Genomic DNA, 56,628 nt, shown 5'->3' with positions numbered 1-56,628 from the left:
AGTATGTAAGAGAAGTCGGCTTTGTAGCTGGGGATCTTCTGGTACTGGGCGCTCATTTTGTCCAGTATAGTCCGGGCCTTTTCGTCGTATTGCGCAAGGGCTACAACCTGAAAGCCAAAGAGTAAAATTAAAATTCCAACTAATCTTTTCATTACGTATAATTATGAGCGTTAACTATTTCTTGTTCTTAACTATTATCCAGACTGTTCAATAATTGTTCCAAACTATACTCGTCCTGCACTAAAACTTCCCTGGCCTTGCTTCCCTCAAAGGGTCCTACGATTCCTGCAGCTTCCAGTTGGTCTATTAAGCGACCCGCACGGTTATAGCCCAGCTTCAATTTTCGCTGGATAAGTGAGGTACTACCCTGCTGGTGCCTTACGATCAGGCGGGCTGCGTCTTCAAACATGTCGTCGCGTTCCGAAAGATCCACTTCCCCGGGGGCTGTTTCCTCGTCTCCCGAAAACTCAGGCAAATAGTATGCCGATTCGTAACCGCGCTGGCTTCCCACCCATTCACAAATAGATTCCACCTCCGGTGTATCTACAAAAGCACACTGCAAACGGATGGTATCTGACCCCATGCTGAGAAGCATATCTCCCATACCCACAAGCTGTTCGGCTCCTCCACTATCCAAGATGGTTCGTGAATCCACCTTACTTGTCACACGGAAGGAGAGCCTGGCAGGAAAGTTGGCCTTTATAATACCCGTAATAACGTTTACCGAAGGACGCTGAGTGGCTACCACCAGGTGAATACCGATGGCCCTGGCAAGCTGAGCCAACCTGGCAATGGGGGTCTCCACTTCTTTCCCTGCCGTCATCATTAGGTCAGCAAGTTCATCAATTACTAGTACTATATAAGGCAGGAAACGGTGGCCTTTCTCAGGATTAAGTCTGCGCCTGATAAATTTATTATTGTACTCTTTTACATTCCGGCAGCCGGCATCCTTAAGCAGATCATACCGGTTATCCATCTCAATACACAGGGAATTTAGGGTATAAATTACCTTCTTAGTATCTGTAATGATTGGCTCCTCACTGTTAGGTAGCATTGCCAGGTAGTGCCTTTCTATCTTATTAAACAGCGTCAGCTCTACTTTCTTAGGGTCTACCAGCACAAACTTGAGCTGGCTGGGGTGCTTTTTGTAGATAAGACTGGTGAGGAGTACGTTCAGTCCTACTGACTTACCCTGTCCCGTGGCACCGGCCATAAGCAGGTGGGGCATCTTAGCCAGGTCGGTAACAAAAACCTCATTTGAAATGGTCTTTCCGAGCACCACAGGCAGTTCCTTGTCACTATTCATGAACTTTTCAGTGGTGACTACGGAGTGCATACTTACCATTTCCCGGTTCTTATTAGGCACTTCTATACCAATAGTTCCTTTACCGGGTATAGGGGCGATGATACGTATACCAAGGGCCGCGAGGCTGAGGGCGATGTCATCCTCCAGGTTCTTGATCTTACTGATTTTTACTCCTGCTTCCGGTACTATTTCATATAGGGTTACGGTAGGTCCGATCGTAGCTTTAATAGAGGAGATCCCGATTTTGAAATTGACGAGGGTCTCTACAATGTTGTCCTTGTTTTGCTCCAGCTCATCTTTGGTCACTCGGACATCACCAAAGTCATATTCCTTGAGCAGATCCGGAGTAGGGTATTTATAGGCACCAAGGTCCAGCGTAGGATCATAGTTTTCCTGGGTGTTCGCTTCAGCCTCTTTCACGGGCTCATTGACCATAAAGCCGAGGCTGTCATCCTCATCTTCTTCCTTATCCCCAAGTGGTGCTTCCTCTACCTCAAGAGATAGGTCACCCACATCGGCTTTTGTCCGGGTAGGTTTAGATTTGTCCTTTATTTCCCAGGAAGCAGATTCGTCAAGAGCGTCTTCTTCTGTGGAATCATCCTCTGCACTATGGTAGCCTGCGTCTTCCTTAAAAGGGCTGTCTTTACCGAACTCTTCTTTTGCTTCTTCCAGGGCCTCTCCGGGCATATCATCTTCATCACCGGTATCAGCGGCAGAACTCACAGCGCTTACCCCATTGCTATCAGAAGATTTAGCCCTGGAGGCATTATCAACATCGTCATCATTTGCAGTTGCGGCATGACCTTCCTTACCAGATAGCATGGAGGTGATATTGAAAAAGTAGATAACAAAAGTAAGGAGCGCAAATACTAATAGCAGTACGGTGCCCCAGCCGGTGAGGCTGTCAAAAAGCAAAGCCATCTCATACCCTATTCCTCCGCAAAGAAAGCCCCACTCTGTAAGCCCGTCGGACCTGAGCACAACATACCCCAGCAATAAGCTTATCCAGAAGGTAAGGAAGAAAACAACTTTAAATGCCGGATACAAAGGCACTATATCCCTCTCAAAGACAATACGATACCCAAGGATAACCAGAAAAGGAGGTGTGAGAAATGCTGCTATGCCAAACCACTTGTAAATAAAAAAGTGGCTGACAAGGGCTCCGAAAAAGCCCAGCCAGTTTTCTGTATCCAACCCGGAGGCTCTTAGACCTGTCTCGTTGGCCGCCTCCACCACGCTTTGGTCTGCCTTGCCGGTAAAGAGGTAGCTCAGAAAGGCGGTAAATAAATACATACCGGCTATAATGAGGAACATCCCTACCGTAAGTTGCAGTCGCCTGTCGCGCAAAAAGGACATATTCAGCTTATAGGGCTTTCTTTCCTTTTTCTGCTTTTTGCGGGTATTAGGGCTCTTAGACTTAGATTTATAAGTGTTTTTTGCCATGTAGCTCAGCCTGTTCGCTATTAGCGCTTGTTTATGTTATACGGTCCGGTTTGCTGATATGCGAAGGTAGGTCACAGCCAGAAAAAGATAAAATACTATTCCAAAACCGCCTTTACCAACCAAATCCCGGCAATATACGCAGTAGAACTGTCAATTACCTGCTTTACGCATCAGGGCCTGGTTAATTTGCCTGATGAGCGAGGGACCTTCATAGATAAATCCGGTATATAGTTGCACCAGAGAAGCTCCTGCATCCAGTTTTTCTAAAGCATCGCTGGCTGACATAATCCCGCCTACACCTATTATAGGAATGGTACCACCAGACTTCTCATTCATGTAACGGATCACTTCCGTGGACCTTGCCCTTAGGGGCTTTCCGCTAAGGCCGCCTGCCCCTATAGCTTTCACTTCCTCATCAGGTGTTTTAAGGTTACTCCGGTCTATGGTGGTATTGGTGGCTATTAACCCGTCCACCCCTACAGACTTCACTATATCAATGATATCATCCAGTTGCTCATTGGTAAGATCCGGTGCAATCTTCAGTAATATGGGCTTTTGCACAGGCATCTGAGTGTTACGCTCTTTCAACGTCGAAAGTAACCTGGTCAGAGGTTCTTTTTCCTGAAGTTCTCGCAGGCCGGGAGTATTTGGCGAACTTACATTTACCACAAAATAATCGACATACTTATATAAGGTATCGAAGCCCTTCAGGTAGTCTTCAGTAGCCTCCTCATTCGGGGTCACTTTATTTTTGCCTATGTTACCCCCCACAATCACCCCTGACCTTCTTTTTTTAAGCCTTTCCACAGCCGCTTCAAGCCCTTCATTATTAAAGCCCATCCGGTTTATCAATCCCTGATCATCCTGTAGCCTGAATAGCCTTGGCTGAGGGTTGCCCTGCTGAGGCATGGGGGTTAGCGTACCTATCTCAATAAAGCCGAAACCGAGGCGGGCCATCTCATCTATAAGCTTAGCATCTTTGTCAAAGCCAGCCGCGAGACCTACAGGATTGGGGAAGTCAAGCCCGAATACCTTTCGGTGCAGGGCGGGGTGTTGCACGCTGGTGGAGTAACCAAACAATGAAGCTACACCAGGTAGCCGGAAGGTTCGCCTGATAAGATTGAATGTAAAGTGATGAGCTTTTTCCGCTGGCATCCGGAAAAGAAAGGGTCGAATTAGATTCTTATACACGATAGGACAGGAAGGCTTTTTGCGGCAAAGATAACAGATAAAAAGACACAGGCTAGGTATTTTCGGCAATCCACTCATCACAACTTGCTCCCGCTTACCGAAAAAGAGAAAGAAATTTGCAACAAGTACCTTGCAGTACCCGTAACATTGTATAAATTGGTACTATGTTATACAAGGTACTATACCCTTTAACGATGAACCTAAAATCATATGAAGCTTGAGAATACACAAGTGCAAATGCGGAAGGGAATTCTTGAATTCTGTATTTTGCACATAATCGCAAGAGGGGAGGTTTACGCATCCGACATGCTCGAAGAGCTTACAGAAGCTAAGATCATGATTGTGGAGGGTACACTTTACCCACTGCTTACAAGGCTCCGTAAAGCGGGACTTGTGGAATACAGGTGGGTGGAATCTTCCAGCGGGCCGCCCCGAAAATATTACAGGCTCACGCCTGCAGGATCTGCTTTTCTGGAAGGGCTTGACCGCACATGGATCGAGTTAAGTGCTTCTACACGTAAGATCATTTCCAAAACCTCTTGAACCTGCAAACCATGAAAAAAAATATAAGTATCAACATCAGCGGCATCATCTTCCACATAGAGGAAGATGGCTATGAACGGCTGAAAGCTTACCTCGAAAGCATAAACAGGTACTTTTCTACTTTTGAGGATAGTGAAGAAATTATAGCCGACATAGAAAGCCGGATAGCCGAGATATTCCTTTCCAGACTAAGGGAAGGAAAACAAGTAATTACATCTGAGGACGTGGAACAGCTCATGACCACCATGGGTAGTATTCGAGACTTCCAGTCTGTGGAAGATGTACTGGAAGATGAAAAAGCACGAAAGTCTGACTACCAGCAACGTGCTGAAAGTAAAAACGAAAGCTATACCAACAGTTCAGAGAGCACCACGCAAGGCACCAAAAGGCTCTATAGGGATGAAAACCGCAAAGTACTGGGTGGCGTGGCAGCAGGTATTGCTCATTACTTTGGCATAGACCCCTTATGGGTACGGCTTCTGTTTGTCATATTATTGCTGGACCTGTTTGTCACTTTCAGTATCAGTAGCCTTATGCTTATAAGCTACATTATTTGCTGGATCGTGATACCGGGCAGCCGCACGCTGGAAGAAGACAAGAAGATAAAGCGGCTGTATCGTGATCCTGATGACAGGGTACTAGGCGGCGTTTCCAGTGGACTGGCGGCCTATTTCGGTACGGACCCTATATTGATCAGAATCTTATTCATATTACTACTGGTACTGGGTGGCTCCGGATTTCTGATCTACATTGTGCTATGGGTAATCATGCCCCCGGCAAAGACGCTCACTGAAAAAATGCAGATGCAGGGGGAGCCCGTCACGCTCAGTAATATCGAACAGAATATACGCAAAAGCTTGAATGTCAAGGATGGGGAAGAAAATCTACTAATCAAGATCATACTATTCCCTTTCAGGCTTATTGCTGTCATTTTTAAAGGACTAGGATCAATAGCAGGTCCCCTCTTCCTTTTTCTCGGCGATCTGTTACGCATACTATTGGGCGTGCTACTCGTAATCCTTGGCTTGTCATTTTTCTTTTCAGGAGTAGGCCTGCTTACCGTCGTTACCGGCCTTGCGGATCCTTATAACCTCATACATGCGGACATTAATATGGCCGTTTTGATGAACAGCATCCCCATGGTGCCGAGCTTGGCGCTGCTAGCCTTTGTGTTCGTGCTCAGCATCTTAATGATGATCGGAGGCTTAACCCTTATCAGTAAGAAAAGCCTGTTGAACCCGGTACTTGGATGGACCATGCTTTCCGTCCTCATCGTAAGTCTTCTGGTAATGGCCATATCCATACCGGCCACAATACGGGACTTTCAGAGAGAGGGGACCATCAGGGAAATTAAGGAGTTTGCGCTGCCACAGGGCACTACGGTAATAGAGCTGGGAAGGCATCCTTCAAATAAACATGAAGAGGCTAAGTTGAGCATAAAGTCGTACGAAGGAGACATCATTCAACTAGAGCAGGAGTTTGAAGCCAGGGGACGAACTATAGATATGGCAGAGCAGAATGCTGGCATGATCGAGTATCGCGCAGTTATAGAAGATTCTGTGTTAACCCTGGATCAAAGCTTTGATTATAAAGAGAATGCTGTCTTCAGAAATCAGCGACTCAGACTCACATTGTACATTCCTGAGGGTGCACCGTTCCGCCTGGACAGAGACATCGTTCGCATTCTGGACTGGAATTCATCTGAATTCAGGAATTATACAGGTGAAAAGCTGATGTATGATGAAAATGGTGAGCTGACATGCATGAGCTGTCCTGAAATAAGGAAATCCGAACCGGATGCTATCGATTGGGAGGCAATAGATAGCAACGGACAAACAATCGGTTTGCAGCCTTTCTCAGATATCCAGGCCAGTGCCGGTTTCACCATCAGGGTGATAAAAGGAGATAAGTATAGCGCTACGGTAAGTAATGATCCGGGTAATGACGTTGCTTTCGATATGACAGATGACCAGCTTTCGATCAGGTTTGATGGCAATATGCGGCTGAACGATAATGACATTACCGAACAGATCAGCATACTGCTCACTATGCCAGAGGCCCCTGAGGAGTTAATCCTGAGAGATCAGGTGACCTTAAAGCTTGAAGGCTTTGAACAGGACGCCCTTGAAGCAAACCTTGAAAACGAGGCTGCCCTGGTTATCGATGGGAACATTCAAGACCTGCGTCTGGACCTTTCCGGAAACAGTCTGGCCTCTCTCTCCGGAAGAGGAGAAAAGATGAATGCCGACTTATTCGGCAGCGCAAGATTAAATGCGCTGGCCTACGAGTGTGGAGCGGGTGAAATAGAAACGTCAGGCACTTCACAGGCTCATGTCTATATCTCCCAAAAACTGGAGGCTGAAGCCAGCGGTAGCAGTGAGATCACATATAAAGGTGACTGCTCCCTGGATTCACGAACTTTCGGGTCTGCTACTGTCCGTAAATACCAGTAAAACCATACTATTCCTGCATGCCAATTGAGTGGCATGCAGGAATTTTAATGTTACATTCTCGCGTTATTTTCCTTCAAAAAACAGAAAAAACATACCCGATCGCTTTTTAAGTGACTATTGCATCTCGCAAGCCCCTATTTCTGGCATGCTGACCAAGCCTTACAATAAGCAGATAAGTTTCCGTGCACCACATAAAAGTTTTAGCCATATTAGAATTCCTGTGGAAATGGACGACGGTATCCGGCAGCTTTTCCATTTAACTTATAAGATCTGTGCTTCGGCAGGATCCATTTTTATTGTTGCCAAAACCCATACCAGTACGGGGGTACTATACCAGTAGAGCCTCTAATAACCGGAATCGTCTGCCATTTCTACTTTTTTCACTTCTTTTTCGTTATTTCGATGTGACATTACATTGAAATCTATGACTTCCATACTCACCATACTTACTTTTTGCCTGCTGGCTATAGGCTGTGGCGCCTCATCTCAAAACCAATCACAGGACGCAGACGCAAGCAGAGACGCTATAAGCCAGGGTATCAGCGGTACCCTAATCGAACGAAGCGGAAATTTCATGCCCACTCCGGAAAATGACACCCCGCACCGTGGCACAGAAGAACCCCACCAAGGCACTATCGAAGTATATAATCCGATAAATGTATCAGGCCTTGGCCAGGGACCTTACTACAAGATTACAGAGGAGCCACTTCACTCCCTGAAGACGAATGAAGAGGGGCACTTCAGCGTGCAGCTTTCGCCAGGCATCTATAGCCTTTTTATTAAAACTGACAGGGGGCTTTATGCCAAAACTTTCAACGGGCAGGGAATCATAGGACCTGTGGAAGTTACAGAAGGCAAGGTCACTGAAGTAGAAATGATCCTGGATAACGAAGCCACTTACTAAAAAACAACCCCATCAACACACTGGATATCAGTATTTTAAATAAAATCCATTTTTTTTCTCCTTCCCCATGCAACCTTTAGGGGGGCTATCTGCATCTACCGTATGAACCCTGACACAGATGAAACTACGATTACGAAAGGTGATATCAGAAAAACAGCTAGCTGAAGGATGCCGGCAAAAAGACCGGAAGATCCAGCGGCAGGTGTATGAGCACTTTTCGCCCCTAATGTTCACTGTCTGCAAGCGATATATCAGCGATGCCTCTCAGGCGGAAGAAGTGATGTTAGGAGGCTTTATGAAGGTCTATGAAAAAATAGATATGTTCGAAGGCAACGGTAGTTTTGAAGGGTGGATCAGGAGGATAATGGTAAATGAGTCGCTTTCCTGGCTCAGAAAACACAAAATCCTGAGCCTGCAGGTTTCCCTGGAAGAAGCCAGGGATGAAAGTGAACAGGAAGTAGCGGACCATCTGGTCACTAACCAGGATCTGATGAATCTTATCGCTCAATTACCAGACGGTTACCGTACCGTATTTAACCTCTACGCTATAGAGGGCTACGGCCATAAGGAAATTGCTCAGAAAACAGGCATTACTGAAAGTACCAGCAAATCGCAGTTGAGCCGGGCAAGGCAAATGCTGCAGCGCAACCTTAAGGCCATTCAACATGAAGCAAAAAAAAAGATCTGTAGCCATGAAGCATGAACCCATAGATGAGTTGTTTCGCACCAGGCTAGAGCATCAGGAAACCCCACCTGGTGCCGGCAACTGGGACAAACTGAACAGCATGCTGGATGCTAGCGAAGGAAAAGAAAAGAAAAACCGTAAGGGTATTTTCTGGTGGTCTGCTGCTGCCATAGCCGCTGCAGTAACCCTCCTGGTAGTCTTCGCAGGTAATGAGCAGACAGGTACAGATCAGGACAGGTATGTGGCCGATAACACAGAAAAACCCACCGCGGCCGGAGATGAAATAGCCTCTGAAAGCGCAAATAGCAATGGGGTAACTGAACCACCTGTCAATTCCACAGGAGACATACTGGTGGCACACACAGATACCAAGGCAATAGAAGCACAGGATGAGGGCATTTCTCCACCAGAGGAATCACTCACAAGTCCGGGCCGGGGCAATCTGGCTCAGAGCAAAAGCCAGACACTGCAAACGAATGGCCACCAGCCCACAAAGCCGGATAATACATCACAAGCATTAGCCGCAGTAGAAAATACAGCCCTAAATGCTAAAGCAGAAGACCTGGCAGCAATAGACGTGAAAAATATAGCGCCGGATGTGACTGCCAGGGAAAAAGACGCAATTGACCTGCCGGCTGTTCCTGACATCGAGATGGAAACCCTTGTGGCTTCCTTAGACGAACAGTCCAAATCTACTATAACCATATCCTACGTAGACTCACCCGATGATGAGACCAGCGGCAAAAAACGATTCAGCATGAAAAAGCTGATTGGCCTTGCCAAAGAAATCAAAGAGGGCGAAGTAGGCATAGGAGACTTGCGCCAGGCTAAGGACAATATCATCGCCGGCCAGTTTTCTCGAACATCAGATTAAACTCACCTAAATAATTTGTACTATGAAACGCTTTATCTACCAATTTTTACTGGTAGCGGGGACCCTTTTTGCCCTGCCTAACCTCACTTTTGCCACAGGCAATGAAGTGGAACGGGACACAGTGACCATTGACTTTGGTAACGACACCCGCATTATGATCCTGGTACAGGACAAAGAAGCCCTGCAGGACCTGGAAGACTATGACCTGAACGCCATGATCGTGGACCTGAATGACTCAGTACAGGTTGTGGATGAGAAAAATGTACTCATCATCACGGACGAAACCGGCGAAAAGTACCTTAAAGATAAGGTTCGCTTCCATGCAGATATAAGCATATTTGAAGGGGATAAGGATAAGAACGCCCAAAGGGATGCCCAAGGCGAGAAAAAATACCCTTTTGTTGGCGGCACTACCTTTGACATCGATATCGGAACCAACAACTGGCTGCAGGATGGGGACTTCCCGGATGATAGTAACGAACAATACAGTGTAAAGCCTTGGGGCAGTTGGTATGTAGGTATAAACTCCAATACCACGGCCCACTTTGGCAAACACTTCAGCCTGGACATGCTGCTGGGGGTAAGCTGGTATAACTTCAAGTTCCAGGACGAACTGACCCGAATAGAAAAGGTGGGTGACGAGATAGTTTTCGGTGTTGATCCGCGGGACATAAACCCCGTAAAGAGCAAACTCACTGCCTTCTATGTTAATGCCGGAGCAGTACCTATGGTCAAACTGGGCAAAAATGGCGATGGATTCAGATTCGGGGCTGGTCCTTATATAGGTTACCGCCTGGATAGCTACACCAAATCAGTGTACAAAGAGCCTGGAGATAACGATAAGATCAAAGACAAGAACCACGATAACTTTTACATCAATAACTGGCGCTACGGCATACGCGGTCAGGTAGGGTTCAGAAACATAGACCTGTTCGTAAACTACGATATGAACAGCTTTTTCAGTGGCGACCGCCAGCCTGACCTGAACGCTTTCTCCATCGGATTTATTCTCTAACACCTGATATAACACACGCAACAACACCAAATTAAGGCATCTGCAAAGCGGGTGCCTTATTTTTTTACCTCAGGCAATAGGTTCGTTAGCTTTAAGTATTTCCCGCTCTTCTTTGCCGAGTTTCAGCTTACGTATAAGCCGGTGAATAGTGGGGCGATTAACTGTATAGGCGATCAGCGTTACCATATAAGTTGCCACCAATATCTGGTGACCGGTAAGATAGTAGCCCACCCCTACGACCAGGCACCCCAGGCTCATCAGTACATATTTGGTGATAGCAGCCTTATAGAAGGCATCCATCTTTTGGCGCAAAGAGCCAGCTTCGCGTGCTGATGCCACCTTCTTTTCGTAGATCACCATTCCCGCCACTAACAGCAGTAAGGCCAGCCCCGCTATGCCAAGAGAAGGCCCGATCTCTTCCGAATACATCGGCGCCTTAAGGCTACCATCATAATACCGCAGGTAAAAGAACACAAATACCAATAATGGCAGGCCAGCTAAAGCCTGGAAGATAAGGTCTGCCTTCTGCAGGTAATCACTCAGTTTCTCGTATTTCATATTCTTTCCGTTGGGCTGCAAATATCAGGTTGTGAGATGGGAATGGCAATTTAAAAAGCCTATTTAGTCAAGGCGGCGGAATGCGTGTACCTGAGAAAAGTAAAACACCTGTCAGAAGCTGTAGCAATTTTTCTGATCAAAAATAAAATGCTACAATTTTGTAGCAATAAATTTGTGGCAAAAAAAATTGCCACATAAAATTTACCACAAATTACCGGTTGTATAAATGCCTTTATGGCTCCCAAAGGCATCACCAATAAATCTTCCTGCACGGTTCCTCTCACTCACCTGAACAGCAGGTAAATGAATTCAATATAACGTCTCCTTACATTAAGGCAGCCATGATTTATATCTCCGATGCCGTTCTAACCAGATAATTAAAAAATCCTTATATTCTGCATTCCGGTCCATTAGAAGGCCTTACAAAATCATTTGCTAACGAACGTTAGCTTGCTTATATTTGTTATAATGTTGAAAACGCGAAAACTTTCCCGCAAGGAGCAAATCACCAAAGTAGCCACCCTGCTATTCAGGAAGAAGGGCTACACAGCAGCGTCCATGCGGGATTTGGCTACTGAGCTCGGTATTGAAGCGGCTAGCCTGTACTCGCACATTCGCTCTAAAGAGCAGATCCTTGATAAGATATGTTTCCGGATGGTTGATGCCTTCGTGGAAGGATTAAACCAGGTAGAGCAGGAGGTCATAGGGGCCGATGCAAAGCTAAGGCGGGCAATAGTTACGCATATTGTGGTTATTACCCGTGATACAGATGCCTCAGCCGTTTTTTTTAATGAGTGGCGGCATCTCAGCAACGAGCGCCTGCAGGAGTTCCTTCTACAGCGTGAGGCCTACGAGGAGCGTTTTCGTGAGATAATGCGTGAGGGCATTCGGGATGGTGTTTTTAAGGAGGTAGACGCCCGCTTTGCTACACTTACCCTGCTTTCTTCACTAAACTGGACTTACAACTGGTATCGTAAAGATGGAAAGATGAGTCCGGAAGAGATCGGCAACCAATTAGCTGATCTGTTAATAAATGGATTGAAACAATAAACGATAAAAACCTATGTACGGTGGTGGACAAATATTTGAAGCTCCTGACTATAAGGAGTTACTGAAAAATGAAGATCCCGAGCAGCTCGCGGAATTCGAGGCACGAATTGATCGTGGTGAGAAGATAGAGCCGCACGACTGGATGCCTGCCCTGTATCGTAAGCAGCTTATCCGTATGATTGAGCAGCATGCGCACTCGGAGATCATCGGAGCCCTGCCGGAGGGTACGTGGATTACCCGCGCGCCAGGCTTTAAGCGTAAGCTTGCGCTTATGGCAAAGGTGCAGGATGAGGTAGGTCACGCCCAACTGCTCTACGCAGCAGCCGAAACACTCGGCAAGTCGCGCGAGCAGATGCTGGATGACCTGATCACAGGTAAGTCTAAATACAGTAATATCTTCAACTATCCTGCCTTTACCTGGGCAGACTCCACCGTAATTAGCTGGCTGGTAGATGCCGGTGCTATCGTGAATCAGTTAGCTAACAGCAAAGGTTCTTATGGCCCTTACTGCCGTGCCCTGGAGCGTATCTGTGCCGAGGAGAGCTTCCACCTGAAGTACGGTCACCATGCCGTAATTCACCTGGCCACAGGGTCACCCATCCAACGCAAAATGGTACAGGAAGCCCTGCACCGCTGGTGGCCACCACTCATGCACTTTTTCGGGCCTCCTGACAAAGCATCTGTACACTCAGAAATTCTGATGCGCTGGAAGGTAAAGATGGCGTCTAATGACGAATGCCGCCAGCAATTCCTGGATATGTACGTGCCTAAGATCTGGGAACTGGGTCTAACACTGCCTGATCCTAACCTCAAAAAGAACCAGGAAACAGGGCAGTGGGAATACACTGAACCTGACTGGGAAGAATTTAAGCGCGTGATTAACGGCGATGGCCCCCTAAACAAGGAGCGCCTGGCCGTAAGATCTACTGCTGAAAGCCGTGGTCGCTGGGTGCGTGAAGCCCTGCTGAGACCTAAAGCGGAATATGTAACACCCCTGGCTTAAGCTGACCATGACTGATAACAAAACGATAGAATCACTCGATCCCCGTGTGACCCGGCTGGGTATTTCCGAAAGCTGGGATGGCAGCCTGGAGCCTAAGGCGCCCATGGATCAGTTCGAGACGTACGAAGTATTTGTAAAGCCTAAGGAAAGCAAGCCATTTGAACATGCGGGTATTGTGCATGCTCCCAATGAAGAAATGGGCTTTCTTTTTGCTAAAGAGCAATATACCCGCCGTGGTTTCACCTGCTTTGGCCTATTCGTTGTGCCCACTTCATCCATACAGGTAGCGCCTATGATAGATGGTGATACCAACCTGTATGACCTTATTGACGAGGATGCCGAGGTTGACCGTAGTGGTGAGAAAACCTCCTATGAGCTTTTTCATCTTAAGAAAAGAGGCAAGCAGCACGTATATGCAGGTACGGTAGAAGCTCATGGGTTTGAAGATGCGATCATGGAGGGAAAGAAGAACTTCCACGATGGCAAACCGCTTGTAAACTTATGGGTGATCCGTACAGAAGATCTCTTTGTGCCGGAAGACGCGGAACTGGACCTTTGGTCTACTCTTCATGAAAAGAAGTACCGCGAGCCAATTGATTACAAAGCGGCTGATAAGATTAAAAAATTTAAGGAAGAGCAGGCAGCCGGATAGGCGCCTGCTTTAAAAATAGCATGCAGATGGATCCCATCATCATCAAAGATTTTTTATATAAGGTAGCCGACGACCAGTTGATCCTGGGGCACCGTAACTCAGAATGGACAGGTGTAGGCCCTGTACTGGAAGAAGATATTGCATTCTCCAGCATGGCACAGGACAAGGTTGGGCAAAGCCAGGCTCTGTACGAACTCCTGCACAAACTGGGTGAAGGCGAGCCGGACACGGTAGCTTTCATGCGTAATGCAGAGCAGTTTCATAATTGCCAGTTCGTAGAACTACCTACAAAAGACTACGCCTTTAGCCTTATCAGGCATTTCCTTTTTGATTATGCGGAGCTCATACGCTTTAAAATGTTGATGGAAAGCAGCTACGAGCCATTGGCCCAGGTGGCTGCGAAAATCCAGGGTGAGATCAAATATCATGTGATGCATGCCCGTACCTTCATCAGGCAGCTGGGCTCGGCCACCGAAGAGAGTGTGAGCCGCCTGCAAGAAGCAATGAACGAATCGGTTCCCTATGCCCTTGGCATATTTGAAAAAAGTAAGTATGAGGAAGATATTATATCATCAGGCCTGTTTAAAGGGGAAGAAGCGCTGAAAGCAGAATGGATGAATGCCATTACTGAGGTAGTTAGCCAAAGCAGCCTTACCCTGCCAGACCTGAAGGCAGCTGAGCCTAAAATGGGCGGGCGATACGGCCAGCATACAGAGCATTTGCAGCCACTCCTTGATGAAATGAGCGAAGTATTCCGCCAGGACCCTATGGCGGAGTGGTAATAAGAATTTATTTCACCCAATGACCGAACAAGACATATATACCCTACTAAAAGACGTAATGGATCCGGAGATACCCGTGCTATCACTGGTAGACCTGGGAGTTATTACCGGTGTGGAAATATATGACGAGGATAAGGTAAGGGTGGAAATGACGCCTACATTTGTAGGATGCCCGGCTATGGACTATATGAAGCAGGAAGTCGAAGACAAACTGAAGTCAAATGGCATCCCTGAACCGGAGGTAAACATCACTTTTCGCGAGCACTGGTCTTCGGACAAAATAACGCCCGAAGGCCGCAAAAAACTGAAAGAGTTCGGACTCGCACCACCACCTGCTTCCGGTGGCGCTAATTTAATCGAAGACCTGGACATACTGGAAAAAGTGGAATGTCCTAACTGCGGCAGCATCAACACCATAATGAAGACTCCCTTCGGCCCTACACTGTGCCGGAGCATACACCACTGTGAAGATTGTAAGGAAACTTTCGAGCAATTTAAGCCACTCTGATCTTATTTTTTGCCCCAGAACTTATTATTGCTTAGAATTGACAGACCATAAAAATGTCTGCTATGAACCGTTTTGTCCTACTTATTTTTGCCCTGGCCATGATGGCCGTTATTGCTTGTGAGTCTGACAGGAAACTTTCTGAAGAAGAGCTCAATAGCTTATCCGGACAATATGTTAGCCTTCGGGATTCTGCCGAAATGGCGTGGAATACCCTGCAGTCACACCATGATAAGCGTATCAACCTGCTGAAAAGACTTCAGGACGAGGTTACCTATATGGGGGAATACGACACAACACGGTATGCAAATCTTCAAAACGAACTGATCGTTTTGGCTAATATGAAACTTGACCCGCTGAATATAAGCGAGCCAAACCGCATTGATAGTTACGATGAAAAGATTACCGAACTGACAGACGAAACGATCTCGTGGGCACAGGAAAATCCCTACTATGAGGACAGCAAGTTGATGAAAGAAGTGGTGGAGGACCTTAACCTTATGGATGTAAGCCTGTTAAATATGCGGGTGGCATACGATGAAGCAGCCAGAAAGTACAATAACTTTCTAAGGGAGCATAAACAAGCGATGCCGAACATAGACAGTTCGGCATCGGATGAAGAGCTTCCGCTCTTTTCTTTATAAGGTACCAGCGGGGAAGCGTTACATTAGCTTCCCGCCTTTTCAAGCTCAGTACGTACGAACTGCATAAGCTCCCGGATGTACTCTCTGCGGAAATCAAACTTGATGCCTGCCGCTTCATACACCTCCGGGATAGACTGGGTATACCCGAGTTTCAGCGCGTTAAGATACCCCTGAAGGCCTTTCTCAGGATTCTCACGGTAGTTTTTCCATACCGCAATAGCCCCCAGTTGAGCAAACCCGTACTCTATGTAGTAAAATGGCACCTCAAAAAGGTGTAACTGCTTCTGCCAGGCAAAGCGACGGTTTAGCTCAAGATCTGACCAGTCTGTCACATCATCTGAGAAATCTTCATATATCTGTAGCCACATATCGGCACGCTCCTTATCTGTATGGCCTGGATTCTCATATATCCAGTGCTGGAACTTATCAATACAGGCCACCCACGGAAGCACATCAATAATCTGTTCCAGATGTTCTTTCTTGGCGCGCTTAAGGTCTTCCTCATTATCAAAGAATACATCCCAGTGATCCATGCTTAGCAGCTCCATAGACATCGAAGCCAGCTCAGCAATCTCGGAAGGTGCATCTTTAAAATCTTTGATTTCAAGATTCTTAGTCAGGAAGCTATGTACGGCGTGGCCTCCTTCGTGCAGCATAGTAACCAGGTCACGCAGGGTGCTCGTGGCATTCATAAATATAAAGGGCACGCCTGTTTCCAGCAGAGGATAGTTATACCCGCCGGGAGCTTTTCCTTTACGACTCTCAAGGTCAAGGTGGCCCATCTCTTTCATAGTCTCCAGGCAACTCCCCAGATAGGGATCCAGGCGGCTAAAGCAAGTGATAGTACGATCGAGTAAGTCAGCACCTCCTTTAAAAGGCTTGAGTGATTCTTTCCCTTCAGCGTTTACCTGCTTATCCCACGGGCGTAGTTCATCTACTCCCAGCTGCTCCTTACGCTGTTGCTCCATCTGATCCTTTACAGGTACAGCCTCGGCAAGGACACTTTCATGAAACTGGAAGCAATCCTGGGGGGTATAGTCGAAGCGACCCAGTGACTCGAACATGTAGTCACGATAATTTGCCTTATCGGCATTTTTAGCTACCTGATCGCGAAGTTTTACTAAGGTGTCAAAAAGGGCATCCAGCTTTTCCCGATCCTGCAGACGGCGGTCCTGCACTTTCCGGTAAGCATTTTCACGTACCTCACGGTCCAGGCTATAGAGAAAATCATTAGCCTGTTGCAGCGTATACTCCTGTCCGTTGATCGTCACGCTCATTGCCCCGGTTATGGCAGCAAACTTCTGGCTATTCGTCTGTATTTCGGTATTCAGAGGAATATTCTCTTCCCGGAACAGCGTAAACTCCTTTTCTATCCCTCTCACCATTACATCATAGCCTTCCTCTTTCTTTAGCTCTTCCAGGTGGGGGTTTTCAAGAACCTTACGATTCATTTCATGAGCCAGAGGCGCAATATTAGGGTCAATTTCAGTCACAAAGTACTGATAGGCTTTAGTGGCCTCCTCGTCAGTGGTATCGCAGGTCATGCGAATGTACCGCCATCCGAGGTCTTCACTAACTACAGCCTCCAGTTCAGACCTGTCGCGAAACCACTCCCGGAGCGCCTCTTTGCTGTCAGGGTTTCTTTCCAGCAGTTTGTCGTAATAGGGTTTGAGTGCTTGCCAGGTGGTTATTTCAAAGTCATTCGGTAAAAACCTTCTGTCTTTCCTGGTAAGTTCTTCTACTTGGTCTTCAACAGCCATAAAATTGGTCTATAGGAGTCTTGAAAAAATTCTTTTAATTATCCGATTTCGATGACCACATCATCGGTAAGGGGGTGACCTACACAGGTCAGCACAAATCCTTCATCCAGTTCGGATTGGCTCAGGCCTTCGTCTTCGTCCAGCTTGACCTTACCGCTAATGCATTTGCCACGGCAGGCCGTGCAAAGGCCGCTCTGACAGGAGAAGGGCAAGTCAATGTCAAGCTCGAGGGCCGTTTCCAGTATAGAGGTACCAGGCGCCACGGTAAATTTGTGCTCCTCTCCCTCATATATAACGGTCACTTCGTGTCCTTCGTCTTCACCGGCTACTTTAGGTGCATCAGATTTATCTTTGGAAGCCACAAAGCTCTCTTTGTGTATCTTATCGGCAGGTACCTTAAGTAAGGCAAGCCCCTCCTCCACGTTTTTCATCATGCCCTCGGGGCCGCAGATAAAGTGTTCCGTATTTGCCTCTCCCATATCAGGCAACTGCCCTACCAGATCAGCCAGAAGGGGTGGTTCAAGCAGTCCGCTGGGGCCGGTCCAGTTTAATGGCGCTTCGTCCAGTACATGTACTACCTGCAGCCTGTCACCGTATTCATCCACCAGCTCATTGAAGGCATCCTGGAAAATGATGCTATTCTCATTACGGTTAGCATAGATCAGTGAAACCTTTGAGGCTGGCTCTTTGGTAAGGACACTTTTCGCAATAGACATGAGTGGCGTAATACCGCTACCCCCTCCATACAGTATGATATGTCTTTCGCCCGAAGCTTCGTAGGTTGTAGTAAATTTACCCAGAGGCTTCATGACTTCGATATTATCACCTGCTTTAAGGTTATCAGGGATAAAATTGGACATCAACCCGTCCTTTACCCGTTTTACAGTAACGGCAGGGTAATCATCCACATAGGGGGAAGTACAAAGAGAGTAAGCCCGGCGTATTTTCTCGCCATTAACCGTCAGGATAAGTGTCAGAAACTGACCTGATTCGTATTCAAGGCCGCCGTCAGGCTTTTCAAACACAACAGATACAGCATCTTCTGTTTCCTGAACTATCTCCCTGATGGTAAGCGTCACATACTTATCGTCAGACGCTTTTTTGTCATTATTACCTGAAGACTTTTTCTTAAAAAGATTAAGCACCATAATATTTTCGGTATCACTGCCGGTATAAGCAAGCCGGCATCTGCAGTCATTGATTGGCAGCTATAACTGCCACTAGCTATTAACCCGTACAGGCGCATGAGGTTTTGAACCGGGACTAAGGGTTTACGGTACCCATGCGACAGGGGGTAAAATTCACTCCACAAAATTAGCATATTTAACGGTTTGAGAAACAATTGGAAGGGCAAACCGCGAATGGGAAGGAATTCCATTCATAATTTCACTATTTTTGCGGCCATGAAACTGACTGAGCTCACTGCCGTATCGCCGGTAGATGGTCGTTATCGCAGACATACGGCTTCACTGGCACCATTTTTTTCTGAATTTGGCCTTATTAAATATCGTGTCCGGGTAGAGATAGAATATTTCATCGCCCTCTGCGAGTCCGGCCTTCCTCAGCTCGCAGGCACCGAAAAGTCCCTGTTTCCCAAGCTCCGTGAGATCTACGAAAACTTCACCGAAGAAGAAGCGCTGCGGATAAAGGAAATTGAGCAAACAACTAATCACGATGTGAAGGCGGTGGAATATTTCCTTAAGGAGAAATTCGACAGTCTGAATCTTAGTAGCCAGAAAGAATTTATTCACTTTGGCCTTACCTCTCAGGATGTAAACAATACGGCTATACCGCTATCTATGAAAGAGGCGACACAGGAGGCTTTGCTACCCGTACTGGAGGAAGTGGTGAAAATGATAGATGACCGTGCGGCCGAGTGGGCGGAAATTCCGATGCTTGCGCGTACTCATGGCCAGCCCGCCTCCCCTACCCGCATGGGAAAAGAGTGGCTTGTATTCAGCGAGCGATTACGGAGCCAGCTGGGTCTACTCAGGCAGGTACCCTATGCAGCCAAATTTGGCGGAGCCACCGGCAATTTCAATGCGCACCATGTAGCCTATCCGGACCAGGACTGGAAGGCCTTCGGGGACAAGTTTGTAGGTGATTACCTGGGCCTCACTCGCAGCCACCCTACTACCCAGATTGAGCATTATGACCATCTGGCCGCCTACTGTGACGGACTGAAGCGACTGAACACGATCCTGATCGACTTTAGCCGTGATGTATGGCAATATGTAGCCATGAACTACTTCCGCCAGAAGATCAAAAAAGGTGAGGTCGGGTCATCTGCCATGCCTCACAAAGTAAATCCTATAGACTTTGAAAACGCTGAAGGCAACCTGGGTATAGCCAATGCATTACTCGAGCACCTGGCAGCAAAACTCCCTGTATCACGCCTGCAGCGCGACCTTACAGACAGCACAGTACTACGTAATATAGGTGTGCCGGCTGGTCACATGATCATAGCATACAGAAGCCTGATAAAAGGGATAGGCAAGCTTGAGCTGGGAGAAAAGGCCATCCGCGCTGACCTTGAGGCAAACTGGGCAGTGGTAGCCGAGGGAATACAAACTGTGCTCAGAAGGGAAAACTACCCTTCTCCCTATGAAAAATTAAAGGAACTGACCCGTACTAACGAAGCGATTACAGAAGAAAGCATAAGCCGGTTTATCGATACACTGGATGTGAATGAGGAGGTAAAACAGGAGTTGCGTAAGATTACCCCATACTCCTATACGGGGATTTAAACAGCTCATACGGTAAAAAGAAGATTTATTCCTGATTTATCAGAACAAATAATAATTTCATTATTTTAATCTCAGGAACCATTTAGCAGCAAGTATGCGGCATTTTTTTTACCTTTTTTTAGGTTTATTTTTAATTATTCCTTTTTCATCCTGTAAAGAAGATGATCCACCCTCGCCGGAAGATCAGGCCCTGAGAGACAGACGGGCCTTACTTGAATCCACTGTATGGGAAGCGGTGAGGGTCACGAATAACGAGGAGCCGGTGTACAGTTATTACAATTTCACCCTCGAGGTATCCGGTGATCTTATGACGACCAATGACCGGTACCGGGTATTTCCTACCACCCGGTACACCTTTGTGGATAATAACCCTGACCTGGTATTGCGGCAAGTGGATGACATCACCATGACACTATCTAATGTCAGTGACACCACCCTCACGATCTCCTTTACCCTTGATCAGTCATTTGATGATTTCAATGATGGAGGTACCCCGGGCGGAAGGGAGGAGCAGCTATCAGGCGATTATATATTCATCATGACTCCCCGGGAATAAACGCGAAGGCATAAAAAAACTGCCCGCATGCTGTTTAGCATACGGGCAGCTTAAATCTCTTTTAGCTAAGGATCAAATTATCCTTCTTCCTGCTTGGGCAGTACGTTTGTTACGATCTTTACTGTCTCTACGTTATTAACAGCATTAGAGCGTACACGAATGTTCTTATTCTGAAGACCCATTTTACCCGTACTGTTAAAGGTCACAGTCATCTCACCTGTTTCGCCGGGAGCGATGGGGTCGCGGGGCCAGTTAGACGCGGTACAGCCGCAGGTCGTTTCCACATTAGTTAATACCAAAGGTTCTGTGCCGGTGTTCTCAAAAGAGAAAACATACTGCACTTTGTCACCCTGATGAATGTCACCAAAGTCATGCAGGCTTTCAGAAAATTTAATACGCGGGCCGTTTGCCTCTTCCTGTGACTCGGCTTCCTGAGCAAATACAGGCATGGCCAGTACAAAAAGAAATGCTAATGTCAGAAGTTTCTTCATTGCTTTCTAGTCTGATTTTTCAGTTATAAATCTAAGGCAAGGGGAGCAAAAATAATTCCAAAAGAAAGATTTTTTTAATTATTTCTGAACCCTGCGCCAAATTGTCCATCTTTTTTAAACTCTCCTTTGGTAGCCTTTTACTTTACCCTGAGGCTCAATGCCACTACTAATGTCAGAAAAACTTAGGGTGAAAATTAACAAGGTACAGCTCTGATTTGGCCCGGGTGACGGCCGTATACAGCCAGCGTATATACTCCTTATCCACCTGATCATCGGGTAGATACCCCTGGTCTACAAACACAGCCTGCCATTGCCCACCCTGACTTTTATGGCAGGTAAGGGCGTATGCAAACTTCACCTGCAGCGCATTCAGGTAAGGGTCCTTGCGCACTGCTTTCATTCGCTCGGTTTTGCTGGCCAGGTCGCTGTAGTCCATCAATACCTCCTGATACAATCGCCGGTTATCTTCCTGTGGTAATGAGGGGGAATGACTGTGCAGGGTATCCAGAATGACCTTTGCCTCAAATGGCTCCTGATCCGGATAGTCGAGCAACCTAAGCTCCAGGGTGGCAAACCGCAGTCCGTACAATTCCTCAAAAGTGACAATCTTCATTACTTCCACAAAGTCACCATTGGCCAGGAAACCCGCCGCGGCGGTCTCAGGCAGGAAAGTATAGTTATTACGTACGATCATGAGCAGGTCGCCGGCCTCTATTTCACTTTCCTGCCAGAAAATGGAGCGGCGTATGTACTCATTATACTGCACAGCAGCACGGTTACTCCGGCAAATCACAATGGTGTCTTCCGTGCCAAATTTATCATACGCATACCGGAGGCCATCCTCCAGGCGCTCACCCGTCATACGGTAGATGTCTTTATATTTACCCGTGCGAAAGTGGATGCTGAAGTCTTTCTTAACCAGCTCCTGCCGTAGCTCTGTGGCATTATTCAGGATACCACTCTCCTGCTCCTGCCTCATTACCTCGGTGAGCTCGGTCTCATAGACATTGAGCTTATATTTTTCCTTAAGCCATGCCTTATCAAGTGCTTTACTTTCCAGTTGATGCACAGGAGGTAGCTGGGCATTGTCTCCTACCAGCATCAGACGGTTATTTTCGTCCTCATACACAAAGCGTATCAGGTCTGATAGCAGGCTGGCACCTCCAAATTCAGCACTTTCGGAGAGCATGGAGGCCTCATCGACAATGAAGAGCGTCTTTTTATAGTAGTTTTTTTGCCGGCTGAAGGCCAGGCTGCTACCTCCTCCTTCCTCTCCTTTGGGCTTATATATCTTTTTGTGGATGGTAAAAGCGGCCCGTTTGGCATAACCGGACATCACCTTGGCCGCCCGGCCTGTAGGTGCCAGGAGCACGTAACGATAGCCCAGCCGGGGCATAGCCCGCACAATGGCACTGATAAGCGATGTTTTACCCGTACCTGCATAGCCTCTTAGAAGCAGGCACGGCCGGTCGCCGCTATCATCCTGCCAAAAACGGGCAAAGTTCTGAAAAAGCCCCTGCTGGCCTGCAGTAGGCTTATGTGGAAATTGCTGTTGGAGTATGGTCGCTATGGCCTCACTCACCGGCCGTAGCGTTATTACCCTTTTTCACATCTTCTGCACTGATCACCGCCATGCTCGTCGTGGCTTTGGCTATAATCTTGCGCTGGTCGCCTTTAATCGCGTAAACCTCCGACTCACAAAAGACGATCTTACGCCCGGGCTTAAGCACCCAGCCAACCGCATGAAGCTTATCTCCTATACCGGGGTTTAAGTAAGAAACCTTTATTTCGGCCGTCATTACATGCTGATCTTCCGGTACCACGGTATAGGCCGCAAACCCGGCAGTAATATCAGCCAGGGTAGCAATGAGCCCTCCATGTGCAAAGCCTTTCTGCTGCTGATGGATCTCCTGCAGATCAAGAAAGCCCTCTGTGCGCCCCTCTTCTATCACATCCAGCGTAAAACCGATGTGATGCATAAACATTTGCCTTTCGAGAAACTTTTCTACACGCTGACGATAATGGGCGGAATTGCGCCCGGTAAGTTGTGCCGTATCCAATTCTATGCTTGTTTTATCCGCAAAGGTAAGGCTTAGCATGGTTGTAAAAAACGGATTGGGTAATGACCCCTGTTAAAATTAGACCCTATGAGTAAAAAAAGAGTCGGAGAAGTTTTTGGCGACAGACTACGTGTCCGTGTATGTGGTATCTGCCTCATGGACGGCGGGCTGTTACTTACCGAGCACAAAGGCCTTGGTCCGCAGGGCCGGCTTTGGATTCCCCCCGGCGGCGGTATGCAGTACGGAGAATCTGCAGAAGAGTGTCTGGTCAGAGAGTTGAAAGAAGAGACAGGATTGGAAATAGCTGCTGGCAAGCTTCTTTTTGTCCATGAATACATAAATGCCCCCCTTCATGCCCTCGAATTATTTTATGAAGCAAAAATAACGGGTGGTTCTCTCACGAAAGGAATAGACCCTGAACTTGCTGAAAACGAACAGATCATTCAGCAATCAAAATTTATGGGCCAGGAGGAAATAGAGGGTCTGAATAAGGAATTAAGGCATGAAATATTGAAAAGGTACACGGACCCAAAAGACATTACGGGGCTTCGGGGATACTTCAGATTTCGTTAATATTGCATAATTCGGAACAATCAGGATTGATTTGCCTGATAAAATAATTATTATTGCAGGAAAAAATTAGCCGAGATGACTACAAAGATATTAACTGTTGTCTTTTTTGTAATTGCCATTGGGCTGGGTGGGTACCTGGTTTGGAGTATCAATGACTCTGTTCAGCAGGAAGCGAGAATCGAAACTGTTGAGGAGGCCGTGAAAAACAAACTGATGCTTATCCGTGATGCACAGATAGCATACCAGGCAGTTAATGGACAGTATACCAGCGAGTTTCCCAAGCTTATTAATTTCGTTGATACCGGAAAGTTCTATCTGGTACAGCGTAAGGAGAATATTATCACGCTGGATTACGGTGCTGATAGCATCTATATAGAAGTCGACACCCTCGGTACCAAGGCAGTTAAAGATTCGCTTTTCAGCAATCCTGACTACCAGCGTTTCAACCTTAAAAACCTTGCCGAGATTCCGGGTAGCGAGAAGGAATTTGAAATGCGTGCCGACAAGGTTATGAGCGGAAACATAGAAGTGGATGTGTTTATGGTAAGAGACACTGACCCTGTAAACCCTCGTCGTAGAGAAAATAACAACGAGAGAGCCCTTCAGGTTGGATCACTTACGGAAGCTACCACCTCGGGTAACTGGCAGTGATATTGGCATTTGAAAAAAAGAGATATAAACTGGTCAAGCGGATCAAAGACGATCACCTGAGCGTAGATCGTCTTCATGAATACCGCTTGTGCCTGCAATTCGGAGAGCGGGACATTCAGGTATGTATTATTGACATGCCGAATTCCCGCTGTCTGCTTTTAGAGGACTACATAAGCCCCACTTCAGATAAGGGTAAACTACAGACCATTCCCGAGATATTTGAAGGCCATAGCTTCCTCCAGGCCGGATTTTGGCATAGCGTACGGGTAAGTATAAAGACGCCCCGCTTCGTGCTGGTACCTGTCAGCCTGTTTGACAAAGAGCAGAAGGCCACATACCTCCATCTTAATGCAGAGTTGGATCCGGAAAAGGACTCACTGCTTCACTACATTCATCAGAATAACGAAACGGTTACGGTTTTTGCGGCCAACAAGTGGCTGACCAACTTCCTTAAGGAAATGTACGCCACTACTGACCTCGGGTTTATACACCAGGGGGCAGCGCTTACCGAAGGCACTCTGGAAGATGAGACCATGGCACACAGCCGTACCATGTACCTCTATTCTGACCGTTTTTACCTCAATATACTTGTCTCTGAAGGTAAGTCCCTGGTTTACTATAATCAGTTTCTAATCAAGCGCTTTGAAGACTACGTGAAATACATCATGATGGTGCTCCAAAGCATGGGGCTTGATCAGCATGATGACCATGTGTACCTGCGTGGCTTTATCAGGCAGGATTCACCTCACTACAGGGAGCTATTCAAGTATATTCAAAACCTCGAGTTTGCACATAAGCCGGGATTCCTCACCTTTGGCTATCAGTTTGACGAACTTGAAGATCACCAGTATTACGACCTGTACAGCATGAGCCTGTGCAGATAGTAAGCCCACAACCCTTATGAAAAGAACCGCTATCTTTCCCGGCAGCTTTGACCCCTTTACCAGAGGGCACGAAGACATTGTATTGCGGGGAATAAAGATGTTCGATGAGATCATCATATGCATAGGCCATAATGCAGCCAAAAGTAATCGCTACTTTGATGTAGACATGATGGTAAAGAAGATCGAGCAGACCTTCTCCACCCACAATAACATCAGCGTTATGGTATACAATGAGCTAACGGCAGACCTGGCCAAACGCTTAAATGCTAATTTCCTGCTGAGAGGCTTACGCAATACGACAGATTTCGAATATGAGAACAGCATAAGCCAGGTAAACCGCCACCTGTACAATGACCTGGAGACGGTCTTCCTGATTACAAGCCCTCACCTGGCACCTATCAGCAGCTCTATTATTCGCGATGTGCACCGGTTCGGCGGGGATGTTTCTGACCTCATTCCCTATAAGCTACCTTAGGGCTACTCCCCTTTACGTATTACCGGATCCGTTCTAAGCAGTAAGTACCGGGAGAATACGTAGCGAATACTCCTGTAGCTGTTATACATGTGCTGGCGTGCCTCACGATCGGTCACCCACTCCACCTTTTCAATATCCTCTTCAGTCTGTGGGGTCATATTCGAGTCGTCAAGGCAATGCATCCTGAACCAGGCCGTTTTCTTCAGCATCCTTTTCCCGTTACGGTTATACGTGTGCCAGGTATTACAGATCTTATAGTCAATTCCTACTTTAATACCACACTCTTCTTCCACTTCGCGGATAGCACCCTCCCGGTTTTTCTCCTTCTTTTCAAGTTTACCCTTTGGCAGGTCCCACTTACCTAGGCGGTGTATAAGCAACACCTTCCCATCTTTCTCCACCAGTCCGCCAGCCGCTTTAATAATATTGAATTGCTTTTTGACAAACTTAATGGCCTTTTTCTGCTTTTTGACAGCCAGGGTAACTGAGTCAAGTTTACGCGGCTTTTTAGCTACCAGAAAATCGATCACATGACCAATGTCCTCGTAATTGGCATTGAGCAGCAGTATGTCGTCCAGCAAATCTACTTCTTCTATTTTATGCCGGTTACAATCTACTATGGCATCGTAGTGCTCCTCATCACGCAAGTCAAAGGGGTGTAGGATCTCGAGGGGTACGTCGTTAATAAAAATCTTCATCTGCTCTCGATATCAACCTTAAAAATGGCTGTTTATAAGAACTGCTTTTAAAACAGCCCTGCTAAAATATTTGATTGGAGATAATGGCGTGTCATCAGAAATATACTATTCTCCCAACCTGCGGACACGCCAAAAATTCACCCCCAAGGTAAAGCCTTCATTTTAATCTCCAAACAAAAATATAATCGGTAAATTGCGCGCATGGATCAAGCGGAAAATACAAACACAGTAGCAGCAGAGGTAGCCGCCGGCCTGCTGAATGCAGGAGCAATACGGCTGCAGCCAAAGAACCCATTTACCTGGAGCTCCGGATGGAAGTCTCCTATCTATTGTGACAACCGGATCAGCCTGAGTTTTCCGGAGCTGAGAACGTTTATCAAAGTCAAGTTATCGGAGCTTATCCGCGCGCACTTCCCTGATGCGGAAGCTATAGCAGGGGTGGCTACGGCCGGCATTCCACAGGGAGCGCTCATTGCAGATTATCTTGACCTTCCGTTTCTGTATGTGCGCAGTAAGCCTAAGGGCCACGGCATGACTAACCAAATAGAGGGTAAGGCCACTCCCGGACAACGTGTGGTGGTGGTAGAGGATTTGATCTCCACAGGCGGCAGTTCACTCAAAGCCGTAGAGGCCCTGCGTAGTGCGGATGTATCGATTGAAGGACTGGTGGCTATTTTTACCTATGGATTTGACCTGTCCATAGAGAATTTCGAGCAGGCAAAGGTACCTTTCTATTGCTTAAGCGATTACCCCCATCTGCTGGAGGAGGCGCTCAAACGTGGTATTATTAAAGAAGATGAGGTGGATGTACTGGCGGCGTGGCGTAAGGACCCCGCTAACTGGCAAGGCTAAAACTTTTCTACTACACCCAGCCCGAAAAGGGCAAAATCATATTTAACAGGATCCTGGGGATCAAGTAAGCGAAGCCTGGCCGTAAGCTCCAGGGCTGTCTGCCAATCGGTTTGTTTACGGGTAATGAGCCCCAGTCGGCGGGCCACGCGGTCTACATGCAGGTCACAGGGGCACACTAACTGGGAGGGTGAGATCTGCTGCCAGATCCCGAAGTCCACCCCGCGATCATCCTGTCTTACCATCCAGCGCAAAAACATATTTATGCGCTTACAGGCACTTTTGCGGGCTGGGGTAGCCACATGTTTGCGCGTACGCTCCGGATAATCCTCCTGCCCGAAAAATTGCTCATGAAACCTGACCAGCCCTTGCTCGACGGTTTCGTCCTGTGGTTTCAAACCTGCAGTGAATGCCTCCTCCAGACTGTCATGCTGCCTGTAAAACTGCTGAAAGTAGTGCAGGAAATATAAGGTGTCTGTGGCGTTAAACGTACGGTGTTTGAAGGCTAGAAATGGCTTCAGGTCATCGGTGGTATGATGCAGGATAAAATCATGAGGCGCCCAATCCATCATTTCCATTAGTTGCCTGCACTTGGAAATGATAGTCTTTCGCTGCCCCCAGGCTAATACTGCCGCTAAAAAGCCGCTGATCTCCCGGTCTTGTTTCTTGGTAAACAGGTGAGGGATGCTGACAGGATCATCCTCTACGAATCCCGGCTCATTATAGGTCTCATATTTTTCGTCAAGAAATTCCTTAAGGTCAAAATGAGATAAGGTGCCTGTTTGAGACATAGAAATTTTATGCTTACCTGCCGGACGGGTGAGATCAGAATTAGATTATGTGAAAAGAGAAATAAGAAAAGGCCCTTACCCTAACTCCTCTTTATTATTAGCAGGTCGCTCTTCAGGAGAGATATCTACGGCTGAGCGGTCCGGACCAAACTGTTTTATTTTATCAAGAGATACGCCCTTACGGCCGAAAATCAGGTTAGCTAACCGGCTCGGGGCTGCTAACAGCCATACAAGCCCCATCAATAGGGCCGAAAAGGCGGTAATGATAGGATAAAAAATAGTGAATACGATGTTCCAGGTCCAACGTAGTACCGGGTTGCGAAATGTCCTGCTTGCTGTTTTCACTTGCATAAAGGGGTTAGTCAAAAGCCTCAGGGAGTGTAGGTAACTTCTACGGGAAACCGGCTATTAATTGCCCCCAGACGCTCGTAAGCTGTCTGACTGATCTTAATAAGCGTATTCCGATTCTGTCCCGTATCGGGTAGTCTGCCTACTACTCTCACAAAAACACTCATACTATTCATCTCGTTCCTGATCTGCATAATTGTTCCGATAGGTGCGGTGCGGTGCAGGGCCAGGTACTTTTTAGAATCACCACTGCCTTCTATCACTTCGGCAAATCCGTTTTCGGATCTTTTAGAGAAATCTCTTTTCCTTTCCGGGTCGTCCACTTCCGGTTGTTTCGGTTGTGGTCTTTCCCCATAGGCATTCTCATCAGGCAATCGCCGGTCGGCATTAGGTCTTGCGGGTGTCTCGGTAGGGTCCCGTTCATCATAATCCGGACTAGCCACCACTACTACTTCCTCCGTGGCATCTGTGGGGGGAGGCAGGTCTTCGGGCTCTGTAAAGGTACCCGGTGAGTCTTCGGCACTTGAACCAACCACCAGACGCTGGCCTATCTGCACATCATTGTTTACCAGGCTGTTCCACCTTCTCAGATCACCGACAGGAACATTGTACATGCGTGACAGTCCATAGAGCGTTTCTTTTTCCTTTACCACATGATACTTACGATACTGCCTGGAAATCACACTTTCAGGCTGATCTTGATTTTTTACCACATAAGAGGGCCCCGATTCCCTGGCAGCAGGATTTTCGGGCGTTACATATCCTGGCTTACCATTTACATAAAGCCGTCCTCCTACCTGTATACTGTTATCAATAATATTGTTCCAGTCCCGCAAATCGGTAATGGACACATTATACTTCTGGCTTATGCTGAAAAGGGTTTCCCCTGGCTGTACGATGTGGGTGGCTCTGGTGGGGTCTTGTGGTTTGCTGAGTACGAATGGCACTCTCAGCAACTGCCCTACCTGCAGGCCGGATTCGGCCGAGGGATTAGCCCGGATGACATCGCTCATGGGAGCATCGTAGCGTCTGGCAATAGAAAAAAGGGTTTCACCGGCATCCACTTTATGCAAAATGAAGGACCGTACGCCATCCTTTTCAAGCCGGATAGAGTCACGCTCGATGATCTCGCCGGCAAAAACAGAGATGACATTGCCTAAAAGTAATGCAATGAAAATGGAAATCTTCAGCAGATTATTGGCCATATACACTGATGGTACGTTTATTTTTTATGAATAATAGCTTATCCTGTAAGATGAAAAAGGAATCAGATGCTTTTCCGCGCATGTCCTCACCGAGTAGCTCATGGCTTAACATGATTCCCGCTTTATCTGTTATCAGCAAAAAGTTGTCCAAAATGGCTTCCTTGTAAAGATAATAAGAAATTACCACGCAGTCGCCCCATTCTGCATATTCGATCTCATTTCCCGGCGTATGACCGGTAATATGTTGCACGAGCTCCGCCAGGGTGGCAAAATGCTGGTTTTCTTCCGGATAGTGTAACGGCATCACAAGTCCTTTAGTATATTTTTGTGTGATACCTGCAGGCCGAGGGCTTTCCACTTCCACATAGTCCATTTCGCCGGTTTCAAGATTAGCCAGTAGCGCCGGATGCCCTTCTTCCACTGTACTGAACAGCAAAACCTCTGCCTCCCCGGCAGTACGCAGAAACCTCACATGCTCGATCTCCCATTTTACCTGGCCTGTACCTGTATCAATTATCACCACCTTATCTTCCTCACCCGGGTCGGGACGTTCGCCATAGCCATGGACGAGCAGGTAAGTCCCATGCAAGGCAAGCATGCCTCCGTACCATCCGGTACCGGCATCCAGGTCCTGCCACAGCAGGCGGCCGGAGTCGGTGTCAAGTAGCGCAAAATGAACAGTGTGTTTTTCAGGGGAGCGAATCTCCAGTGCCATTTTCCCCGACTGAGGGTCGACCTCTGTTCGCCAGATCTGACCATCAAAGGTGTGGGAAAATTGATGGAGTAGTTTTTTTGCCAAGCGGATTATTTGTAATTTCTTGCAAAGGTAATAAAGGACAGGAGGACCGAAAAACCAATGAAAGGATCTGTTTTGAAGGGGTGGCTCACGAGTATTTTTCTACTGATAGCCATCGCTTCCGGCTGTCTGGCACAGAGTAGCCCAACCAAGGTATTTGTATTCGGTATACAGAGTGAGATAGACCCGCGTACCAACCGCAAGTCCGAACTGGCGCTGGAAGAGGCCCGGGAAGTGGGTGCTGATATGGTGATCATTGAAATGAACACCTACGGCGGAGCACTTAACGATGCGGATGAGATACGCACACGGATTCTGAATTACGAGATTCCCATCTACGTATTTATTAATAAAAATGCTGCCTCTGCAGGTGCCCTTATCAGCATTGCCTGTGACAGCATCTATATGGCTTCCGGGGCCAGTATAGGAGCTGCCACCGTGGTGAACCAGACGGGCGATGCGGCTCCTGACAAATACCAGAGTTACATGCGCTCTATTATGCGCTCCACGGCTGAGGCCACGGGACGTAATCCTGAAATAGCGGAAGCTATGGTGGATGAGAACCTGGTTGTGGATAGCATTAGTGAGGCGGGGAGTGTCATTACATTCAGTACCACTGAGGCCATGCGCTACGGTTTTTGCGAAGGCCGTGTAAGCAGTGTGGAGGACATACTGGTGCAGCAGGGGGTATATGACTATGAGATCACCGAATATACGCTCAGTACGACTGATAAAATCATCGCTTTCTTTCTAAACCCTTTTGTAAGCGGTTTTCTGATCATGATTATCCTGGGGGGAATCTACTTTGAGCTCCAGACACCAGGCGTGGGCTTTCCTATACTGGCCGCTTTGATAGCGCTGGTGCTCTACCTGGTGCCCTACTACCTACATGGTCTGGCAGAAAACTGGGAGCTTATTACTTTTGCCCTGGGGCTGGTACTGCTGGCGCTGGAGGTTTTTGTCATACCGGGCTTTGGTATTGCCGGGATAGGTGGTCTTATTCTTACACTGGGCAGCCTGGTCCTTATGATGGTAGGTAATGATGGCCTTGATTTTTCATTTGTGCCTATGAGTTTCCTGATCGAAGCACTCTCGTCAGTAATGGTGGCGCTGCTGGCAGCCGTGGTGCTTATTATCTTTCTGGCCAGCCGCATGTCTTCGGGAAATTCAGCCTTTATCAATCGCTTTGCCCTGGCAGATACACAGGACCGCGAACAAGGGTATGTTTCGGCACATCGCGAAATAAGCATGCTGGGTATGACAGGCAAGGCCTATACAGTGTTGCGGCCTAGTGGCAAAGTACTGATAGACGGGCAGGTATATGATGCCTTTACGCGGGGTGATTACATACAGGAAGGTGACGCAGTGGTGGTCACAGAAGAAACGGGTAGCTCACTGAAGGTAAAATTATTAGAAGAAACCACACCGGACTCAGTCGCTCAGGTTTGAATAAGATAATGAAGAAGATACTGGGAATAATACCGGCCCGCTATGCCAGTACGCGGTTTCCGGGCAAACCTCTTGCTGATATTAATGGCCGGAGCATGATCATGCGGGTGTATGATCAGGCCAGAAAGGCCAACTGCCTGGAGGATGTGGTGGTAGCAACGGACGATGAGCGTATAGCTAACCATGTAGCAATGGCCGGTGGCAAGGTGGCTATGACGGATCCCGAACACCCAAGCGGAACGGACCGCTGTCGTGAGGCGATGGATAAGCATGGGGGTGATTATGACTATGTGATAAACATCCAGGGGGACGAACCTTTCATAGAGCCCGCCCAAATAGACACACTGGGAGGATTACTTGACGGACAGACGGAACTAGCCACACTAATCAGGCAAATACAGGACGAGGAGAAACTGTTCTCTCCTAATGTGGTAAAGGTAGTAACTGATATAGAGGGTCATGCTTTATACTTTAGCAGAAGCCCCATCCCCTACTGCCGGGGGCTGGAAAACCAGGAATGGATGACCGTACATGACTATTACTTTCATGTAGGGATTTATGCCTACCGCACAGATGTGTTGAGAGAAATTACCAGACTAAAACCTGCCTCACTGGAAAAAACCGAAAGCCTGGAACAGCTTCGGTGGCTGCAAAACGGATACCGTATCCGCACCGCAGTGACCAACCTGGATACGCACGGCATAGATACACCGGAAGATCTTGAGAAGATGAAGAAAATATTTGGCTAAGAGCATGGGCTCTGGTAAACCATTCGCTCCCTGATCTATTTATTTTCCGGGATTGAACTGTTTACATATGAGGTTTTCAAAAGGGCTAAAATGGATAGCTGGTCTGGCCGGATTGGCTACAGGTTATATACTGGTAGATTCTCTGCTACTGGAGAGGTTTTTCTTTAAGATTCGCACATTTCATATCGGCAATAAGCAGGGCAGGAAGCCTCCTATTCGGATTATTCACCTGACAGACCTCCACCTCAGACGTGAAATCAGTGTCTTTCATCAGCACCTGGCTGACAAACTGAATGAACTACGGCCGGATTTATTTCTACTGACCGGTGATAGCATAGATCAGAATGGCAAGCCCTCACCTTTTGAGGTATTTATGCGGCTGCTGGACGGGAATATCCCTAAGTATGGTATTATGGGCAATCATGAGTACAAAGCGAAGATCCCGGAAGAGACCATGCAGGAAATATTCCGGATGACCGGGGGCCGGCTGCTTGTAGATGAAACGGAAACCATCGAGGTTAAAGGAAGCCGCCTGACGCTTACAGGGCTGGATGACATTGTGAAAAGTAATTCGAATTTTACCAAAGCCATTGAGGGTGTGCAAAAAGAAGATAATCATCTGCTGATGGTGCATAGTCCTTTGCATTATGAGCGTATGGTAAAGGAATTGCAAAAAGTGAACCAAGTACGACCCGAGGAGGAAAAACTGAATATCTACTGTGCTCTGGCCGGACATACTCACGGCGGGCAGGTAACACTGACGGGAGAACCGCTGGTGCTGCCGGAAAAATCCGGCGACTATAACCGTGGCTGGTATAGTGAACAGAAACCTTACCTATATGTAAGTAAGGGATTTGGCGTATCGGGATTACCTTTAAGATTCGGTGCCAGGGCGGAAATTACGGTACTGTACTATCACCCGTTTTAAATGAAATAGCTCCCTGGCAGGAGCTTTATTATTATCCGAAAACCAAGCTCCGGGGCTTATCTTACTATCACATTTCCTTTGTCCACACCCGTATTGCCGCTGCGGCTATCGTAGGCATACACGATAATTTCATAGCTACCACTTTCGGCAGGTGACCAGGAAGCCTGAAAGGTGTTGGGCTTTTCGGTTATGTTCATCGGGATTTCCTCTACTTGCTCCCCGTCTTTCATGATAAGGGCGCGAATTTCATATTCCGATGCGTTCCACATACCTCCTTCCGTCACTGGACACCCACACATCATCACTACATTGGCACTAAGCGTGATGTTTTCGTCGCCGGAAAGCACCTCGTGGGTTTGTGGCGTCAGCAGATCTACTATAAAGCCGGGTATTTCAAGTATGATGCCATCCCTGTCTATATGTTTACCCGGAACAAGCCAGACTTGTGTCTGAGCAAGCACAGCCGCCTGCGCGTGATTGGCAGGAGCCAGAGCTGAGATAGTGAGCCTGCGGGGCTCCTCCAGCTCCAGCGTAGTCGTAAATGCAGCTGTATTTTCATCGCTGAGCTGCTGGTAGCGATCATGGCACTCTTCCATGATGAGCGATGTGTTACCAGTGCTTCCTGATGTTTTGCCACTCGCAAGAAGCTCACCCGTCTGCGTATCGCGTATTGTGATAAAGGCACCCCCTATACTGGTTCCTATAAACTTCGCATCTTTGGCTTTGGCCCTTACCACAAGCGTGGTGGAGACCTGCGACATAGCAGTAAGGGAAACGAATAAGCTGATAAAGGTCAAAAAATACTTCATGAAAACAGGACTTTAGTCTGAGGTAAATATACAAACAAAAGCCTACCGGACGTCATATACCGGCTTAGTCGCCCAGCCGTTGTTCGATATTCTCCAGCCTGCGCTGTATATTTCCCAGGTAATCCGTATAGCTACCGCTTACCTGAGGAGTCAGGCGCCACCTCACCAGCCACAGCTCTTTTACTTCCTCCGGCCTTAATTTGAGTGGTGGATACTGGGGGTGGGTAAATACGAAGGAAACAACACCTTTTGCCTCAGAAAGTCTGCCCACAATTACATCCTTACTTATTACGATAAACAGCCCGCCCTCATGATGTGCCAGGTCTTCTATAGATATGAGTCGTCCAATGAGGTAATCTCCGGCGGTAATATGGGGAGCCATGCGGTCACTCTCTGCCTGAAAGCAGCGAAACGTCTCACGATAAGCCTCTGCCATGGGCAACTGGATACGGTCCTGCCGTTCCAGGTATGAGGCCCTATTCAGATTTGAGGCGTATTCACGGCTGATTTCTGCCCGTATTACGTAAATTTCGCTAAGTGGTACTATGGCCTGAGCCACCTGCCGGGTATCACCTTCATCAGATTTACGTTTATAAAGCGCTACCAGGTCCTGCCCACTCATGTTTCGCAGAGACAGTTTTTTCACAAACTCACGGAGATAAGCCGTGTCCTCCTCATAGGGTCTGCCATTAAATATCCAGCGCACATCTATACCTATCTGAGTATAGAAAACCAGATAGCTGGTAGGGATAAACTCCTTATGTCCATTTTCAAGCAAACTAATATCCCGCTGGCTCATGCTGGTACACGCGGCCACATCTGACTGCTTTAGCCCCAGTGATTCTCTAAGTTTTTTTAGTTTATGAAAGATGTCCGCCATGTTCAAAAAGGTGTGTCAGTAGGTTTTTTCCGGTCGGACACCTGTAGTCACCCGACCTTATTCATAGTTCGGGTGTCAATATATCATTTTTGAATATTATTGAATAACTAAATTCATCAATTGTGATTTAAACCACCTATTACGGGTTTAATATATCCATTTTCATGATATAATTAAGAGACAATAATACCTGATATTGCGCCAAAGGCAATAAAAGTAAGGTGCTTAACAGATGGCTTCATGCCTGCAAGCCTGGCATACTACAGCACTAGTCTGATGACCTTCCAGACGTAAGCGACTCAATTTTGCGGTGAAGTTTTATCTGTCGTCTGAAAGAGATAAGCAGCTCGTCCTTAAGCCTGCGGTTCTCCTCATGCAGAAGGCGGAGCTCTTCCTCTACATCCTTACCTTTTTCACCTGAAGAGTCCTCGGGGCTTACCGGCAGCTTATCAGAAAAATCAACCGGTTCAGGTTCACCACCTGACCGAAGCCCGAGAATTTCATCCAGGGTCTGCCCGTAAAACGCCGCCAGCGCAATGAGCTTATCCAAAGGCATCATTCTAACACCTACTTCATACATCGCATAAGTAGAGCGATTTACATCTATTGCCTCAGCTACTTCACGCTGTTTCAGCTTATTACTTTCCCTTATATGTCTCAATCTTTCTCCTAGTTTCGATGAATCCATAGGCTTATTATCCGGGTAATTTAATTGAAAACAGAACCTGATTCAGGCTATGACGGCCTCCATTAGCGCCCTGTTGTTTCATAAAAGGACAAAAAACGTAAATTTTAGTCACAAAACGAGACATTTGTTTTTCAAATCTAATTATTATTCATTTTTATTGTATCAACAATCAAATAATACGTCAATAAAGAAACATCACATTCATTTTTAATATAATCTATGAAGATGAACCTATCCATTTATTCCTGTGGATTATCAGCCAGCAGTCCTATACAGACATTACCCCGGGCATGCGAACGAAGGCGGCGTTTGAGCTAAAGCCAACGCTGTTAAATGCAGGTACCAGCTCATAGTAAAATAGCCTGCACATCATTTTCACTTTTCAATCACATGCTTTATGACAGAAGACTCCCGCTTATTTGACCGCCTGTGTGGCCATGGTGACATCAGGGAGATAGCTAACATTACCGGATTTAATGTAAGCTATGTACGCAAGGTCCTCGATCATCAGCGAACGAATAACATGATCTACGACATAGCGAATGACCTGATCACTATGAGGGACAGGATCAGACGGAAATACAAGGTTCTTATTAATGAATCCGGTAAAGAAAAGTCATTCTCAAAAGTCCGGGACGTAGAAAATCTGTTGATCGACTTACAATTCAGACCGACCAGAAGCCTGGCTGAAGACGCCCTGAGATTACTTCACATAGAACAAAAACAGCCGTCGAGAGAAATAATGGTCAAGGCGCGGGAGAAACTATCGCTGTACGACCGCCACATACTGGAGTCACTGGACTGGCTGAGTACGCAACGCCTGCAGGTAGAGCCTGCCATGGAGATACTAGGGCTTTGGCCTATGGTAAAGTATGCCTCATCTTTTCTGACAGACAGCTATCCGGATATGAATGTCACTATAGCAGAAGGCGATAAAGGTCTGTCGGTGTGGGCAGACAGGCACTTGGCTGGGAGCCTGATCAGGGCCCTGGTATACCATATGCATCGTATAACAGCCCCCGATGGGGTCGTGCATCTGGAAGCCCAAGAACAGCACGATGAGGTGAGGCTACAATTAAAAAGCAAGCCTTGTCTGCTGAATAAGCACACATTCGAAATGCTCGAGAATAACCATAATCTGAAAATAACCCGCCCTCAGGCAGATAATCTTGAAGCGGTAGCAGTGGCCGGAACATTTGTCATGGAACTGCACAATGGAAGCCTGGTGTGGCAAAGGCTCCCGGACAGAGAAGGCACTGTTACGCTGGTATTTCCTAAAAATAGGGGCTTTCCCGAAGAATAATTTTGATCGCCGGGCCTCACAGGCCCATTATCTTTCTCGTTCATTTAAAAAGCCGGCCCTAATTAGGGTCGGCTTTTATATTATTGTGAATTGGCAAAATCCCGGAGGTGGATCAACCTCCCTGGGGTTTAGCTTTGTAGCCCATATCATGAAGCAGGGTAAGCACCCTGTCTCTTACATTGCCCTGGATAAGGATCTCACCTTCTTTATCACTTCCACCTACCCCACACTTCTGTCGCAGAGTCTTTCCAAGAGCCTTAAGATCCTCAGTTGCCCCTATGAAGTCACCAACCACAGTTACTTCCTTATTTCCTTTTTTGCGATCTATGCGCACTTTCAGGTTCTGCTGCTGTGGGGGCAGTGTCTCTTCCTCTTCATCACTATACTCATCGTATTCATGATCAGGGTCAGTAGAGAACACGATTCCGTCAAACTTCTTATTCTTTTTTCTTCCCATACTATCAGTGCATTTTGCATGTCCAGACCGGCCGTTTGGAATGGTTCACCACATCCTCAGCCACACTGCCGCTTAGCAGGTGCATGAGCCCCGTACGCCCGTGCGTACCCAGGGCAATCAGGTCAGCATTAATATCATCTGCAAAATAAATAATGCCATCCTCTTCTACCGCATCATTGTAGATATTAAGCGTATAATCAGTAAGCTTGCCCTCATCAACAAACTCCTTCATCATCTTTTTAATATCACGATCAGATTGGAAATTGGTAGGCGTATTTACTTTTACGATATGCAGGGTAGCCCCCAGCATTTTCTGAAGCTTCACTATCTCTTCCGTTACGTGAGGGTGCTTACCGGTGAGGTCGGTAGCAAAAACGATATTTTTGATCGTATCGAATTTTGCCGGGCTTTTTACCGTGATCACCGGTGCCTTTGAGTGACGCACCACTTTCTCTGTGTTAGATCCTATCAGAACCTCTTCTATACCGGAAGCTCCCTTGCTTCCCATTATGATAAGGTCAGCCCCGCGTTCGGCAATTTCAGCAGAAATAGTATGAAAGGTATGCCCTACATGCACAACCGTCTTCAGATTAAGGTCGGCATAGGCCTCATCAGAGGCTGTTTCCTCCATCTTTTGCTTCATTGCTTTAAGCATCTCCAGCACATACACATTATCAGAATCTGTGGTACTCACCTGCCCCATGGTGTTAAAAGAAGATCCTGGCTGCTCGATCACATTAAGCAACGTGATTTCAGCATCGCTCTGACGGGCGATCTGTGCGGCCAGATCAAGGGCAAATGATGCCTGGTCTGAAAAATCGGTGGGTACTATTATTTTTTTCATTGATGCTGTCGTATTTGGTTTACTATTTAAAAGCAGGCAAAGCGCCTTTCTGTTTGGTATTACCAATATAACGAAGCGCCGATAAGGCAACTATGACCTAGATCATATTTGCAAAATTATCCTAAGCCCACTAAAAACCTGGCTATGCCAGCAGCAGGCCAACGCCAAATGTAATAACGAAAAGCAGGGTAGTAAGCGCCATCTGCTTCAAATAGGGATCCAGTTCTGCTGCGCGACTGCGGGTGGCTACGGCTCTCCCATTGATAAAGATCATAGGAAGTGACAGTAGAAAAAGCCACTGCCATGGACTTTCATAAAATAATAGAGTAAAAGCAATTGCGGCACAAGCGGCGGTAACCAGAAGAAAGATATGGTAGTAGACTGCCGCCTGCCTTCCGATACGTACCGGAACGCTCTTTTTGCCACTGGCACGGTCACTTTCAATATCCCGGACGTTGTTTACATTAAGTACAGCAGTGGAAAGAAGGCCGACGCTTAAAGCCGGCAGCCAGATTCCGCCGGAAAGATCCTGAGCATGGAGGTAATAAGTACCCCCCACCCCTACCAGGCCAAAGAAAACCAGTACACTAAGGTCCCCCAGCCCGGCATATCCGTAGGGTTTTTTGGTGGCAGTGTAAGCAATGGCCGCCCCGATAGAGGCCAGACCAAGCACAAAAAAGAAAAGAAAAGCCTCCCAGCCTGTCCCCAGAGACATATATAATAAGAGCAGGCCACTGGCAAGAGACAAAAAGGCAAACACGTACATGGCACGTTTCATTTCGGCCGGAGTAATCACCCCCGCCTGTACCGCACGCGCAGGCCCCTCACGGCTTTCACTATCCACACCGTGTTTACTATCCCCATAATCGTTTGCCAGATTGCTGAGTACCTGCAGAAATAAGGTAGTAAGTGCTGCCAGCCAGAATACTACCGGCTGGTATGTATCATAAAATGCTGCCAGAAAACTCCCCATCCCAATACATGAGAGGGTAAGTGGCAGGGTCCTCAAACGGGCAGCATATAGCCAGGCTTGAAGTTTACCCTGAGGTACATGGGTGTCGGACTTAGTGTTCACACTTCAAAAATAGCCAATAGTGTCTAAACAGACACGGCAGGCTGCACAATTAGATGGACATTGTTACGGCTGCGCTGTTCCAATAATAGTTCATCCTCCGGGTTCAGATCGGCTATTACGCCTGCAAGTACCTCCTCGGTAAAGTTCTTGATAGTAACCAGGTTCACATCCAGGTTGTATTTGACCTGAAAGTCATTTCCCAGATGTTGCAAAAGTTCTTTGAGCTTGCCAGGCCGGTAATCCGCGCATATACTAATGGAGACAGCCGAGTTCTGCATCACATTTAGCCGTATATCAAAAGTATCCAGCGCATGAAAGATCAGGGTAAGATGCTTCTCATTGATAAAGGTAAAGTTAGGCATGCTGAAAGTAAGCAGTACCTGCCTGAATTTGAATATCACCGCCGGTGCCAGATTTTCCACCTGGCAGTCATGAATGACCGTACCAGGCTCTTCATAATTGATAAACGAACGAACGTAGAGAGGAATATTCTTTTCCCCCAGTGGCCTGATCGTCTTCGGATGGATGACCGAAGCCCCGTAATAGGTCATCTCGGCCGCTTCACGGTAAGGCAGCTCTTTATATAAAAGGGTGTTTCTCACCAGTTTCGGGTCGCCATTGAGTATACCCGGCACGTCTTTCCAAATCGTAACCGACTCGGCATCCAGGCAGTTGGCCATAATAGCAGCAGTATAGTCCGAGCCTTCCCGGCCGAGCGTAACCGTACGCCCGCGATGGTCGCTGCCGATAAACCCCTGAGTTATAAATAAACGCGTATCCGGCCGCCGCTCAACCTCCATACGGACATGCCTGCGCGTTATCTCCCAGTCCACACGTGCATTTCTGAAGCGGCTGTCCGTGCGCACAAGGCGGCGGGCATCCAGCCAGCACGTGGAATACTCTTTTTCGTCTAAATATGATTCTACAATAGTGGTGGACACCAGCTCTCCTACTGAGATAACCTTATCATATATCTCATCAGGCACAAAGTTACCAGCTTTAGACAGGTAGCGCACCACCTCTTCAAAAATACCGGCCAGGCGTTCCCGTAATTGCTGAGGGTTTTTCTCCCCGAATAAATCATCCACTATCCGGTCATGAAACTCCCGTATTTCCCGGAGAGCAAGGCTCCAGTCATTTTTTTCATAGAATAATGCTAGTACCTTTTCAAGTGCATTTGTCGTTTTTCCCATGGCAGATATTACCACTACAACTCGATCATTGCGGTATCTATCAAGGATTTGAGCCACATTCTGCACTGCGGAAGCGTCTTTTACGCTGGCACCTCCAAACTTAAAAATCTTCATAATACTTGCATGCAAACGATTTAAATGCCAAATTTCGCATATTATTGCTTGGGCAATTTTTTAATATAGATGAAGGTATCAAAATAACACATCAGATGGACAGTAATAATCTGGGTTTACCGGTAGGAACCACGTTAGATCGGTTCATAAAACGCAAGCAAGACGATTTCCCCTACGCGACCGGTGAGCTTAGTCAGCTACTCAGGGATATAGCCTTGGCGGGCAAGATCATTAACCGTGAGATAAGCCGCTCAGGACTATTGGGAATAGGTGGTGCATTCGGCGCTACTAATGTGCAGGGAGAGGAACAGCAGAAGCTGGATGTGATCGCTGATATCCGCTTTACCCGCGCCCTCCGAAATGGCGGTGAGGTATGTGCCATCATCTCTGAAGAAGAAGAAAAAATAATCGATCTTGGAAACCATAGCGGGCGCTACGTAGTAGCCATGGACCCGCTGGATGGTTCATCCAACATTGACGTAAACGTATCAATCGGCACCATCTTTAGTGTATTCAGAAGAATATCACCTGTGGGCGGACCGATTACAGAAGAGGATGTCCTGCAGAAAGGTACCGAACAGGTTGCCGCAGGCTACATATTGTACGGCTCCAGCACCATGCTGGTCTATACTACCGGCCACGGTGTCAATGGCTTCACCTATGAACCCAGCCTTGGGGAGTTTTTCCTATCTCATCAGAACATTACCACGCCCAAAGACGGAAAGATTTTTTCTATAAACGAGGGCAGCTGGGATCTATTTGATCAGCCTATACGTGATTACGTACAGGAATGTAAAGAATGTCAATTTAGCGGCCGCTATATAGGCTCACTGGTGGCAGACTTTCACCGTAACCTGCTCAAAGGCGGAATTTACATCTATCCACGCAGCACCAAAAGCCCCAAGGGCAAACTCAGACTTATGTATGAGTGCAATGCCCTGGCCTTTATCGTTGAACAAGCCGGCGGCATGGCCACAGATGGCCACAGACGTATACTGGAAGTAGAACCTACAGAACTTCACCAAAGAGTACCCCTCTTTATCGGATCGCCTAAAATGGTCGAAAAGGCTATGGAATTCGTCCGCAATGATGCCATCAGTAAGGGCAAAAAAACACAGATGAAAACCGCATAAGAACTTAAAGTGTAAATGTATCGATCGTAAGCAATTGAGAAAGAGGGCAGGTTTGTACCAGCCCTTTTTTTATTCCTCTCCTTCTATGCCTTTACTGAAGGACTGGCGGTGGAAAACTCCCTGATCGCATCAAAGTCAAGCCTGTCTTTCAGCTCCCCGCTGTAATGAAAATCTTTAACTACCAGCCCCGGCCCCAGCAAAAACTCCGCAGGCATGGTTTTAATACTTTCCCCGTCTTTCATAGGGTGTACCGGCAGCCCTTTAGCCTTGGCATTGATGGCCGACTGGACAAAATACTTAAGGTGACCAACTGCGCTACCTTTGCCAGACTCTTCCAGGCCATAAGCCCCGTACCACTTCTTATCCGGGTCAGAGATAATAGGGATTGGGTTTACTTCCCGGTGAAATGAACTGCGCAATAAAATATCTTTGCCTGATTCGAAAAAATAGATCATTTCCATCCCGTTTTCTATCAGCTCATCACGCATTTTTGCAAGAGCATGCACACGCAGGTTACAAAACGGGCAGCCTGCATGTCTGAAAAATCCAATAAACACTTTCTTATCAGCGTATTCTTCCAGGTTTATTTGCCTGCCAAAAATATCTGTAAGATTAAAAACCGGAGCAGTCACTTCTTTTGTCAGAGGCATAGTTTCTTGATTTGCTTAATTATACTACGAAGCCGGCAGGCCAAACGGATTTAATAGGAAAACCCGATTAATCTGTGGTTATCGTTTTTCACCTTACGCCTGGCTTATCTATACTTAAGCCTGGTTTCAGCCTTTTGCCACTCTCTCTCCAAAACCACATCAGCTAACTCTGCCGCAATTTTACCAGGTGGCGAGGAAGTCAATATACCGCTGAATACCCTCTCTTCCACATCTACCCTGTACATTATATGCATTAGCTTTTCCAGATCATTATCCAGGTACCAGCCAATGATCGCGCTCAGCCGGCTTCGCAGCTCTCCCATATCCACTTGAATGGGCAGGGCACGGTCGTTTTCAAGGTCAAAGTGCTTGTTCAGCAACAAAATGCTTTCATTTAGCTTCTCCGGGTGGTGAGAGTGTGAGCTCATAATCAAATAAATAAACAGAAGAGGCGGGTTTTTTGTACATTTAATACACGTTATCCTCTCAAGTATGTGTGGCAGATACAGTATTTCAAAAATACAAAAAACAGTAGAAAAAGCCCTCAAGGAATCCTTAGGAGCTACCTTCACCTTTGAGTTCGAGCCGGTTTACAATGCTGCACCAAGCATGAACCTGCCGGTTATTGCTAATGAAACCCCGAAAGACATAGTTTCTTATCGCTGGGGACTGATCCCCTTCTGGGCCAAAGACGAAAAGATAGGCTATAAGATGATCAACGCCAGGCGGGAGACCATCCTCGAGAAGCCTGCCTTTAAAACCGCAGCCAAAAAAAAGCGCTGCCTGGTACTGGCAGACGGATACTACGAATGGCAAAAGCTGGGGGATAAAAAGACTAAGCAGCCTTACCGGATATTCCCGACTGATCAGGAGTTATTTGCATTTGCAGGTATCTGGGACGAATGGCACGATAAGCACACCGGCGAAGTCGTAAGATCTTTCAGTATTATCACCACCCAGCCCCCAAAAAACATAGCCCATATACACGACCGCATGCCAGTAATACTAGAGGCCGGTCACCGAGAGGCCTGGCTCAGTGACGGCCTGAATGACGACGATATCCAGGCGCTGCTGGACGGCTACGATGGCAAGAGAATGGACTACTACCCGGTGAGCACAGAAGTAAACAGCCCCCGTAAAAACAACGAATCAGTCATAGAGCCTGTAAATACACAGCAGGGAAGCCAGGGATCCTTATTTTAGTTGTAAGAAATGACGAAAAATAGCACCACTATTATGGTAGCTAAGGGCTTACCTTTAGGGCATGAAGCCGATTACCTTTTTTATAGCTGTTTTGGCCCTGGCAGGACTTACCGCCAGCGGGTTCATATCCAATAATCCTACACGCACCTTTACTTACCGTGATGAGCCTGTGCTTACCACTATCAAAGTACCTTCCCGCTTTCTGGGAAAATATCAAGGTAGAAACGGTGGCTACCTGGAGCTAAAGGCAGATGGAACCGGCACCTACGTGTATGATTACTTTGTCTATCCCTTAGAAGAGTGCGTACCGGGCCCTATCAGTATAGAGTGGGGCTTCATGGCCAATGAGGACGGGAGTGTATTTCGCTATGACAGGCAGTACGGCCTCTCCTACCCTGTTATCTTAAAAGCGGTGAGCCAAAAAACCAGCTTCCAGGGCTGCCGCGAAGAGGTAATAATGGACTATATCCTTGTCCGGGGCAATGAATTAAGCGTTTCTTCGTCCGATGACTGGGTCAAGCACTTCTAACACATCATTTCAGCATCCACTAACGCTGAAAATAGCCGCTTTTCTGCAGCAGATAGGTATAAGTGTGCGCCAAGCCTCACTGCCAGACAGTACATTCCTACCGGGTATTCATATCGAAAAAGGCAGTATTCTTATCGATGAGTCCAGGCTAACCTATCCGGGAGATCTGCTGCATGAAGCCGGTCACCTGGCCATGATGGAGCCAGACCGCCGTGCGGAGGCCACGGGCGATCTGGAGCCAGGGCCAGGCATGGCACCAGATAGTCTCGAGATGGCCGCTATTGCATGGTCATACGCCGCCGCCCTGCACATTGGTATAGATCCTGCAGAAGTATTCCACCAAGAAGGATATCGCGGTTCTTCTGACAACTTCCTCCAAAACTTCAGGGAAGGCCGGTATGTAGGCGTCCCCGTACTGGCGTGGCGTGACATGACCACAAATGAGGCCTACCCCGCAATGAGCAAATGGTTGGTTTAAATAAACTAAACTTTTCAGTATATTTTTTGGCTTTTCACATCATACTCGTATTTTCATAGAACCAAACTATGAAAACCACGAAAGATGAAAAAACTAGAAAACATAAACACCTTCTTACTGAATAACTCCCCCGCAAAACTTACTGGTGGCGCCACCAGTATTGGTATCACCCTTCCCACATACATGTTTGTCACTACAAATGAGGTGCTACCTGACGGCACACTACAGTCTGATGTTCAATGCATTGAAGACTAACCCCCTGGTTTGATATATTATACCGGTAGTGTCTGAGATAAAGCCTCCAAGCTTTATCCATAACCCCTATGTGTCTATGGCAAAAAGCCCCATTCTGATCATGTCCATAGATCAGGACCCCAACACCACGGAAGTGATGCGATGGTTGCTAAACTACAATGAAGAACCAATTAGAATCAATGAAGCTGAACAGGCAGTAAGCCTGAGTCATGTAGAAGATGGCGAGGTCTTTCTGCAAATGGACGGCCGGCAGTTACCACTTAAATCCATAAAGTCCTATTGGTATAGAAGAGGCAACTGGCAGATAGATAAGCCTGCCTTATCCGCAGAGGATAAGGCACTGGAAGAGGAATCAGCCAAATTCCTTAAAAGAGAAAATGACGCTGTAATTGAATACCTGCATCATAAACTCAAGGCTGTGCCCTGGCTAAGCGATCATGCCTCAGCCACCGGCATTAATAAGGATATAGTACTCGATACCGCCAGGGAACATGGCCTCTCCGTCCCGCCCTCCCTTATTACAGGCTCGCGTCAGGTGCTTTTGGAGTTTCTGGACAAACACAAGGAGATAGTCACAAAGGCGATACGTACGGCCATCCGGTATTATACACCCACCCACTGGCTGCCAATGTATACAGAAGAGCTAACGGAAGAAATGGCACAATCCCTTCCTGAAACTTTTGGCCTTAGCTTATTCCAGAAAAAAATCCCTAAGCGGTACGAAATACGGAGTTTTTTTCTTGAGAATGAATATTACTCAATGGCCATTTTTTCACAAAAAGATGCACAGACAGCCACCGATTTCAGGCGGTATAAGCACGAAAAACCTAACCGCACGGTCCCGTTCACCTTACCTGAACGCATCCGGAGTAAGCTGCAAAAAGTAATGAAGTCACTGGGCCTGAAAACCGGGTCCATAGACCTCATGGTAACCCCCGCTGGCGAATATTTCTTCCTGGAAGTAAACCCGATCGGGCAGTTTGGCATGACCAGCTACCCCTGCAACTACTTTCTGGAGCGCCGAATAGCTCAATACCTGAAAGATGGAAAATAAAGAAAAAGAGAACCAAAAGATATTACATACCCTTGACCAGTGGAAGAAGCATGCCGGCCACCAGATTCCCGCCATACTCCATATCACACGCCCTGCTGAAGTCAGTACCACTGCCAGGCGCCTTGTAGTAAACAAGATTGCCATAGACAGGTACAGAGTACGCTACCACAATGCCGACAATTTTTATAAACCAGTAAGCAGAATGGCATGACAGCGCAAACCGATCAGCCATATTTCATCCTATTTGCCAATTGCATCCCCGTAAAGGGTGCCACAAGGTCCGTTATTTGCGATATACAGCGGTATAACTATGACTTTATACCCAATGCCCTCTACGACATGCTCACAGAAGAGCTCCATAAGCCCGTCCGGGAAATAGCAGCTTCATACGGTGAGGACAATATAGATACCGTACTGGAATACTTTGAATACCTCGAAGAAAAGGAATACGGTTTTTTTGGTTCAGATGAGGAAAGAGCCCTTTTTCCGAATCTAAACCTCGAGTGGGATCATCCTTCTCTTGTGACTAATGCCATTATGGACATTGATGCAGGGACCCGGGTGGAATGGGTAGAGGCATTTGCCCGCCAACTGGACGAAGCCCGGTGCGAAGCCATGGATATTCGCATCTACCAGGCCATACCTCCAGACACACTTGCACAGATAGTAAACTGCTTCAAACGGCATACCATAGAGTCTATCATGCTTTATCTGCCATGGGCTCCGGACTATGAGGCCTTATATGATGGGCTGTGTCAGAACCTGCGCTTAAAACAGATAGTAGTGCATGGCTGCCCCACCCCTGAGGACCACTCCTCACGCATCCGGAAAAACAACCTCGTATTTATCAAAAAGGCCATCGATAGCCACACCCACTGCGGCGCGGTATCCCCGAACTATTTCAGCCCCAATAAAATGCTCTTCACCGAATCACAGAAGCACAATTCCTGCCTTAACAGAAAAGTAAGTATGGATACCGCCGGGTACCTGTGTCAGTGCCCCTCTATGCCGGCCCGGTTCGGGCATATAGATCAGACGCTTATTAAAAACATTATTTCAGAACAGGACTTCAGCCAGGTATGGCATGTCCATAAAGACCAGATTGATACCTGCAAAGACTGTGAATTCAGACACATCTGCACCGATTGCCGTGCATGGCGAAAAAATGAAGATATGCTAAGCAAGCCTGATAAGTGTCATTACGATCCCTATTCAGCAGAGTGGCTTAGCCCGGAAAAGGAAATTGTCACTGAAAACACACCTTAGATTGTATTTATTAACCATTAAATTATAAAAATTATGAAAAAGCTGGAAAGTATGAAAGCTGACAAGTTCAGCAAAAAATCATTGGGCAAACTGACTGGTGGCCTGCCTCCGGGAGGTTACTATGAGCCGGTAGAGCCACTACCTACTCGTAGTATCGGTACCTATGTGGATGGCTTCAGACATGGTATCGATGGATACATGGACTAAGGCTCCTTTGAATCAATAATGAAAGAAGGCCACGACACTTATGCCGTGGCCTTCTTACTTTTATAGGGTGGGTATCCGACTACTGGTATGGTTGACAGTCCCTGTCGTAGTACGTACATATCCCATCGTTTGACTGCCCGCATACATCCTGTAGGCAAGTCATACAGGTAGGGGCAATCGTTTTGAGGTTACATGCTTCTTCGTTTTCTGATTCGGCTACCTGGTCCGCCCGGCCTCCCCAGCGGTGCTGCCGGTCCAGTACAAAACTCATAATCTCAAATTCCTGCAGACGAAGCTTTTTGTTGTTCTTAGACATAGGGTGGTTAATACTGTTTCTTATGCGAAAAAATAAATTCTGAAAATACCATACTGGCACAATGCCTCATATAGACCTGGCCATGAGGACATAAAAAGAACGGCAATACGTTTATTGATTATTAAAGCTATCGGACTACTTAAAAGTTACGAAAAATGCAGGGAAATAGGAAAGCGGCACTGGTCCTAATATCAGGTGAATGGAAAATAAAAAGACCAGCTACCACCTGGCAGCCGGTCTTAAAAAATGGACAACTAAAGATTTTTACTGCTTACAGAACTCCAGTGCAACTCCAAGAGCATTCGGGTTACCAACATAAGCCTCAAAGCGGTTACTGAATGAGATACCATTCAGACCTGAAGAGCTACCTCCGGCGGGGATAAGTACTTCGCGGCCTGACACCCTAACGAGTATATCAGACCCACCCAGGTTTTTTACTGTCGAAATTCGATCCCCTGTAATCAAATTAGAAAGGTCCATGATCCAATAGGACTGAATAGCATCCTTAGCCACGTAAGCCCACCAGGCCGACATATTACTACAGGATTCAACCGGCATTTGAGGAGCGGGCTCCGTGATGGTAAGCGACCGGCTGTATTCACTGGTACCCCCGGCCCCTGTTGCTTCAAGCTTTATCGTGTAATTTCCGCTATTGTTAATACTGAAGCTATGAGAGTCAGTCATATCACTATTCGTGTGAATACGTGACCCATTTCTGTAAAGCCTGACCTGCGTGGCATTAGACACATTCCAGCTTGCTCTTACGCTTTCACCCTCATCTGCTGTACTTTTATTCAGAGTAAAGGTATTGATCTGTGGTAGCGCAGGCGGCATCGTTACCCTGATTTCAATAGTGTCGGCGTCTCTGCCCACCTCATTTATGGCTTCAAGGATTACGGGCACAGAGGAGCCGGGGTTAAATGTCCGAGTTCCGTTTCTTGTATTTTGTACATTCCCGTTTATTTTTACCGTGTCAGCATGCTCGGTTTCATAGGTCAGTGTGACCGCCTCACCCTGCTCCACCACCGTACGATCGGCAGAAAGCCTGGCCACTGGCTTAGGGAGAGGCACAATAGTCAGTGTAGGCGTTACGGCAGCATTACCAGCCCAGTCAGTTGAGCGTGCCCGGAGTACTACCTCCTGATCCGGACGGTCAAACTCGACCTCTCCCGCCAGCAGGGCATTTTTAGAACTAACGGTCACACCTGTGGAGTCTACTGTGGTGTCGTTTTCATGAACTGTAACACGTATCAGGTTATTATTATTGACCCTGAGCATACCTCCGCTCACTGCTGCTACTCTGGCATCTCTTAGGCCGAGACTATCGTATCCGGTACCTATGAAGTACACTTTTTCCCCTACGGCCACCTTCATTTCAGCCGCACTACCATTGGCCTCTACTGTCGTCTTATTACGAATGCCTTGGGTGTAAGTATTAAGGGTGACATCGGGCGGAATGCTATCTGAAGTACTCACAGCCACTGGTTTACAGGCTATGGCACAGCAAAAAACACCCACTACATAAAGTAAAATCTTTTTCATCGTTCTGGTTAAAATTTTATTCGCCCCTTTATCAAAGAAACAGGACATAGTAACCCAAAAATAGCCCTCATCTACCCAAAACGAATCATTCAAATCCTATAACACTCTAAGAGACAGAGGCCTACCGCATGAAAAAAATCCAATAAAACTAGTATTACCGAAAGTGAATTTCTTCCGGAAAGTGAAGGGAGCCCATAGGCTTAATAAAGGAAATGATCAGAAAACTCTACTTGTGCTCCGCAGCTCGCTTAAGTTCTTTCGCATTCTTCCGCACACTCTTGCGCAGCATGCCCTGCATAAGGCTGGCTCCGAAGCCTGACATGGATTCTACCACAGTCAGATAGGTACCCCCGTCACCGTCAGGCACCATATGCCAGTTATGAATGGCTTTGTACCACCACACCTCACCCGTCCACCCAAGGGCAGCCGGATAGTTCGCTGTATGTAACCGGGATTTGATCGTCATCCCATTCACCTTCCAGCTAAATTCAGTGCCTGCCTCAGGCTGTACATTATTGATTTTAGTGCGGGAGACATCTTCCTGCCATGAGGGCCACTTTCTTATATGAGATAGGATATCATAGACAATTTCCGGAGTAGCATCTATCCGGACTTCAGCTTTTGCAAATGCCTTCGCACCTGCGTCCACCTCAATATTCATAGCAGATAAGTACATAGTCGTATCAGGCTGTAACCAGTTCTATTATTGTTATCTCCGGAGGCATACCTACGCGCCCCGGGAAGCCAAGAAATCCGAACCCCCTGTTCACATACAGGTACTGATTACCCTCCTTATACAGATCCGCCCACTGTTTGTAGACGTACTGTGAGGGGCTCCAGCGGAAGTCGCCTATTTCCACACCGAACTGAAACCCGTGAGTATGCCCTGCAAACATGACATCAATGTCAGGATATTCAGGCCTTACCTGGCCGTCCCAGTGGCTTGGGTCGTGGCTTAGCAGCAGCTTCACAGCAGCCCCACCTGTACCCTTATGGGCCTGATCCAGCCGGCCATATTTAGGGAAGCGGCCCTTACCCCAGTTTTCCACACCCAGGATAGCCAGCTTGTCCCCGCCCTGCTCCAGCATACGATGCTCATTCATAAGCAGATCATAGCCCATGATCCGGTGTGCCTCCATCAGGTTTTTCACATCCTGCACACGAGCCTGCTCACTCGGCCATTCCGTATAGTTGGCGTAATCGTGATTACCCAGCGTACTGTAAACGCCCAATGGAGCCTTCAGTTTATTAAATACAGGGATATAATCCCGCACTTCTTTCGATTCGTTGTTCACCAGGTCACCCGTGAAGAATATGAGGTCAGGCTTTTCATTCAGCACCATCTCCACCCCGCCCTTCACAGCCGTTTTGTTAAAAAAGCTACCGCTGTGTATGTCAGATACCTGGGCGATACGGATACCGTGAAAGCTTTTGGGCAGATTAGGGAGGGCGATCCTCCGGGTAATGACGCGGTAGTCATGTGCACCGGATATGATGCCATAGCTCATCGTTACGAGCGGGATAGTTCCCGCAATGATACTGCCCTTTACCAGGAAGTCGTGCCGGCTATTATCCCGGGGTGCCGCTGGGGGCGAAAATTGCTGCCACACCCATTGCACACCACGCATAATGTCATCAACCCCCAGAAAAAGAGAGGCAAAGACCTTACCCAGAATATTGGCAAATATGCCTGAAAAAATAAAGTAGCGCAGTAGCCTGTACTTCTCAAAGTCCACCACTATAGCCGCAAAAATACCCAGCACAGCAAGTATGCTCAGGCCCCAGTAAACACTGTAGGCAATGCGACGGCCCATCAGGCTCCATGACTCAGCCATTACCCGTACCGCCTGAAACACATATATGTCAATAAGAATAAGAAATGCCACCACCAGGGCAATCCATAAGCCTCTGCTCATCCGGTCTGTTTATAGCTTATCCGTAAATCTTTATTAGCAAAAAAGGAGAAGATATACTCTCCTCCCTTTGTATAACTCATCAGGCCGTAGCCATCTTTTCCTTCAGCTTCTCTCTTTTTTTAGCCGCCTTGTACTTAAGCTTATCCGTAATCAGGTACATGACCGGCACAATGACCAAGGTAAGGAAGGTACTCACCGTAAGGCCGTAAATGATGGTCCAGGACATAGGCCCCCAGAACTTCACATTGTCCCCACCCAGGTAGAAGTCAGCATTGTATTCAGTGAATAACCTGATAAAGTCAATGTTGATACCCACAGCCAGGGGAATAAGTCCGAGAATCGTGGTAATAGCAGTAAGCAGTACCGGACGCAGACGGGTCTCACCCGCTTCAATGATTGACTCCTTGATAAGATTATACGGGAGCAACTCCACACCCAGCTCCTCACGGTGGCGTCTGCGTTGTAGCTCGATAAAGTCAATCAGTACAATGGCATTGTTTACCACAATACCCGCCAGGGAAATAATACCGATCATGGTCATGATCACAATAAAATCCATACGGAACACCACCAGACCAAGGAATACACCAATGGTACTGAACAGTACGGAAGTCATGATAATGAACGGCGCCGTGATCTTATTAAACTGGCTCACGATGATGAGGAAAATAAAGAATATGGCAAGGAAGAGCGCTTTGCTCAGGAAGGCCATCTCCTCGGCCTGTTTCTCCTGCTCTCCGCCAAACTTGTACTCATATCCCGCCGGCATGTTAAAGTCCTGCAGCAAGGTTTTGATTTCCTCGTTCACCTCAGTCGGGTTAAAATCACCCAGCACGTTCGAGCTCAGCGTGATGATCCGCTTCAGGTCTTTACGTTTTACACTGCCGTACGTAGAGCTCAGCTGCACATCCGCTACAGATGATATAGGTACCTGGCGCATATTACCCGAGCTCTGGTCGCGGAATGTAATGCTTTTGTTCAGCAGCGCATCCAGGTCATAGCGATAAGTAGTATCCAGGCGAAGCTGGATCTCATAATCATCCTCCCCCTCTTTATACTTACTTATTTCCTTACCAAAGAGTGAGGTACGCACCTCATTAGCAATAGTGTAAGTACTCAGCCCGAAGCGGCGCGCTTTTTCGCGGTCTATGTCTATGATAAGCTCAGGCTTACCAGTCTCCAGATCCATTTTCAGCTTTTCGATACCCTCTATGCCAGAGTTAGTAATGTAAGTACGCATAGACTCCGCCGTATTGATCAGCGTGGCATAGTCCTCACCCGTAATCTCGATACTGATAGGCTTACCCGCAGGCGGACCGTTAGCATCCTTATCCACCGTGATCGTCACCCCCGGATACCCTTGCAGGCCTTCCCGGATCTCCTCCATAATCTCCTTCGTGCTCTGGCCTTCCCGCTCCTTATATTCCACAAAGTTAACCGTAAGGCGGGCCTTATTTGGTGTATCAGAAGAGCCGAAGGCAGAAGGATCGTTAGGATCGGAAGTGTCCTGTCCTACCTTAGCCACCACAGACTCCACCATATAGCGATAAGGCTCTATGATATCTATTACCTTATCTTCTATCTCTTGTGTAAATTCGTTGGTTTCTTCAATATCTGTGCCTACCGGAAACTCCACAAATACGTTCACGTACAGAGGCTCCAGTTCCGGAAAATACAGCACCTTAGGCGGCACCACCCCCATAAGTCCTATGGCAAAGATCAGGGCAACCACCGTACCTCCGAAGAACCAAAGCGGGTTTCTGCCCCTGAGCGCAAATACGATAGTATTGCGGTACAGACGCTCTATCCATGGCAGAAACGTCTGCTGAAACTTCCGGGCACCCGGAGTAAGCAGGTACACATCCAAAGGCTTGAGCAAGGCAAAGAATACGAAGAGGTTACCAGCGGCAATTAAACCACCAATATCCTGTGAGAAGCCTGTAATGATCAGTAGGCCGCCAATAACTACCAGTATACCCACTATCTTCCACATCTTACCCGTATCGCGCTTTTCACCCGTATCCAGTTTCATAAAGGCACTGATAAAAACAGGGTTGATGACCAGCGCCACAAAAAGCGAAGAGCCCAGCGTAATAATGAGGGTAATAGGCAGGTACTTCATGAACTCACCCATCAGGCCCGGCCAGAAGGCAAGCGGAAGGAAGGCCGCCAGCGTCGTAGCCGTACTCGCAATGATAGGCATAGCCACCTCACCTACACCCAGTTTAGTAGCCGCCACAGCATTATACCCCTTCTCCATCAGGCGGTATACGTTCTCCACCACCACAATACCGTTATCCACCAGCATACCCAGTGCCATGATGAGCGAGAAAAGCACCATCATATTAATGCTGATATCAAAAGCACCAAGTATAAGAAAAGTGAGAAACATTGACAGCGGTATCGCGATACCCACAAAGAGCGCATTACGCGTACCCAGGAAGAACAGCAGTACCAGTACCACCAGGATTACCCCCGAGATAATATTGTTCTCCAGGCTGCTCACCATGTCCCTTGTATTTTCCGACTGGTCATTGGTAATCGTTACCGTAAGCCCTTCCGGAAAATAGTTTTCTTCAGCATCCTCGAGGATGTCAAATATCTTCTCCGTAGCTATCAGCAGGTTTTCCCCGCTTCTCTTTACCACATCTAACATCACCACAGGATCCGTCTCCAGGCGCGCATAACTTTCCTTATCCTCGTAACCGAATTTTACCCGCGCTATGTCCTTCAGGTAAACGATGTTATTGTTCTCATTTTTGATCACAATATCTTCGAGCTGACTGGGATCGCTAAACTCCCCGATCACCCTAAGGGTACGCCTCACGCCGTCAGCCAGGATATTACCCCCGCTTAGCGTCACGTTCTCGGCAGAAATGGCATTCTCAATATCACTGAAGCTGACCATACGTGCCTCCATAGCATAGGGATCCACCAGCACCTGCACCTCCTTCTCATCCACGCCCCTAATCTCCGCTTTGGATATCTCCGTCAGCTTTTCGATCTCTTCTTCCAGGTACTCCGCGTACTCATTAAGCGTCTCGATACTGAAATCACCCGAAAGGTTGATGTTCAGGATAGGCATCTCCGAGAAGTTCATCTCAAAGACATTAGGGTCCTCCTGCAGATCTGAGGGCAACTCCGGCTTGGCGCGGTCCACCGCATCCTTTACCTTCGTGAGCGCATCATCTATGTCCGTCTCCGGGTTAAACTCTACTATGATGGTGCTGTAGTCCTGCACCGAGGTAGACTTGATCTCATCCACCTCAGCAATCGTGTTCAGCTCCTTTTCTATAGGGCGGGTAATGAGGTTTTCCATATCCACCGGCGAGTTACCCGGGTGAGGTGTCCCCACATATACTATGGGTTGCTCTATTTCCGGGAAGTTCTCCTTCGGTAAGCTCACGTAGGTTCCAATCCCCATGAGCACCACAAGAAGAGTGAGGAAGAATACGGTCGTCCGGTTTTTCACGGAAAGAGTGGTAAGGCCAAATTCCTTGTCCACTTTCATCTCCTGGTTATTGCCGCCAGCAGGTGTTTCCTTGTTATTGTCGGCTTTCATATTTTTCGGTATCGGTTATGCAAATTACATTCCGGCAGTTACGCCAGCGGATTGAACCAGTTTTACCTGTATGCCGTCTGTTACTTCACGGGCCCCTTTATCAATGATAGAGTCCCCGCTGTTCAGGCCTGACACTACCTCGGTCATCCCGTCGTAAGACGTTCCTGTTTCTATGTGCACTTTTTCGGCCACCTTATCGCCCTCCTTATTATTCAGGCGGTACACATACACGCCTTCCGAATCTCTCTGGATAAGTTTCGTAGGGATAGTCAGCACATCGTCTGCAGTGTAGTCAGTTATATTCAGTACCGCCACCTGGTTAGGCTTCACAGTAAAATCAACCTTAGGTAATTTCACCTCTACAGAGAAGGTCCTGTTGGCCCTGTTGATCACACCACTTACACTACTGATAGTAGTGGTGATCTCTTTATTTAGAGCAGGAAAGCGTACTATCACCGTATCCCCCTCATCAAACCGGCCAATATAGCGCTCAGACACATCGGCCTGTATATACATATCACCGGGGCTTATGATACGTACCAGAGGCATACCCGGTGCTACCATTTCACCCAGACGTGCAGGCACTTCGTCAATTCTCCCGTTGAAGGGCGCCTTCACGTTAGCCATATCAAGCTGACTGTACAGGGTATTCAGGCGGCTTTTCAGAGATTCGAACCGGTTTTTAGCTTCAAGGTACTGTATCTCCGTACCTATCTTCTGGTCCCACAGGTTCTTCTGGCGCTTATACACTGTTTCAGCCAGTTCCATATTAGTCTTTACCTCTCCTATGTTATTCCGGATCACACTCGCATCCAATTCCACCAGTACCTGGCCTTTTTTTACCCTGGCACCCTCCTGCACATTAATATCCTGAATACGCCCGGAGGTCTCTGCGCTGAGCATCACATTTCGGCGTGATTCAACCGCTCCGCGCACTTCAATCCGGTGGGCAAAATCATCAGGTTGCATATCCAGTACAGTCACCTGCACGATGTTGGCATCATTTCGCCCAAAAGTAGAGTCCATGGCAGATATCTCCAGTGTCAGAGAATCTATTTGAGTGTCCAGCTCTTTGGCCTCAGCTTTCAGCTCCTTCAGTTTCGCCTTTTTCTTTTCCAGGCTGTCATCATTACAGGAAACGGCGCCGGTAAGGAACACACCGGCTGCGATAAGCATTGTCAGGTTTCTCATCACTATTTTCATAACGCTTGCGTGCATCAGGATAATTATTCTTGGTAAAGGGTTCCGCTGGCTAGCTGCCTGTCTACTTTAGCGATCAGGGCATCATACATCGCGGTATAGTAATTTACTTCAGCGGTACGGAGGTCAGTCTCGGCTTCCACCACCTCCAGGTTAGAGCCTATCCCCTCCTGGTATTTGATTTTTGCCACACGATATACCTCACCCGCCAGCTCCAGGTTTTCCTCCTGGTTTTCCAGTACATCCAGGGCATTTTGCAGCTCAGTCGCAGAGCGCTCCAGCTCCAGGTCTATGCTGTTTCTGGTTAGCTCCTGCTGATTTTCTATCTGCTCTATC

General features: G+C 47.4%; 62 protein-coding genes (2 of these 62 cut by a window edge). 32 read left to right on the top strand and 30 right to left on the bottom strand.

The features are described 5' to 3' along the window. From AB9P05_RS14530 to AB9P05_RS14520, 3 genes are all read right to left on the bottom strand, one after another. Positions 1-152: the 5' end (the start) of an outer membrane lipoprotein carrier protein LolA gene (locus AB9P05_RS14530; RefSeq protein WP_371909554.1), read on the bottom strand. Its footprint begins 487 nt before the window's first position; only the first 152 of its 639 coding nucleotides appear in the window; it begins with the start codon at positions 150-152; its stop codon lies off the left edge, out of view. 35 nt (positions 153-187) lie between these two features. Next, positions 188-2,749, bottom strand: coding sequence for a DNA translocase FtsK 4TM domain-containing protein (locus AB9P05_RS14525; RefSeq protein ID WP_371909553.1), 2,562 nt, complete (start codon positions 2,747-2,749; stop codon positions 188-190). Positions 2,750-2,899: 150 nt separating this feature from the next. After that, the gene (locus tag AB9P05_RS14520; protein WP_371909552.1) at positions 2,900-3,940 is read right to left on the bottom strand and encodes a quinone-dependent dihydroorotate dehydrogenase; all 1,041 of its coding nucleotides are present in this window, start codon (positions 3,938-3,940) and stop codon (positions 2,900-2,902) included. 210 nt (positions 3,941-4,150) lie between these two features. Between AB9P05_RS14520 and AB9P05_RS14515 the strand changes: the two genes are divergently transcribed. The 6 genes from AB9P05_RS14515 (at position 4,151) to AB9P05_RS14490 (ending at position 10,414) form a co-directional block, all read left to right on the top strand. Beyond that, the gene (locus AB9P05_RS14515; RefSeq protein ID WP_371909551.1) at positions 4,151-4,483 is read left to right on the top strand and encodes a PadR family transcriptional regulator; all 333 of its coding nucleotides are present in this window, start codon (positions 4,151-4,153) and stop codon (positions 4,481-4,483) included. 11 nt (positions 4,484-4,494) lie between these two features. Then, entirely contained in the window at positions 4,495-6,936 is a 2,442-nt protein-coding gene (locus AB9P05_RS14510) for a PspC domain-containing protein (protein WP_371909550.1), read from the top strand. Positions 6,937-7,360: 424 nt separating this feature from the next. Further along, positions 7,361-7,840 (top strand): carboxypeptidase regulatory-like domain-containing protein, encoded by a 480-nt coding sequence (locus tag AB9P05_RS14505; protein ID WP_371909549.1) that lies wholly within the window; start codon positions 7,361-7,363, stop codon positions 7,838-7,840. A gap of 118 nt (positions 7,841-7,958) precedes the next feature. Continuing rightward, positions 7,959-8,543, top strand: coding sequence for an RNA polymerase sigma factor (locus AB9P05_RS14500; protein WP_371909548.1), 585 nt, complete (start codon positions 7,959-7,961; stop codon positions 8,541-8,543). Further along, the gene (locus AB9P05_RS14495) at positions 8,506-9,399 is read left to right on the top strand and encodes a hypothetical protein (RefSeq protein WP_371909547.1); all 894 of its coding nucleotides are present in this window, start codon (positions 8,506-8,508) and stop codon (positions 9,397-9,399) included. The genes AB9P05_RS14500 and AB9P05_RS14495 overlap by 38 nt, the downstream gene beginning before the upstream one ends. 22 nt (positions 9,400-9,421) lie before the next feature. Then, positions 9,422-10,414 carry a hypothetical protein gene (locus tag AB9P05_RS14490; RefSeq protein WP_371909546.1) on the top strand — a complete coding sequence of 331 codons (993 nt, stop codon included), beginning with the start codon at positions 9,422-9,424 and terminating at the stop codon, positions 10,412-10,414. A 69-nt stretch (positions 10,415-10,483) separates the two neighbouring features. Here AB9P05_RS14490 and AB9P05_RS14485 read toward each other — a convergent pair whose 3' ends face one another. Continuing rightward, positions 10,484-10,972 carry a hypothetical protein gene (locus AB9P05_RS14485; protein WP_371909545.1) on the bottom strand — a complete coding sequence of 163 codons (489 nt, stop codon included), beginning with the start codon at positions 10,970-10,972 and terminating at the stop codon, positions 10,484-10,486. A gap of 468 nt (positions 10,973-11,440) precedes the next feature. On the opposite strand from AB9P05_RS14485, the gene AB9P05_RS14480 reads away from it, so the two are divergent. The 6 genes from AB9P05_RS14480 (at position 11,441) to AB9P05_RS14455 (ending at position 15,608) form a co-directional block, all read left to right on the top strand. Next, the gene (locus AB9P05_RS14480; protein WP_371909544.1) at positions 11,441-12,022 is read left to right on the top strand and encodes a TetR/AcrR family transcriptional regulator; all 582 of its coding nucleotides are present in this window, start codon (positions 11,441-11,443) and stop codon (positions 12,020-12,022) included. Between the two features lie 13 nt (positions 12,023-12,035). Further along, positions 12,036-13,025, top strand: coding sequence for a 1,2-phenylacetyl-CoA epoxidase subunit PaaA (paaA, locus tag AB9P05_RS14475; protein WP_371909543.1), 990 nt, complete (start codon positions 12,036-12,038; stop codon positions 13,023-13,025). A gap of 7 nt (positions 13,026-13,032) precedes the next feature. Then, positions 13,033-13,677: a phenylacetic acid degradation b gene (locus tag AB9P05_RS14470; RefSeq protein WP_371909542.1), complete on the top strand. Its 645-nt coding sequence runs from the start codon at positions 13,033-13,035 to the stop codon at positions 13,675-13,677. Positions 13,678-13,703: 26 nt separating this feature from the next. Beyond that, positions 13,704-14,459 (top strand): 1,2-phenylacetyl-CoA epoxidase subunit PaaC, encoded by a 756-nt coding sequence (gene paaC / locus AB9P05_RS14465; protein ID WP_371909541.1) that lies wholly within the window; start codon positions 13,704-13,706, stop codon positions 14,457-14,459. Positions 14,460-14,478: 19 nt separating this feature from the next. Next, positions 14,479-14,967, top strand: coding sequence for a 1,2-phenylacetyl-CoA epoxidase subunit PaaD (gene paaD, locus AB9P05_RS14460; protein ID WP_371909540.1), 489 nt, complete (start codon positions 14,479-14,481; stop codon positions 14,965-14,967). A 62-nt stretch (positions 14,968-15,029) separates the two neighbouring features. Further along, on the top strand, positions 15,030-15,608 hold the full coding sequence (locus tag AB9P05_RS14455; RefSeq protein ID WP_371909539.1) for a hypothetical protein: 579 nt from the start codon (positions 15,030-15,032) through the stop codon (positions 15,606-15,608). A 23-nt stretch (positions 15,609-15,631) separates the two neighbouring features. Here the strand turns inward: AB9P05_RS14455 and AB9P05_RS14450 are convergent, their stop codons facing one another. Both AB9P05_RS14450 and AB9P05_RS14445 read right to left on the bottom strand, forming a co-directional pair. Further along, positions 15,632-17,368, bottom strand: coding sequence for a M3 family oligoendopeptidase (locus AB9P05_RS14450; protein ID WP_371909538.1), 1,737 nt, complete (start codon positions 17,366-17,368; stop codon positions 15,632-15,634). Between the two features lie 38 nt (positions 17,369-17,406). Then, the gene (locus AB9P05_RS14445; protein ID WP_371909537.1) at positions 17,407-18,516 is read right to left on the bottom strand and encodes a 2Fe-2S iron-sulfur cluster-binding protein; all 1,110 of its coding nucleotides are present in this window, start codon (positions 18,514-18,516) and stop codon (positions 17,407-17,409) included. A gap of 255 nt (positions 18,517-18,771) precedes the next feature. On the opposite strand from AB9P05_RS14445, the gene purB reads away from it, so the two are divergent. Continuing rightward, positions 18,772-20,115, top strand: a complete 1,344-nt coding sequence (gene purB, locus AB9P05_RS14440) for an adenylosuccinate lyase (RefSeq protein WP_371909536.1) — start codon at positions 18,772-18,774, stop codon at positions 20,113-20,115. Positions 20,116-20,209: 94 nt separating this feature from the next. After that, entirely contained in the window at positions 20,210-20,671 is a 462-nt protein-coding gene (locus AB9P05_RS14435) for a hypothetical protein (RefSeq protein ID WP_371909535.1), read from the top strand. 77 nt (positions 20,672-20,748) lie between these two features. Here the strand turns inward: AB9P05_RS14435 and AB9P05_RS14430 are convergent, their stop codons facing one another. The 3 genes from AB9P05_RS14430 to AB9P05_RS14420 all read right to left on the bottom strand — a co-directional run bounded on the left by AB9P05_RS14430 (position 20,749) and on the right by AB9P05_RS14420 (position 23,261). After that, entirely contained in the window at positions 20,749-21,162 is a 414-nt protein-coding gene (locus tag AB9P05_RS14430; protein WP_371909534.1) for a DUF1573 domain-containing protein, read from the bottom strand. Positions 21,163-21,334: 172 nt separating this feature from the next. After that, positions 21,335-22,744, bottom strand: coding sequence for an ATP-dependent RecD-like DNA helicase (locus AB9P05_RS14425; protein ID WP_371909533.1), 1,410 nt, complete (start codon positions 22,742-22,744; stop codon positions 21,335-21,337). Beyond that, positions 22,737-23,261 carry a PaaI family thioesterase gene (locus tag AB9P05_RS14420; protein WP_371909532.1) on the bottom strand — a complete coding sequence of 175 codons (525 nt, stop codon included), beginning with the start codon at positions 23,259-23,261 and terminating at the stop codon, positions 22,737-22,739. Before AB9P05_RS14420 ends, AB9P05_RS14425 begins: the two co-directional genes overlap by 8 nt. A 48-nt stretch (positions 23,262-23,309) precedes the next feature. On the opposite strand from AB9P05_RS14420, the gene AB9P05_RS14415 reads away from it, so the two are divergent. From AB9P05_RS14415 to coaD, 4 genes are all read left to right on the top strand, one after another. Continuing rightward, positions 23,310-23,795, top strand: coding sequence for an NUDIX domain-containing protein (locus tag AB9P05_RS14415; RefSeq protein WP_371909531.1), 486 nt, complete (start codon positions 23,310-23,312; stop codon positions 23,793-23,795). A gap of 75 nt (positions 23,796-23,870) precedes the next feature. Beyond that, the gene (locus AB9P05_RS14410; protein WP_371909530.1) at positions 23,871-24,446 is read left to right on the top strand and encodes a hypothetical protein; all 576 of its coding nucleotides are present in this window, start codon (positions 23,871-23,873) and stop codon (positions 24,444-24,446) included. 2 nt (positions 24,447-24,448) lie between these two features. Then, the gene (locus AB9P05_RS14405; protein WP_371909529.1) at positions 24,449-25,330 is read left to right on the top strand and encodes a DUF3822 family protein; all 882 of its coding nucleotides are present in this window, start codon (positions 24,449-24,451) and stop codon (positions 25,328-25,330) included. Between the two features lie 16 nt (positions 25,331-25,346). Continuing rightward, a complete protein-coding gene (gene coaD / locus AB9P05_RS14400; protein WP_371909528.1) occupies positions 25,347-25,805 on the top strand; it encodes a pantetheine-phosphate adenylyltransferase in 459 nt (152 codons plus the stop codon). A gap of 2 nt (positions 25,806-25,807) precedes the next feature. Here the strand turns inward: coaD and AB9P05_RS14395 are convergent, their stop codons facing one another. Then, positions 25,808-26,503 carry an NUDIX hydrolase gene (locus AB9P05_RS14395; protein ID WP_371909527.1) on the bottom strand — a complete coding sequence of 232 codons (696 nt, stop codon included), beginning with the start codon at positions 26,501-26,503 and terminating at the stop codon, positions 25,808-25,810. A 201-nt stretch (positions 26,504-26,704) separates the two neighbouring features. On the opposite strand from AB9P05_RS14395, the gene pyrE reads away from it, so the two are divergent. Further along, positions 26,705-27,355, top strand: coding sequence for an orotate phosphoribosyltransferase (gene pyrE, locus AB9P05_RS14390; RefSeq protein ID WP_371909526.1), 651 nt, complete (start codon positions 26,705-26,707; stop codon positions 27,353-27,355). Here the strand turns inward: pyrE and AB9P05_RS14385 are convergent. The 4 genes from AB9P05_RS14385 to AB9P05_RS14370 form a co-directional block, all read right to left on the bottom strand. Continuing rightward, positions 27,352-28,143, bottom strand: a complete 792-nt coding sequence (locus tag AB9P05_RS14385) for a TIGR02757 family protein (protein ID WP_371909525.1) — start codon at positions 28,141-28,143, stop codon at positions 27,352-27,354. The genes pyrE and AB9P05_RS14385 overlap by 4 nt on opposite strands. Before the next feature lie 75 nt (positions 28,144-28,218). Beyond that, positions 28,219-28,488 carry a hypothetical protein gene (locus AB9P05_RS14380; RefSeq protein WP_371909524.1) on the bottom strand — a complete coding sequence of 90 codons (270 nt, stop codon included), beginning with the start codon at positions 28,486-28,488 and terminating at the stop codon, positions 28,219-28,221. 26 nt (positions 28,489-28,514) lie between these two features. After that, positions 28,515-29,696 carry a LysM peptidoglycan-binding domain-containing protein gene (locus AB9P05_RS14375; RefSeq protein WP_371909523.1) on the bottom strand — a complete coding sequence of 394 codons (1,182 nt, stop codon included), beginning with the start codon at positions 29,694-29,696 and terminating at the stop codon, positions 28,515-28,517. Next, entirely contained in the window at positions 29,686-30,495 is an 810-nt protein-coding gene (locus AB9P05_RS14370; RefSeq protein ID WP_371909522.1) for a DUF4905 domain-containing protein, read from the bottom strand. The genes AB9P05_RS14375 and AB9P05_RS14370 overlap by 11 nt, the downstream gene beginning before the upstream one ends. A 57-nt stretch (positions 30,496-30,552) precedes the next feature. Here AB9P05_RS14370 and AB9P05_RS14365 point away from each other — a divergent pair, with 57 nt between their 5' ends. The 3 genes from AB9P05_RS14365 (at position 30,553) to AB9P05_RS14355 (ending at position 33,618) form a co-directional block, all read left to right on the top strand. After that, entirely contained in the window at positions 30,553-31,941 is a 1,389-nt protein-coding gene (locus AB9P05_RS14365; RefSeq protein WP_371909521.1) for a nodulation protein NfeD, read from the top strand. Positions 31,942-31,949: 8 nt separating this feature from the next. Further along, complete coding sequence (kdsB, locus tag AB9P05_RS14360) at positions 31,950-32,690, top strand: 3-deoxy-manno-octulosonate cytidylyltransferase (RefSeq protein WP_371909520.1); 741 nt, start codon at positions 31,950-31,952, stop codon at positions 32,688-32,690. 67 nt (positions 32,691-32,757) lie between these two features. After that, positions 32,758-33,618: a metallophosphoesterase gene (locus AB9P05_RS14355; RefSeq protein ID WP_371909519.1), complete on the top strand. Its 861-nt coding sequence runs from the start codon at positions 32,758-32,760 to the stop codon at positions 33,616-33,618. A 56-nt stretch (positions 33,619-33,674) separates the two neighbouring features. Here the strand turns inward: AB9P05_RS14355 and AB9P05_RS14350 are convergent, their stop codons facing one another. From AB9P05_RS14350 to AB9P05_RS14340, 3 genes are all read right to left on the bottom strand, one after another. Then, on the bottom strand, positions 33,675-34,427 hold the full coding sequence (locus AB9P05_RS14350; protein WP_371909518.1) for a hypothetical protein: 753 nt from the start codon (positions 34,425-34,427) through the stop codon (positions 33,675-33,677). Between the two features lie 64 nt (positions 34,428-34,491). Then, a complete protein-coding gene (locus AB9P05_RS14345) occupies positions 34,492-35,307 on the bottom strand; it encodes a hypothetical protein (protein WP_371909517.1) in 816 nt (271 codons plus the stop codon). 268 nt (positions 35,308-35,575) lie between these two features. Beyond that, complete coding sequence (locus AB9P05_RS14340) at positions 35,576-35,995, bottom strand: helix-turn-helix transcriptional regulator (RefSeq protein ID WP_371909516.1); 420 nt, start codon at positions 35,993-35,995, stop codon at positions 35,576-35,578. Between the two features lie 397 nt (positions 35,996-36,392). On the opposite strand from AB9P05_RS14340, the gene AB9P05_RS14335 reads away from it, so the two are divergent. Continuing rightward, entirely contained in the window at positions 36,393-37,298 is a 906-nt protein-coding gene (locus AB9P05_RS14335; RefSeq protein WP_371909515.1) for a hypothetical protein, read from the top strand. 112 nt (positions 37,299-37,410) lie between these two features. Here AB9P05_RS14335 and AB9P05_RS14330 read toward each other — a convergent pair whose 3' ends face one another. The 4 genes from AB9P05_RS14330 to AB9P05_RS14315 all read right to left on the bottom strand — a co-directional run bounded on the left by AB9P05_RS14330 (position 37,411) and on the right by AB9P05_RS14315 (position 40,981). After that, positions 37,411-37,755, bottom strand: coding sequence for a translation initiation factor (locus AB9P05_RS14330; protein ID WP_371909514.1), 345 nt, complete (start codon positions 37,753-37,755; stop codon positions 37,411-37,413). Positions 37,756-37,759: 4 nt separating this feature from the next. Then, the gene (locus AB9P05_RS14325; protein WP_371909513.1) at positions 37,760-38,599 is read right to left on the bottom strand and encodes a universal stress protein; all 840 of its coding nucleotides are present in this window, start codon (positions 38,597-38,599) and stop codon (positions 37,760-37,762) included. A gap of 142 nt (positions 38,600-38,741) precedes the next feature. After that, entirely contained in the window at positions 38,742-39,674 is a 933-nt protein-coding gene (locus AB9P05_RS14320) for a 1,4-dihydroxy-2-naphthoate polyprenyltransferase (RefSeq protein WP_371909512.1), read from the bottom strand. A gap of 23 nt (positions 39,675-39,697) precedes the next feature. Next, positions 39,698-40,981 (bottom strand): aspartate kinase, encoded by a 1,284-nt coding sequence (locus AB9P05_RS14315; RefSeq protein WP_371909511.1) that lies wholly within the window; start codon positions 40,979-40,981, stop codon positions 39,698-39,700. A 95-nt stretch (positions 40,982-41,076) separates the two neighbouring features. Between AB9P05_RS14315 and fbp the strand changes: the two genes are divergently transcribed. Next, complete coding sequence (fbp, locus tag AB9P05_RS14310; RefSeq protein WP_371909510.1) at positions 41,077-42,114, top strand: class 1 fructose-bisphosphatase; 1,038 nt, start codon at positions 41,077-41,079, stop codon at positions 42,112-42,114. 83 nt (positions 42,115-42,197) lie between these two features. Here fbp and AB9P05_RS14305 read toward each other — a convergent pair whose 3' ends face one another. Continuing rightward, positions 42,198-42,764: a redoxin domain-containing protein gene (locus AB9P05_RS14305; RefSeq protein ID WP_371909509.1), complete on the bottom strand. Its 567-nt coding sequence runs from the start codon at positions 42,762-42,764 to the stop codon at positions 42,198-42,200. A 104-nt stretch (positions 42,765-42,868) separates the two neighbouring features. Next, positions 42,869-43,192: a hypothetical protein gene (locus AB9P05_RS14300; RefSeq protein WP_371909508.1), complete on the bottom strand. Its 324-nt coding sequence runs from the start codon at positions 43,190-43,192 to the stop codon at positions 42,869-42,871. A 64-nt stretch (positions 43,193-43,256) separates the two neighbouring features. Here AB9P05_RS14300 and AB9P05_RS14295 point away from each other — a divergent pair, with 64 nt between their 5' ends. The 8 genes from AB9P05_RS14295 to AB9P05_RS14260 all read left to right on the top strand — a co-directional run bounded on the left by AB9P05_RS14295 (position 43,257) and on the right by AB9P05_RS14260 (position 47,756). Further along, positions 43,257-43,967, top strand: coding sequence for an SOS response-associated peptidase (locus AB9P05_RS14295; RefSeq protein WP_371909507.1), 711 nt, complete (start codon positions 43,257-43,259; stop codon positions 43,965-43,967). Positions 43,968-44,028: 61 nt separating this feature from the next. Next, entirely contained in the window at positions 44,029-44,496 is a 468-nt protein-coding gene (locus AB9P05_RS14290; protein WP_371909506.1) for a hypothetical protein, read from the top strand. Further along, positions 44,474-44,974, top strand: a complete 501-nt coding sequence (locus AB9P05_RS14285; protein WP_371909505.1) for a hypothetical protein — start codon at positions 44,474-44,476, stop codon at positions 44,972-44,974. Before AB9P05_RS14290 ends, AB9P05_RS14285 begins: the two co-directional genes overlap by 23 nt. Before the next feature lie 84 nt (positions 44,975-45,058). Continuing rightward, positions 45,059-45,229 carry a hypothetical protein gene (locus AB9P05_RS14280; RefSeq protein ID WP_371909504.1) on the top strand — a complete coding sequence of 57 codons (171 nt, stop codon included), beginning with the start codon at positions 45,059-45,061 and terminating at the stop codon, positions 45,227-45,229. A 28-nt stretch (positions 45,230-45,257) separates the two neighbouring features. Continuing rightward, positions 45,258-46,283 (top strand): grasp-with-spasm system ATP-grasp peptide maturase, encoded by a 1,026-nt coding sequence (gwsG, locus tag AB9P05_RS14275; protein WP_371909503.1) that lies wholly within the window; start codon positions 45,258-45,260, stop codon positions 46,281-46,283. Then, positions 46,273-46,494 (top strand): hypothetical protein, encoded by a 222-nt coding sequence (locus AB9P05_RS14270; RefSeq protein ID WP_371909502.1) that lies wholly within the window; start codon positions 46,273-46,275, stop codon positions 46,492-46,494. The genes gwsG and AB9P05_RS14270 overlap by 11 nt, the downstream gene beginning before the upstream one ends. Continuing rightward, positions 46,491-47,549 (top strand): grasp-with-spasm system SPASM domain peptide maturase, encoded by a 1,059-nt coding sequence (gene gwsS, locus AB9P05_RS14265; RefSeq protein ID WP_371909501.1) that lies wholly within the window; start codon positions 46,491-46,493, stop codon positions 47,547-47,549. Before AB9P05_RS14270 ends, gwsS begins: the two co-directional genes overlap by 4 nt. A 33-nt stretch (positions 47,550-47,582) precedes the next feature. Beyond that, positions 47,583-47,756, top strand: a complete 174-nt coding sequence (locus AB9P05_RS14260; protein ID WP_371909500.1) for a hypothetical protein — start codon at positions 47,583-47,585, stop codon at positions 47,754-47,756. Between the two features lie 79 nt (positions 47,757-47,835). On the opposite strand, the gene AB9P05_RS14255 is transcribed toward AB9P05_RS14260, so the two are convergent. The 7 genes from AB9P05_RS14255 to AB9P05_RS14225 form a co-directional block, all read right to left on the bottom strand. Continuing rightward, entirely contained in the window at positions 47,836-48,072 is a 237-nt protein-coding gene (locus tag AB9P05_RS14255; protein WP_371909499.1) for a hypothetical protein, read from the bottom strand. Positions 48,073-48,336: 264 nt separating this feature from the next. Continuing rightward, a complete protein-coding gene (locus AB9P05_RS14250; RefSeq protein ID WP_371909498.1) occupies positions 48,337-49,614 on the bottom strand; it encodes a hypothetical protein in 1,278 nt (425 codons plus the stop codon). 226 nt (positions 49,615-49,840) lie between these two features. Further along, the gene (locus tag AB9P05_RS14245) at positions 49,841-50,275 is read right to left on the bottom strand and encodes an SRPBCC family protein (RefSeq protein ID WP_371909497.1); all 435 of its coding nucleotides are present in this window, start codon (positions 50,273-50,275) and stop codon (positions 49,841-49,843) included. Between the two features lie 22 nt (positions 50,276-50,297). Beyond that, positions 50,298-51,530, bottom strand: a complete 1,233-nt coding sequence (locus AB9P05_RS14240; protein ID WP_371909496.1) for a metallophosphoesterase — start codon at positions 51,528-51,530, stop codon at positions 50,298-50,300. Positions 51,531-51,609: 79 nt separating this feature from the next. After that, positions 51,610-55,092 (bottom strand): efflux RND transporter permease subunit, encoded by a 3,483-nt coding sequence (locus tag AB9P05_RS14235; RefSeq protein WP_371909495.1) that lies wholly within the window; start codon positions 55,090-55,092, stop codon positions 51,610-51,612. 24 nt (positions 55,093-55,116) lie between these two features. Further along, on the bottom strand, positions 55,117-56,283 hold the full coding sequence (locus AB9P05_RS14230; RefSeq protein WP_371909494.1) for an efflux RND transporter periplasmic adaptor subunit: 1,167 nt from the start codon (positions 56,281-56,283) through the stop codon (positions 55,117-55,119). 35 nt (positions 56,284-56,318) lie between these two features. Continuing rightward, positions 56,319-56,628 carry the final stretch of a TolC family protein gene (locus AB9P05_RS14225; protein ID WP_371909493.1) on the bottom strand. 1,073 nt of this gene lie beyond the right edge of the window, so 310 of the gene's 1,383 nt are visible here — the last part of the coding sequence; the start codon falls outside the window, past its right edge; it ends in the stop codon at positions 56,319-56,321.

Origin of the sequence: Roseivirga sp. BDSF3-8 (genome assembly GCF_041449215.1) — a bacterium.
GTDB lineage: Bacteria > Bacteroidota > Bacteroidia > Cytophagales > Cyclobacteriaceae > JBGNFV01.
Note: the sequence above shows the minus strand (reverse complement) of the source record. Positions and strands in the feature narration are given on the sequence as shown.

Excerpts from the sequence above, each read along its gene's own strand:
- AB9P05_RS14525 (WP_371909553.1), bottom strand. The coding sequence starts at position 2,749 with ATGGCAAAAAACACTTATAAATCTAAGTCTAAGAGCCCTAATACCCGC.
- AB9P05_RS14515 (WP_371909551.1), top strand. The coding sequence starts at position 4,151 with ATGAAGCTTGAGAATACACAAGTGCAAATGCGGAAGGGAATTCTTGAA.
- AB9P05_RS14510 (WP_371909550.1), top strand. The coding sequence starts at position 4,495 with ATGAAAAAAAATATAAGTATCAACATCAGCGGCATCATCTTCCACATA.
- AB9P05_RS14505 (WP_371909549.1), top strand. The coding sequence starts at position 7,361 with ATGACTTCCATACTCACCATACTTACTTTTTGCCTGCTGGCTATAGGC.
- AB9P05_RS14500 (WP_371909548.1), top strand. The coding sequence starts at position 7,959 with ATGAAACTACGATTACGAAAGGTGATATCAGAAAAACAGCTAGCTGAA.
- AB9P05_RS14495 (WP_371909547.1), top strand. The coding sequence starts at position 8,506 with ATGAAGCAAAAAAAAAGATCTGTAGCCATGAAGCATGAACCCATAGAT.
- AB9P05_RS14490 (WP_371909546.1), top strand. The coding sequence starts at position 9,422 with ATGAAACGCTTTATCTACCAATTTTTACTGGTAGCGGGGACCCTTTTT.
- AB9P05_RS14485 (WP_371909545.1), bottom strand. The coding sequence starts at position 10,972 with ATGAAATACGAGAAACTGAGTGATTACCTGCAGAAGGCAGACCTTATC.
- AB9P05_RS14480 (WP_371909544.1), top strand. The coding sequence starts at position 11,441 with ATGTTGAAAACGCGAAAACTTTCCCGCAAGGAGCAAATCACCAAAGTA.
- paaA (WP_371909543.1), top strand. The coding sequence starts at position 12,036 with ATGTACGGTGGTGGACAAATATTTGAAGCTCCTGACTATAAGGAGTTA.
- AB9P05_RS14470 (WP_371909542.1), top strand. The coding sequence starts at position 13,033 with ATGACTGATAACAAAACGATAGAATCACTCGATCCCCGTGTGACCCGG.
- paaC (WP_371909541.1), top strand. The coding sequence starts at position 13,704 with ATGGATCCCATCATCATCAAAGATTTTTTATATAAGGTAGCCGACGAC.
- paaD (WP_371909540.1), top strand. The coding sequence starts at position 14,479 with ATGACCGAACAAGACATATATACCCTACTAAAAGACGTAATGGATCCG.
- AB9P05_RS14455 (WP_371909539.1), top strand. The coding sequence starts at position 15,030 with ATGAACCGTTTTGTCCTACTTATTTTTGCCCTGGCCATGATGGCCGTT.
- AB9P05_RS14450 (WP_371909538.1), bottom strand. The coding sequence starts at position 17,368 with ATGGCTGTTGAAGACCAAGTAGAAGAACTTACCAGGAAAGACAGAAGG.
- AB9P05_RS14445 (WP_371909537.1), bottom strand. The coding sequence starts at position 18,516 with ATGGTGCTTAATCTTTTTAAGAAAAAGTCTTCAGGTAATAATGACAAA.
- purB (WP_371909536.1), top strand. The coding sequence starts at position 18,772 with ATGAAACTGACTGAGCTCACTGCCGTATCGCCGGTAGATGGTCGTTAT.
- AB9P05_RS14435 (WP_371909535.1), top strand. The coding sequence starts at position 20,210 with ATGCGGCATTTTTTTTACCTTTTTTTAGGTTTATTTTTAATTATTCCT.
- AB9P05_RS14430 (WP_371909534.1), bottom strand. The coding sequence starts at position 21,162 with ATGAAGAAACTTCTGACATTAGCATTTCTTTTTGTACTGGCCATGCCT.
- AB9P05_RS14420 (WP_371909532.1), bottom strand. The coding sequence starts at position 23,261 with ATGCTAAGCCTTACCTTTGCGGATAAAACAAGCATAGAATTGGATACG.
- AB9P05_RS14415 (WP_371909531.1), top strand. The coding sequence starts at position 23,310 with ATGAGTAAAAAAAGAGTCGGAGAAGTTTTTGGCGACAGACTACGTGTC.
- AB9P05_RS14410 (WP_371909530.1), top strand. The coding sequence starts at position 23,871 with ATGACTACAAAGATATTAACTGTTGTCTTTTTTGTAATTGCCATTGGG.
- coaD (WP_371909528.1), top strand. The coding sequence starts at position 25,347 with ATGAAAAGAACCGCTATCTTTCCCGGCAGCTTTGACCCCTTTACCAGA.
- AB9P05_RS14395 (WP_371909527.1), bottom strand. The coding sequence starts at position 26,503 with ATGAAGATTTTTATTAACGACGTACCCCTCGAGATCCTACACCCCTTT.
- pyrE (WP_371909526.1), top strand. The coding sequence starts at position 26,705 with ATGGATCAAGCGGAAAATACAAACACAGTAGCAGCAGAGGTAGCCGCC.
- AB9P05_RS14385 (WP_371909525.1), bottom strand. The coding sequence starts at position 28,143 with ATGTCTCAAACAGGCACCTTATCTCATTTTGACCTTAAGGAATTTCTT.
- AB9P05_RS14375 (WP_371909523.1), bottom strand. The coding sequence starts at position 29,696 with ATGGCCAATAATCTGCTGAAGATTTCCATTTTCATTGCATTACTTTTA.
- AB9P05_RS14365 (WP_371909521.1), top strand. The coding sequence starts at position 30,553 with ATGAAAGGATCTGTTTTGAAGGGGTGGCTCACGAGTATTTTTCTACTG.
- kdsB (WP_371909520.1), top strand. The coding sequence starts at position 31,950 with ATGAAGAAGATACTGGGAATAATACCGGCCCGCTATGCCAGTACGCGG.
- AB9P05_RS14355 (WP_371909519.1), top strand. The coding sequence starts at position 32,758 with ATGAGGTTTTCAAAAGGGCTAAAATGGATAGCTGGTCTGGCCGGATTG.
- AB9P05_RS14350 (WP_371909518.1), bottom strand. The coding sequence starts at position 34,427 with ATGAAGTATTTTTTGACCTTTATCAGCTTATTCGTTTCCCTTACTGCT.
- AB9P05_RS14345 (WP_371909517.1), bottom strand. The coding sequence starts at position 35,307 with ATGGCGGACATCTTTCATAAACTAAAAAAACTTAGAGAATCACTGGGG.
- AB9P05_RS14340 (WP_371909516.1), bottom strand. The coding sequence starts at position 35,995 with ATGGATTCATCGAAACTAGGAGAAAGATTGAGACATATAAGGGAAAGT.
- AB9P05_RS14335 (WP_371909515.1), top strand. The coding sequence starts at position 36,393 with ATGACAGAAGACTCCCGCTTATTTGACCGCCTGTGTGGCCATGGTGAC.
- AB9P05_RS14330 (WP_371909514.1), bottom strand. The coding sequence starts at position 37,755 with ATGGGAAGAAAAAAGAATAAGAAGTTTGACGGAATCGTGTTCTCTACT.
- AB9P05_RS14325 (WP_371909513.1), bottom strand. The coding sequence starts at position 38,599 with ATGAAAAAAATAATAGTACCCACCGATTTTTCAGACCAGGCATCATTT.
- AB9P05_RS14315 (WP_371909511.1), bottom strand. The coding sequence starts at position 40,981 with ATGAAGATTTTTAAGTTTGGAGGTGCCAGCGTAAAAGACGCTTCCGCA.
- fbp (WP_371909510.1), top strand. The coding sequence starts at position 41,077 with ATGGACAGTAATAATCTGGGTTTACCGGTAGGAACCACGTTAGATCGG.
- AB9P05_RS14305 (WP_371909509.1), bottom strand. The coding sequence starts at position 42,764 with ATGCCTCTGACAAAAGAAGTGACTGCTCCGGTTTTTAATCTTACAGAT.
- AB9P05_RS14300 (WP_371909508.1), bottom strand. The coding sequence starts at position 43,192 with ATGAGCTCACACTCTCACCACCCGGAGAAGCTAAATGAAAGCATTTTG.
- AB9P05_RS14295 (WP_371909507.1), top strand. The coding sequence starts at position 43,257 with ATGTGTGGCAGATACAGTATTTCAAAAATACAAAAAACAGTAGAAAAA.
- AB9P05_RS14290 (WP_371909506.1), top strand. The coding sequence starts at position 44,029 with ATGAAGCCGATTACCTTTTTTATAGCTGTTTTGGCCCTGGCAGGACTT.
- AB9P05_RS14285 (WP_371909505.1), top strand. The coding sequence starts at position 44,474 with ATGACTGGGTCAAGCACTTCTAACACATCATTTCAGCATCCACTAACG.
- AB9P05_RS14280 (WP_371909504.1), top strand. The coding sequence starts at position 45,059 with ATGAAAAAACTAGAAAACATAAACACCTTCTTACTGAATAACTCCCCC.
- AB9P05_RS14270 (WP_371909502.1), top strand. The coding sequence starts at position 46,273 with ATGGAAAATAAAGAAAAAGAGAACCAAAAGATATTACATACCCTTGAC.
- gwsS (WP_371909501.1), top strand. The coding sequence starts at position 46,491 with ATGACAGCGCAAACCGATCAGCCATATTTCATCCTATTTGCCAATTGC.
- AB9P05_RS14260 (WP_371909500.1), top strand. The coding sequence starts at position 47,583 with ATGAAAAAGCTGGAAAGTATGAAAGCTGACAAGTTCAGCAAAAAATCA.
- AB9P05_RS14255 (WP_371909499.1), bottom strand. The coding sequence starts at position 48,072 with ATGTCTAAGAACAACAAAAAGCTTCGTCTGCAGGAATTTGAGATTATG.
- AB9P05_RS14250 (WP_371909498.1), bottom strand. The coding sequence starts at position 49,614 with ATGAAAAAGATTTTACTTTATGTAGTGGGTGTTTTTTGCTGTGCCATA.
- AB9P05_RS14245 (WP_371909497.1), bottom strand. The coding sequence starts at position 50,275 with ATGAATATTGAGGTGGACGCAGGTGCGAAGGCATTTGCAAAAGCTGAA.
- AB9P05_RS14240 (WP_371909496.1), bottom strand. The coding sequence starts at position 51,530 with ATGAGCAGAGGCTTATGGATTGCCCTGGTGGTGGCATTTCTTATTCTT.
- AB9P05_RS14235 (WP_371909495.1), bottom strand. The coding sequence starts at position 55,092 with ATGAAAGCCGACAATAACAAGGAAACACCTGCTGGCGGCAATAACCAG.
- AB9P05_RS14230 (WP_371909494.1), bottom strand. The coding sequence starts at position 56,283 with ATGAGAAACCTGACAATGCTTATCGCAGCCGGTGTGTTCCTTACCGGC.